The 43,791-nt window shown below is 45.2% G+C and carries 37 protein-coding genes and 1 pseudogene; 22 read left to right on the forward strand and 16 right to left on the reverse strand.

Going from position 1 to position 43,791, the window contains the following annotated elements; translation table 11 throughout:
* On the reverse strand, positions 1-247 hold a 247-nt coding region (locus CIK04_RS00770; RefSeq protein ID WP_176463262.1), incomplete at its 3' end, for a transposase.
* Positions 248-374: 127 nt separating this feature from the next.
* Positions 375-2,195 (reverse strand): hybrid-cluster NAD(P)-dependent oxidoreductase, encoded by a 1,821-nt coding sequence (locus CIK04_RS00775; protein WP_097353414.1) that lies wholly within the window; start codon positions 2,193-2,195, stop codon positions 375-377.
* A 268-nt stretch (positions 2,196-2,463) separates the two neighbouring features.
* Here CIK04_RS00775 and pyrC point away from each other — a divergent pair, with 268 nt between their 5' ends.
* Entirely contained in the window at positions 2,464-3,492 is a 1,029-nt protein-coding gene (gene pyrC, locus CIK04_RS00780) for a dihydroorotase (RefSeq protein ID WP_026131041.1), read from the forward strand.
* Positions 3,493-3,622: 130 nt separating this feature from the next.
* Positions 3,623-4,786, forward strand: coding sequence for a GGDEF domain-containing protein (locus tag CIK04_RS00785; protein WP_039538486.1), 1,164 nt, complete (start codon positions 3,623-3,625; stop codon positions 4,784-4,786).
* On the opposite strand, the gene CIK04_RS00790 is transcribed toward CIK04_RS00785, so the two are convergent.
* A complete protein-coding gene (locus tag CIK04_RS00790) occupies positions 4,783-5,697 on the reverse strand; it encodes a DUF808 domain-containing protein (protein ID WP_017422413.1) in 915 nt (304 codons plus the stop codon). The two genes, CIK04_RS00785 and CIK04_RS00790, sit on opposite strands and share 4 nt — an antisense overlap.
* 172 nt (positions 5,698-5,869) lie before the next feature.
* Here CIK04_RS00790 and CIK04_RS00795 point away from each other — a divergent pair, with 172 nt between their 5' ends.
* The gene (locus tag CIK04_RS00795) at positions 5,870-6,787 is read left to right on the forward strand and encodes a M14 family metallocarboxypeptidase (protein ID WP_097353415.1); all 918 of its coding nucleotides are present in this window, start codon (positions 5,870-5,872) and stop codon (positions 6,785-6,787) included.
* On the opposite strand, the gene CIK04_RS00800 is transcribed toward CIK04_RS00795, so the two are convergent.
* Positions 6,782-7,570 carry a helix-turn-helix domain-containing protein gene (locus tag CIK04_RS00800; protein WP_026050763.1) on the reverse strand — a complete coding sequence of 263 codons (789 nt, stop codon included), beginning with the start codon at positions 7,568-7,570 and terminating at the stop codon, positions 6,782-6,784. The two genes, CIK04_RS00795 and CIK04_RS00800, sit on opposite strands and share 6 nt — an antisense overlap.
* 99 nt (positions 7,571-7,669) lie before the next feature.
* Here CIK04_RS00800 and CIK04_RS00805 point away from each other — a divergent pair, with 99 nt between their 5' ends.
* From CIK04_RS00805 to CIK04_RS00815, 3 genes are all read left to right on the forward strand, one after another.
* Positions 7,670-8,578, forward strand: coding sequence for a DMT family transporter (locus CIK04_RS00805; RefSeq protein WP_039450173.1), 909 nt, complete (start codon positions 7,670-7,672; stop codon positions 8,576-8,578).
* A gap of 113 nt (positions 8,579-8,691) precedes the next feature.
* A complete protein-coding gene (locus tag CIK04_RS00810; protein WP_011082435.1) occupies positions 8,692-9,177 on the forward strand; it encodes an acyl-CoA thioesterase in 486 nt (161 codons plus the stop codon).
* A 140-nt stretch (positions 9,178-9,317) separates the two neighbouring features.
* The gene (locus tag CIK04_RS00815; protein ID WP_011082434.1) at positions 9,318-9,563 is read left to right on the forward strand and encodes a hypothetical protein; all 246 of its coding nucleotides are present in this window, start codon (positions 9,318-9,320) and stop codon (positions 9,561-9,563) included.
* A 366-nt stretch (positions 9,564-9,929) separates the two neighbouring features.
* On the opposite strand, the gene malG is transcribed toward CIK04_RS00815, so the two are convergent.
* The 3 genes from malG to malE form a co-directional block, all read right to left on the reverse strand.
* Positions 9,930-10,820 carry a maltose ABC transporter permease MalG gene (gene malG / locus CIK04_RS00820; protein ID WP_017422408.1) on the reverse strand — a complete coding sequence of 297 codons (891 nt, stop codon included), beginning with the start codon at positions 10,818-10,820 and terminating at the stop codon, positions 9,930-9,932.
* An 18-nt stretch (positions 10,821-10,838) separates the two neighbouring features.
* Complete coding sequence (gene malF / locus CIK04_RS00825) at positions 10,839-12,410, reverse strand: maltose ABC transporter permease MalF (RefSeq protein ID WP_045590311.1); 1,572 nt, start codon at positions 12,408-12,410, stop codon at positions 10,839-10,841.
* A gap of 74 nt (positions 12,411-12,484) precedes the next feature.
* Complete coding sequence (malE, locus tag CIK04_RS00830) at positions 12,485-13,666, reverse strand: maltose/maltodextrin ABC transporter substrate-binding protein MalE (RefSeq protein ID WP_017422406.1); 1,182 nt, start codon at positions 13,664-13,666, stop codon at positions 12,485-12,487.
* Positions 13,667-14,335: 669 nt separating this feature from the next.
* On the opposite strand from malE, the gene malK reads away from it, so the two are divergent.
* The 10 genes from malK (at position 14,336) to CIK04_RS00885 (ending at position 26,126) form a co-directional block, all read left to right on the forward strand.
* Entirely contained in the window at positions 14,336-15,451 is a 1,116-nt protein-coding gene (malK, locus tag CIK04_RS00840) for a maltose/maltodextrin ABC transporter ATP-binding protein MalK (protein WP_011082430.1), read from the forward strand.
* 414 nt (positions 15,452-15,865) lie between these two features.
* Entirely contained in the window at positions 15,866-17,266 is a 1,401-nt protein-coding gene (locus CIK04_RS00845) for an undecaprenyl-phosphate glucose phosphotransferase (RefSeq protein ID WP_017422404.1), read from the forward strand.
* Between the two features lie 34 nt (positions 17,267-17,300).
* The gene (locus CIK04_RS00850) at positions 17,301-18,515 is read left to right on the forward strand and encodes an outer membrane beta-barrel protein (RefSeq protein ID WP_097353416.1); all 1,215 of its coding nucleotides are present in this window, start codon (positions 17,301-17,303) and stop codon (positions 18,513-18,515) included.
* Positions 18,516-18,528: 13 nt separating this feature from the next.
* Positions 18,529-19,062, forward strand: a complete 534-nt coding sequence (locus tag CIK04_RS00855; protein WP_038963016.1) for a polysaccharide biosynthesis/export family protein — start codon at positions 18,529-18,531, stop codon at positions 19,060-19,062.
* Positions 19,063-19,081: 19 nt separating this feature from the next.
* Positions 19,082-21,262 carry a polysaccharide biosynthesis tyrosine autokinase gene (locus CIK04_RS00860; RefSeq protein WP_026050764.1) on the forward strand — a complete coding sequence of 727 codons (2,181 nt, stop codon included), beginning with the start codon at positions 19,082-19,084 and terminating at the stop codon, positions 21,260-21,262.
* Positions 21,263-21,285: 23 nt separating this feature from the next.
* On the forward strand, positions 21,286-22,326 hold the full coding sequence (locus tag CIK04_RS00865) for a glycosyltransferase (RefSeq protein ID WP_097353417.1): 1,041 nt from the start codon (positions 21,286-21,288) through the stop codon (positions 22,324-22,326).
* 217 nt (positions 22,327-22,543) lie between these two features.
* Positions 22,544-23,377 (forward strand): putative capsular polysaccharide synthesis family protein, encoded by an 834-nt coding sequence (locus CIK04_RS00870; RefSeq protein WP_017422399.1) that lies wholly within the window; start codon positions 22,544-22,546, stop codon positions 23,375-23,377.
* Positions 23,374-24,405: a glycosyltransferase gene (locus CIK04_RS00875; RefSeq protein WP_017422398.1), complete on the forward strand. Its 1,032-nt coding sequence runs from the start codon at positions 23,374-23,376 to the stop codon at positions 24,403-24,405. Before CIK04_RS00870 ends, CIK04_RS00875 begins: the two co-directional genes overlap by 4 nt.
* A gap of 10 nt (positions 24,406-24,415) precedes the next feature.
* Entirely contained in the window at positions 24,416-25,729 is a 1,314-nt protein-coding gene (locus tag CIK04_RS00880) for an oligosaccharide flippase family protein (protein ID WP_176463263.1), read from the forward strand.
* Positions 25,730-25,802: 73 nt separating this feature from the next.
* Positions 25,803-26,126 carry a VanZ family protein gene (locus CIK04_RS00885; RefSeq protein ID WP_011082421.1) on the forward strand — a complete coding sequence of 108 codons (324 nt, stop codon included), beginning with the start codon at positions 25,803-25,805 and terminating at the stop codon, positions 26,124-26,126.
* Positions 26,127-26,311: 185 nt separating this feature from the next.
* Here CIK04_RS00885 and CIK04_RS00890 read toward each other — a convergent pair whose 3' ends face one another.
* The 7 genes from CIK04_RS00890 to CIK04_RS00920 all read right to left on the reverse strand — a co-directional run bounded on the left by CIK04_RS00890 (position 26,312) and on the right by CIK04_RS00920 (position 34,118).
* Positions 26,312-27,652 (reverse strand): HlyD family type I secretion periplasmic adaptor subunit, encoded by a 1,341-nt coding sequence (locus tag CIK04_RS00890; protein ID WP_039538516.1) that lies wholly within the window; start codon positions 27,650-27,652, stop codon positions 26,312-26,314.
* Positions 27,645-29,357 (reverse strand): type I secretion system permease/ATPase, encoded by a 1,713-nt coding sequence (locus CIK04_RS00895; RefSeq protein ID WP_080527108.1) that lies wholly within the window; start codon positions 29,355-29,357, stop codon positions 27,645-27,647. The genes CIK04_RS00890 and CIK04_RS00895 overlap by 8 nt, the downstream gene beginning before the upstream one ends.
* Positions 29,358-29,401: 44 nt before the next feature.
* Entirely contained in the window at positions 29,402-29,974 is a 573-nt protein-coding gene (gene cabA, locus CIK04_RS00900) for a biofilm matrix calcium-binding repeat protein CabA (protein WP_097353419.1), read from the reverse strand.
* A 287-nt stretch (positions 29,975-30,261) separates the two neighbouring features.
* Positions 30,262-30,921, reverse strand: a complete 660-nt coding sequence (locus CIK04_RS00905; protein ID WP_017422393.1) for a LuxR C-terminal-related transcriptional regulator — start codon at positions 30,919-30,921, stop codon at positions 30,262-30,264.
* 194 nt (positions 30,922-31,115) lie between these two features.
* Entirely contained in the window at positions 31,116-31,781 is a 666-nt protein-coding gene (locus CIK04_RS00910) for a LuxR C-terminal-related transcriptional regulator (protein ID WP_026050768.1), read from the reverse strand.
* Between the two features lie 175 nt (positions 31,782-31,956).
* Positions 31,957-32,157 carry a hypothetical protein gene (locus CIK04_RS00915; protein WP_011082415.1) on the reverse strand — a complete coding sequence of 67 codons (201 nt, stop codon included), beginning with the start codon at positions 32,155-32,157 and terminating at the stop codon, positions 31,957-31,959.
* Positions 32,158-32,204: 47 nt separating this feature from the next.
* Complete coding sequence (locus tag CIK04_RS00920; RefSeq protein WP_045610512.1) at positions 32,205-34,118, reverse strand: methyl-accepting chemotaxis protein; 1,914 nt, start codon at positions 34,116-34,118, stop codon at positions 32,205-32,207.
* 299 nt (positions 34,119-34,417) lie between these two features.
* Between CIK04_RS00920 and CIK04_RS00925 the strand changes: the two genes are divergently transcribed.
* The 6 genes from CIK04_RS00925 to CIK04_RS00950 are packed head-to-tail and all read left to right on the forward strand — an operon-like array spanning position 34,418 to position 41,148.
* On the forward strand, positions 34,418-35,374 hold the full coding sequence (locus tag CIK04_RS00925) for a MoxR family ATPase (RefSeq protein ID WP_026050770.1): 957 nt from the start codon (positions 34,418-34,420) through the stop codon (positions 35,372-35,374).
* Between the two features lie 3 nt (positions 35,375-35,377).
* On the forward strand, positions 35,378-36,295 hold the full coding sequence (locus tag CIK04_RS00930; RefSeq protein WP_097353420.1) for a DUF58 domain-containing protein: 918 nt from the start codon (positions 35,378-35,380) through the stop codon (positions 36,293-36,295).
* Between the two features lie 5 nt (positions 36,296-36,300).
* Complete coding sequence (locus CIK04_RS00935; protein ID WP_039538526.1) at positions 36,301-36,771, forward strand: DUF4381 domain-containing protein; 471 nt, start codon at positions 36,301-36,303, stop codon at positions 36,769-36,771.
* A complete protein-coding gene (locus tag CIK04_RS00940; protein WP_017422388.1) occupies positions 36,764-37,735 on the forward strand; it encodes a VWA domain-containing protein in 972 nt (323 codons plus the stop codon). Before CIK04_RS00935 ends, CIK04_RS00940 begins: the two co-directional genes overlap by 8 nt.
* Positions 37,728-39,506: a VWA domain-containing protein gene (locus tag CIK04_RS00945; RefSeq protein ID WP_232708689.1), complete on the forward strand. Its 1,779-nt coding sequence runs from the start codon at positions 37,728-37,730 to the stop codon at positions 39,504-39,506. Before CIK04_RS00940 ends, CIK04_RS00945 begins: the two co-directional genes overlap by 8 nt.
* 10 nt (positions 39,507-39,516) lie before the next feature.
* Complete coding sequence (locus CIK04_RS00950) at positions 39,517-41,148, forward strand: BatD family protein (RefSeq protein WP_097353422.1); 1,632 nt, start codon at positions 39,517-39,519, stop codon at positions 41,146-41,148.
* Positions 41,149-41,231: 83 nt separating this feature from the next.
* Here the strand turns inward: CIK04_RS00950 and CIK04_RS00955 are convergent, their stop codons facing one another.
* Positions 41,232-43,352 carry a diguanylate cyclase gene (locus CIK04_RS00955; protein WP_039452629.1) on the reverse strand — a complete coding sequence of 707 codons (2,121 nt, stop codon included), beginning with the start codon at positions 43,350-43,352 and terminating at the stop codon, positions 41,232-41,234.
* A 241-nt stretch (positions 43,353-43,593) separates the two neighbouring features.
* A pseudogene (locus CIK04_RS00960) lies at positions 43,594-43,791 on the reverse strand (group II intron reverse transcriptase/maturase); the annotation flags it as partial.

A 43,791-nucleotide genomic window follows, 5' to 3' on the forward strand; every position in this document is an offset into this window, starting at 1 on the left:
TTTCTTTAACGAGCTGACGCTCACTTTTTATACCAAAGATATAACCAAGCAAGATGATTTTGAAGAGACGAACAGGGTCAACWGGTGGACGCCCATTATCTTTACAATAAAGATGAGCRACTTCATCACGAATGAATTCRAAGTCGATAGCATTATCGATTTTGCGCACTAAATGGTCTTTAGGAACTAACTGTTCCATCGTCACCATTTCCAGTTCGTATTGTTGCGGAGTCGGTTCTTGAAGCATATCGGAGTGTCCATATTTCGATACCCCTATTAGATCAAAGGTCTAGCTCGAAAGCTAGACCTTTGTCAGCAGTCTGACCTCGCTTTAAGCGAGGTCATTGTTTATGACTTACTTAATCTAAGCGTCGCTACAGAGATTGAAAACGAACATCCGTTAGAGGCACGCAACAACATGCTAGCGCTTTGCCCTCGCGTTTTTCTTGCTCAGTCAACGCAGGAACATCAGGCTGATGCACTTGCCCACTGATGACGTTCACCTTACACGCCCCACAAAAACCGGCTCGACAGCTATGCGCGATCGTCAAACCATTATTTTCAACGTGTTCCAGTAAGGTTTGCTGATTATCAGCCGTAAACGTCTCACCATTAAATTCCAGCTCAACCGTTTTGCGCTCACTGTTAGGCGACGTCGAGACACCAAACGCTTCTTGATGATAATGGCTTTCAGGCAGCCCTTTTTTCAGCAGTAGATTCTTCGCTTTTTGCATAAAGCCATCGGGGCCGCAGACAAAAACCTGACGAGATTCCACCGCCTTGATCTGTTTAAGATGCGATAAACTCAAGCGCCCTTTGAGACCAAACCAATCGTTCGGTGCTTGAGTGAGCGAGATTTTAACCGTGAGCCCAGGATAGCGTGATTTCAGCGCATCAAGCTCCTCTTTACAGGGGATATCTTCAACGGAGCGACATTGGTGATAGAACACCACATCCTCAACAAGATCATGATCCGCAAGATAGCGTAGCATCGACAACATTGGCGTTACGCCGCTACCCGCGGAGAGCAGCAACAAAGGTTGATGTTTGTCCTCTTGAATATGGAACTGCCCTTGTGGGGATTGTGCAAACAGCTCATCGCCTACCTCAAGATGATCAATCAGCCAATTTGACACTCGTCCACCGTCAATACGTTTGACGGAAATGGCGTACCTTCCTGGCCGAGAAGGGCTCGACGATAAGGTATAACGACGTGAGACGGTATCACCATCAACGGTGATTTCTACTGGCAAATGCTGCCCTGGCAAATACGCAGGTAGCTGCCCGTGTTCTGGTTCGAGCCAAAACGTGACGAAATCCCGTGCAATGGTCTCTTTTTCGACGCAGGTAAGGCGAATGTCGTGACAAGCACTGTCCGGATAGACTTCTTTCTCTTTCACTTCCAACACCTCAACCCGGTCTCCCACTTGGATCATCCCTTCGTTCAGTGCCACTAAATTTTGTCCGAAAAAGACGCCACCTTGTTCATTGGCGCGAAACGTCAATAGGGTGTTCAGTGGTTCTTTATTGGCGCGAAACTGCCCTTTCTCTACATCGACCGTGGTGAGAATACAGCGCTCACAGGGCTTCACCGCTTCAAATATCACCTCACCAATGCGAATTTTTTTCCATCCATCTTCGGCAAATGCTTCGCAGTTGCTCACCACTAGGTTGGTGCGAAACTGATCCATCGAATGCGTTTCCGGGCTGCGTCGATTGAGTTCTTTTAGTGACGCATCGCTAATGACTAACAGTGGGTAACCATCCGCAAAACTGACATTGTGTCCGAGCTTCTCACGGACTCGATTCGATTGCTCCCCAGAGAACAGCAACTCAACGCGGATCCCCAGAATATCGCTAAACCAATCGTCCGCTTCATCGGTGGTGGTGTAAGCGGTGAAATTGTCTTTCCACACTTGCGCCGGTGTTTCTTGTCGCTTGAAGTCTTGATACTTCAGCATCAGAGCAGGTTTGTCTGGGTACGTAAAAACAATCCCATCAGCAACCAAAGCGGAGCGTATCGTCACCATTTGAGGATATTTACGCGCAGTGACCATGTCACCTAGCGCGGTCGCGACCATAAATCGGCGATCGAAAGCAAGCCCTTGTTTTTCTACCCAAGCAGACGTTAAAGCGATTCCTCCAACGGATTTCACTGGATAAACATTAATCTGTTGTAATGTGGCTGACGACATGAACGCTTCCTTGATGATTATTATTAGTGATTTGCCATGATAGTCGTTTGAAAGCACAGAGAAAACCTGAACCTCACTATTCTCACCATTTCTCAGATAGCAACAAAACTGAGCCTTTAAGAGCAAAAATACAGCGCCTCGAGAGCGAAGCGGAAAAAGCAAGTGAAATAGACAGCACTTTCCTATATCATCCTGTCGCCTAAACGGAAGCGTTTGCTTTCTCTTGTTTAGGCTCCTTTTGGATTCTTTTTCTATGGTGGGAGCAACAATGACAACACTTACTATTACTCGTCCTGATGATTGGCACGTACACTTGCGCGATGGCGAAGTTTTGGCAGATACCGTTCGCGATATCAGCCGTTACAATGGCCGCGCACTCATCATGCCAAACACTGTCCCACCCGTCACCACGACTGAAATGGCACTTGCCTACCGCGATCGCATTCAAGCACATAACCAAACGGAACAATTTTCTCCGCTTATGTCACTGTATTTGACTGACAACACCACAGCGGATGAAGTACGCAAAGCCAAGGCCAGTGGTGCTGTAGTCGCAGCAAAACTGTACCCAGCTGGTGCAACAACTAACTCCGACTCTGGCGTGACGGATGTGAAGAAAATTTATCCTGTCCTTCAAGCCATGCAAGAAGTGGGCATGTTGTTGCTGGTACACGGAGAAGTGACCACGCACGATGTGGACATCTTTGATCGCGAGAAAACCTTTTTAGACAATGTTTTGGCGCCGATTGTTCAAGACTTCCCTGATTTGAAAATTGTCCTCGAACACATCACCACCTCAGATGCGGTTGTGTTTGTGAAAAATGCCAATGAAAACGTTGCAGCAACCATTACCGCTCATCACCTGCTGTACAACCGCAATCACATGTTAGTGGGCGGCATCAAGCCCCACTTCTACTGCTTGCCAATTCTTAAGCGCAACACCCACCAGCTTGCGTTGATCTCTGCTGCAACGAGTGGCAACAAGAAGTTCTTTTTGGGTACGGACTCTGCGCCACACGCCAAAGGCGCAAAAGAATCCGCTTGTGGTTGCGCGGGCTCTTACACGGCTCACGCCGCTGTGGAACTGTATGCAGAAGTGTTTGAGCAAGCGGGCAAGTTGGAAAATCTCGAAGCGTTTGCCAGCCATAACGGCCCAGATTTTTACGGCTTGCCTCGCAACCAAGACACGATCACGTTGGTAAAAGACGCATGGCCTGTTCCTGCTTCAATGCCATTTGGTGGTGATATTGTGGTGCCAATTCGCGCTGGTGAAAGCATGGAGTGGAAGGTTAAGTAACCCTAAATCGCCTTGTTGTGAAAGCAAATAACAAAATGCCGCTGAAAACAGCGGCATTTTTTCTAAGTTTTGCCATTCGTCATCTAAGCTAAATGGAGACTTATGATAGTTAATTGATAAATGGCCGCTTATGGAATTAGACCTGGACATTAAAACCTTGTCTATTGTCACGGTACTGATCTGTGTCGCATACGGATTCGGTATCTTGATGCTGCAATCGATCCAGAAAAATGTTCATGGCCTGGTAACCTTAGCCGCTGCGGTTTTCGCTATTGCCATCGGTTTTTTTACCTTGAGTTTTGGTAACAGTACCTCACTTTGGTTATCTAAGGTATTCGCCAATAGCACTATTTGCTTAGGGTTTACCCTGATTGTCTATAGCTTACAGCGCTTTCGTTCCGCTCCTCCGCTCGCCTCACACATTGCCTTTTTCTTTCTGCCAGTATTAGTTGTCTCACTGGTCTACTTTTCTCAGATAACCGTTTCCACCAATGTACGGATCATCGCGGTAAGTCTGTATATCGCACTTTGCTGCTTACTCTCCGCTTACGTCGTCCGGCAAGGAAGTGCTCAAGACAACCCCTTAGCCATTGGGCTGCTAGTCGCGGCCTTTGTGACGTTGGCACTCTGGATGCTGTTTCGAACCTATGTGACTTACATGAGCTCACAGATCGTGGATTTTATGTTTGCCAGTAGCGTTCATCAGCTCTCTTTCCTCGCCCTTATCGGGTTGATCCTGACGCTGGGCTTCACCTTCCCTTGGATGATCAATGCGCGGCTGATTACCAATATCTACCAAACCTCTCTCAGAGACACCTTAACCAATATTTACAACCGCAGAGCAATGGAGGAGATGATTCCCAGAGAACTCTCTCGAGCAAGCCGCTTAGGCGCTGAGCTATCCATCATTATTCTCGACCTTGATCACTTCAAGCGCATCAATGACCAATATGGTCACCAAGTGGGAGACCAAACTCTTTCTGGCATTGGCCAGCTACTCACGAGTCAGTTGCGCAAACAAGATATATCGTTTCGTATTGGCGGCGAAGAGTTTCTCGTGGTGCTTCCTGACACACCGATTGACAGTGCGGTTTTGGTTGCCGAGAAACTCCGGCAGAAAATTGCTGAAACGCGGTTTGCGCCGAAACAAAGAGAGACATGGACGGCGAGCTTTGGTGTGGCGCAGTTGATCCCCGGAGACGACTGGGATGCGCTAATGAAAAGAGCAGACGCGGCCTTGTATCTCGCGAAACACAAAGGCCGCAATCGAGTCTGTGAAGTCTCCGATGTTTAATGGGTGGCTTGCGAAGAACGCAGTTTTGCTACTAAGCTCCACACAGCAACAACCAGTAACCCAGCGAGCAATCCGACTAACCCATTTAGTAAGGTAGGAACGATAGCGCTGACAAATGAGAGGTCCGATAAATTCATGATGATAGGTTCAATCCAATGATGAACCGCAGGGACGTTGTGCACAACAATGCCGCCGCCCACCAAAAACATCGCCGCAGTACCGACGACCGTTAGTACTTTCATCAGTTTTGGCGCAAATCGAATCAGAGCTTGGCCCATGCTATTGAGTGCACCTTTGCCTTGCGATTTTCTCTCGAGATAGAAACCAAGGTCATCCAACTTAACAATGCCAGCCACCAAACCATACACACCAATGGTCATGACCAACGCAATCAAACTCACAACCAACACTTGTGTCATGGTGCTCTGCCCCTGCACAGTGCCTAACGCAATGACGATGATTTCTGCTGACAAAATGAAATCAGTACGAATGGCGCCTGCAATCTTTTGTTTCTCGTATTGCTCAATGTCCTCTATTGCTGGCTCTGCACTGCTGCTTTCGGTTTGATGAGAAGAGTGAAACAACTTTTCCAGTACCTTCTCCGCGCCTTCAAAGCACAGGAACAGACCACCCAATAGCAACAAAGGCATGATGAGCCAAGGAATAAAGGCACTGATAAGCAGCGCTGCCGGAACCAAAATGCATTTATTTTTGAACGACCCTTTCGCAACTGCCCAAACGACTGGAATTTCTCTTTCTGCCGCCACACCCGACACTTGTTGAGCATTTAGCGCCAGGTCATCCCCTAATACACCTGCGGTTTTCTTTGCGGCGACTTTCGACATCACCGCGACATCATCTAACACCGTTGCAATATCATCCAAAAGCGTTAATAGACTTGCTCCAGCCATAATTGATTTCTCATAGATAAATTCGAATTGTTTCAAAATGTAACAGCGCTCTTCAGTGTCGCCAAGTGAATATTGTGCAAAAAATTGAGTAAGCCTCGTATTGCGGTTGTATCTCAAGGGAACTCGATCTAACCTTGCGTACATCGACCGCTCAGCCTCAATAGGGAACTCAATGAAAACGCATTCAACATATCCAATTGGCATTGCAGGACAAAAATGGGGAGATGAGGAACGCCTCGCATGGCAACAGCAAACCAACATAAAGCGTGAATATCAGCTTGAAGTTGTCCCTAAGATTCTTGCTTTGGCCGAAGAGTTTGAGCTTGAACAGTACGGCGCCCTCTCCTACGATCCTGCCCGCTATCCGCTTTACTGCTTAAAAACCAAAGCTTGGGATGAGAATAAACCAACCGTATTGATCACAGGTGGCGTGCACGGTTACGAAACCAGTGGTGTGCATGGCGCTCTTAAGTTTATGGCGACCGAAGCCACCCGATACGAACCTTACTTCAACTTGGTTTGTACACCTTGTATCAGTCCTTGGGGTTACGAAACCATCAATCGCTGGAACCCAAATGCGGTTGATCCTAACCGTTCGTTTTACGCACAGAGCCCCGCCGAAGAGTCAGCAAACCTGATGCGCTTAGTCGCCACTCTAGGCCCGATTTTGGTTCATTTTGATCTGCACGAAACCACAGACACCGATGAGAGCGAGTTCCGCCCTGCACTCGCTGCTCGTGATGGCATCGACTATATCGAAGGGATGATCCCAGACGGCTTTTACACCGTTGCGGATACTGAAAATCCTCAGCCAGAGTTCCAAGCTGCGGTGATTGAATCGGTATCGCGTGTCACGCATATCGCCCCTGCCGATGAGAATGGTGAAATCATCGGTTCTCCGGTCATTCAACACGGCGTCATTCACTACCCAATGGTGCAGCTAGGTTTATGTGGTGGCGTGGCTCGTTGCCAATTTGGCACCACGACAGAGGTGTACCCAGACAGCCCGAAAGTGACCGCACAAGAGTGTGATGATGCACAAGTTGCCGCAATCATGGGTGGTCTCGACTACGTGATCACCCAGTTATAACAGGCGGTTTTTATATTGCTCCGGGGTTTGCCCGGAGTATTTTTTAAACATGCTGATAAAAGGACTGGCTTGGTTATAGCCGAGCGTCAATGCCACTTCCTTCACCGTCTGCCCCTTGCGCAATAACTCCATCGAGTACAGATAACGTACGCGTAAACGCCACTCAGTAAAGCTCATCCCAAGTTCACTCTGACAGTGTCTGGCTAATGTTCGCTCCGTGGTATGCACTTTTTCTGCCCATTCTGACAAGCTCGTCGTATCCGTTGGATTCTCTTCTACATGAGCCAAAATAGGCGCTAAGTACTTGTGATCGGATGACGGTAGAAAATGGTGTTGGGTTTCTTTGGTTGCCAGTTGATCGAGCAGAACTTGCACCAATCGCTTATCCGACTCTTCGGTCGCCACGTTAATATCGCGCAGACGAAAATCATCGATAATGGCCGACACGATCGGGGTAACCTGAATCAGACACGTTTTGGCGGGAAATTTATCCGTCAGCTGTTTAGCAATATTGAGTGAACAATACTCCAATGGTCGTCGATTGAAACTGCGGTGCATAATACCGGGCGGCACCCAAATCGCCAGGTGAGGCGGAGCTAAAAAGCGGGTTCCTTGCGCTTCCATTTCTAAGATTCCACCACTGATCAATTGAACCTGACCCCAAGTGTGGCTGTGTTCCCGTGTTTCTGTATTCGAGAGAAATTCTTCGAAATTCATAAACACATCAGATGGTGGAGTATCGATTGATAACGAGGGATGAAGATGTCGAGGGGACTTTTTCAAACTTGTCTTCCTATCACGCGCAATGTCTTTTAAGAGATACTTGTAATTATAACGACCTGACAAACTATCTGACAACTGTCATTCTGCGAGTAAGTTCTCATGGTTTATCTGCTTCCACTTTTTACTGTTCTTATTTGGGGCGGCAACTCCATTGTTAATAAGTTGGCAGCATCGGCTATTGAGCCGAGTGCGATGAGTTTTTATCGTTGGTTTGTGGCCATGGCGATTCTCACCCCATTTTGCCTACCTCATGTGATCCGCCAATGGCAGCAGATAAAACCCTATCTCAGCAAACTCGCTTTTTTGGCAACGTTAGGCATGGTGTTAAACCAATCTTTAGGTTACTACGCAGGCTTAACCACCAGCGCGTCGAACATGTCGCTGATCACCTCATTGGTCCCTTTGATCAGCGTCTTTCTCAGTGTGCCTCTTTTAGGCAAACGAGTGTCTGCTCTTAGCCTTATCGGCGGCGCCATTTCACTGTTTGGCTTAGCCTACATGCTTGGCCAAGGTGATGTGGCCTTCTTTATTGAACAACCCGTCACACAAGGGGATGGACTGATGGTGCTTGCCGCGATTGTCTATGCCGCCTACTGCGTGTTATTGAAACGCTGGAAAATGCCGTTTTCCAATTGGACGCTGATTTACATGCAAGGTCTGTTTGCCGTTGCGATGCTGACACCATTATGGCTGACCAGCGAGCAGTTGCTACCTAGTGCAGAAGCTCTGCCTTTGATCTTTTATGCGGGCGTTGCGGCCTCCATTCTTGCACCTTGGATGTGGGTCAAAGCCATCGACAGCATTGGCGCAGAATCAAGCGCAATGTTCATGAATTTGCTTCCGGTCGTCGCAGTGGCTTTAGCGACCAGTATGCTGGGAGAGCAGGTACACCTTTACCACTTTGTTGGTGGGTTATTGGTGATCTTCGGTGTGATTCTTTCACAACTGAAACCTCGCAAAAAAGCAGCCATGGTTCAGTCGGAAGTCACCTCCGCCACCATTTCATAATTCGTTGTCATGCGTAACAAGCGCGCCTTGGCGTCTATACGCTAAACTCATTGCTAACAAGTAACATTTTTGTTATCAAATAAACACAATAATGACATGTTAAGGATTGGCATATGAGTCGTGGTCAACGCAATATTACTCTGCGCTTTCTCGCAGAACCTGGGGATGTGAATTTTGGTGGAAAGGTCCATGGCGGCGCTGTAATGAAGTGGATCGACTTAGCCGCCTATGCCTGCTCTGCTGCTTGGAGTGGCAAGTACTGTATTACAGCCTACGCGGGTGGCATTCGTTTCGTCGCACCGATACATGTGGGTAACTTGGTTGAAGTCAGCGCCAAGGTGATTTACACAGGGACAACCTCGATGCACATTGCCATTGATGTGCAAGCCAGCGATCCCAAAGATCTCAAAAACCGACTCACCACACATTGCATTGTTATCATGGTCGCTGTTGATGAAAATGGCCAACCCACACCCATTCAGAAATGGATTCCTGAAACCGACGAAGATAAAGCACTCGAGCAATCTGCGATTCGCTTGATGAACATGCGTAAAGAAATCGGTGAAGAGATGGAAGCGCACGTTAAATACCTCAAATAGTTCACCCTACCATCGAGCGTGTGACCTAAGCTAAGGGCTCACGCTCGTCTGTTTCGACATCATTCCAACATCAAAACGTCATAAAAGCGTCATTTTGGTTTGTTTTAATCGCTCAACGAAACTGAGCATGAGACAACACATTGAAACTAAGGGAAACCACATTAAGTGAAAGCACACTGGCGAATCTCAAGTCGGTCGAATATCAGTGGGTGCGCACCATGTATGTGGAAGGATACGCCAGTGACGAAATCAATCACTATATCCAGGCCTGTTTTGGTGGAGACGTGACGTTTGCCGATCTTTTCCGTCGAGTCGCTCTGCAACAAGAAAGCTTGTACACCCTCCTTCAGTACCTTGGCTGCGCACCTTCGAGTAAAGAGTTTTGAGCTAGATCAGAACCTTATCCGACCTGTTTAGCATTCTACAACTATTTCTGTGAACTGATACGCATCAGATCTCATCTCAACTATGCGACTAAAGTAGGAATGGTTACTCTGCTTGCGTCCTTTGTACATACTATCAAGACAAAAACATCAGATACAAAAAAGCCTGAGGACAAACTCAGGCAATTGGTTACAAACACTGTTAGTGATAATCGTAAGGAACAAAGCTAACAGCCAGCTATGCGTAACGCCATGATACTTTCTATTACTAGATCGGCGGCCAAACCAAATGGGTAATAAAAAGTAATAAAACGAGCGACCTGATACGGTCGCTCTTATTCTTATCCTTAAGTTAATCGCAAGAAGGGATTAACCTTTAACACCACCGGCAGTCAAACCACCTACTAACCAGCGTTGTGCAAGTAAGAATACGATGGTAATTGGCAACGCTGAAAGCACCGCCGCTGCTGCAAAGTCACCCCACAGATAGTTTTGAGGGTAGAGATACTGCTGCATACCAACCGCTAATGTATAAGAGTTTACATCAGAAAGTAGCAAAGATGCCACAGGAACTTCGCCTACTACACCGATAAACGACAGAATAAAGACCACTGCAAGAATCGGCACAGACAAAGGTAGAAGTACTAAGCGGAATGCCTGCCATGGCGTAGCGCCATCCAACGCTGCAGCTTCTTCTAACGAATTATCGATGGTCTCAAAGTAACCCTTAATCGTCCAAACATGCAGTGCGATACCGCCAAGGTAAGAGAAGATCAAACCACCGTGCGTATTCAAACCAAGGAACGGAATATACTGGCCAAGTTTGTCAAACAAAGCATAAAGGGCCACTAGCGCCAATACTGCCGGGAACATTTGGAAAATCATCATCGCTTTTAGGATAGTCTCCTTACCTTTAAAGCGTAGACGAGCAAATGCGTAAGCCGACGTCGTTGAAAGCGCAACAATCAGAATCGATGTAATACCTGCGACTTTTACCGAGTTCCATAACCAAGTGAGAACTGGGAATGGCGGTGGCGTAACAGAGCCATCTGCATTGGTGACTGAGAAACCAAGAGCCAGCTTCCAGTGCTCCAATGACGGGTTATCTGGAATTAAGCTACCTGTCGCGAAGTTACCCTCGCGGAACGAGATTGCCACAATCATCAACAAAGGGAAGATGATCATCGATAAGAAGGTCCACAACGCAATATGGGTTGCCCATACGCGGTATTTAAGTGATTTACCTTGTACCATTGCCATGTTGTATGCTCCTTACCTTTAGTTCTGAGACAGCTTAGTGAAACGCAGGTTAAGTAGAGCCAGCGCGCCAACCAGTAGGAAAATCAGTGTTGCGATAGCACTTGCCAAACCGAAGTCTTGGCCGCCGCCGCCTTCAAACGCGATGCGGTAGGTGTAGCTCACCAACAAGTCGGTGTAACCCGCAGGCTCTGAAGTACCAATCATGTTTGGACCACCTTGCGTCAACAACTGGATCATGACGAAGTTGTTGAAGTTAAATGCAAAGCTTGCAATGAGCAGTGGAGTCAACGGCTTAATCATCAGCGGCAACGTCACACGAGTGAAGTTTTGCACGAAATTGGCGCCATCAATCGCCGAGGCTTCGTACAAGTCTTCTGGAATCGCTTTCAATAGACCCATACAAAGGATCATCATGTAAGGGAAGCCAAGCCAAGTGTTCACAATCAGCACCATGCTTTTCGCCATGATGGGATCAGAGAACCAACTCGGGCTAATGCCAAACAGCGCATTTAGCACCATGTTGATCTCACCAAAGCTTTGGTTAAACAGACCTTTAAAGATCAAGATTGAGATAAACGCAGGAACCGCATAAGGCAAAATCAGCAATACACGATAAATAGCACGGCCTTTTAGTTCTTCCCATTGCACGACACTCGCCAGCACCAAGCCAATCATGAGTGTGAGCACTACGGTGAGAATTGAGAAAACCACTGTCCAGATAAAGATGCTGATGAATGGCTCTTTGATGCCGTCATCTTTCCAAACACGTTCAAAGTTATCGGTGCCAATTTGCACCACAAAACCTGGAGAGACGGTGTTGCCAACAAAGTTGCCTGCTTCATCCATCGCTTGGTAAAAACCCACGTCCATATTCGGCTTGAGCAGTTCGCCAGTCTGATTGTTCTTCAGCGTTTCACCATCCGCTTGCATGGTGTAAAGCGGCACCACACCAGCAAACTTGCGTAAGCCACTCATGCGGATGTCATCACCATTAGCAAAGTGCAAATCGATGCTGCTCAGTGCAGTACGGTTGCTAACAATAGTCTTAATCGGCTCTTCTGTGCCTGTCACCGCATCCACTGGAGAAAGGTCTAGATCGCTGATGGCGCTACCAAGAACAAACTCAGGTGTCGACAGTAGGACGTCGCCATCTTTAATGACAATACGGTGACCAGACTCGGTTTTATACAGCGTAAACGGATAGCTTTCACCACTTTGGAAAGTACGGTCCAAAAGCACGCTTTGTGCACGATCGAGAGAAAGCTGGTTTTTAGCGCTGTAGTTGGTAAACGCAAGACCAACGGTGTATGCCAAAGGGAAGAGGATGAACAAAATCATCCCGGCAATACCCGGATAAATGTAGCGATGAGCGTAAGTTTTTTTACTACCAAACACATACAACGCCAATGCGGTAAGAATCACGGTCAACATTGCAAAAGCAACCTCACCGCGAGAATACATTAGAATCGTTGCATAACCATTAATAAGACCGACCGTGCCAAGAAGCGCCCATTTAATAAACACTTTTTTGCTGCCCGGCAGGCTGGCTGCTGGAGCTGTCATAGCATCTGTACCTTGAACTGACTGCATAGGGAACCTGCTAGCGATATATATAAAAAAGAAAGAAAAGTAAGGAGGAGTTACCCCCTCCTTAAAAAGTTACATTATTTTGTCATTTGTTTTTCTGCGTCAGCCAGAGCAGCATCCACAGTTTGACGACCATCCACTACGTTAACGATCGCGTTTTTCGCCGCACCCCAGAATGCATTCATTTGTGGGATATTTGGCATGATTTCGCCGTTCATTGCGTTGTCCATCGTCGCCGCAATACGAGCATCTGCATCAAGCTCACGTTGGAACGAGTTCAGTGCAACAGCGCCTAGCGGCTTATCGTTGTTCACCATACGTAGGCCATCATTTGTCAGTAGGTAGTTCTCAATGAACTCTACCGCTAGGTCTTTGTTTGGTGATGCCGTTGAGATGCCCGCAGTAAGAACGCCAACGAAAGGCTTAGAAGATTGACCATTGAACTTAGGCAGTGTAGTCACACCGTAGTTGATACCAGACTTCTCAATGTTGCCCCACGCCCAAGGACCGTTGATGGTCATCGCCGTCTTGCCTTGGTTAAATGCAGATTCAGATACTGAGTAATCCATGTCTGGAGAGATGATGCCTTTCTCAACCAGCGATTTAACGAAGTTCATTGCGTCTTTCACGCCATCTTTCGCGATGCCTGCGTCCTTAACGTCGTAACCTTCAGAAGTGTATTTGAACGCGTAACCACCATCAGCTGCCATTAGTGGCCATGTGAAGTACGGTTCTTTTAGGTTCCACATGATGGCAGATTTGCCTTCTTTCTTCAGTTTCGCGTTTAGCGCTTCCACTTCTTCCCAGCTCTTTGGTGGGTTTGGAACGATATCTTTATTGTAGATAAGAGATAGAGACTCTACCGCGATTGGGTAGCCGATGATCTTGCCATCGTACTTCACTGCGTCCCATGCGAAATCCACAATGCCTTCTTGAACTTGTTTAGAAGGTTTGATTTCAGCCAACAGACCCGCTTCTGCGTAACCACCGAAACGGTCGTGCGCCCAGAATACGATATCAGGACCGTCACCCGTTGCTGCCGTTTGTGGGAATTTATCTTGCAGCGCATCTGGGTGAGCAACCGTCACTTTAATACCTGTGTCTGCTTCAAACTTTTTGCCTACTTCTGCTAGACCATTGTAACCTTTGTCACCGTTGATCCAGATAGTCAGTTGTCCTTCTTCAATGGCAGCGTGTGCACCGAAAGAACCCAGTGCAACAAGAGTACCTAGTGCGACAGCGCTTAGAGCATTTTTCATGTTCGTATCCTTTTTATATTTTGATGTAGGGCTACTCCACAGAGGATGAGCCGTATTTCGACGTATATCATCTGAAAAAACCTGCTCTGTCTCATCCTCCTATCCTCTACGCCCCAGATATTATGGCGTATTTTCGTGATCTACATCGTTAGAGGTAAGAGAGCAAAATCACAAAAACGGCACTCGATGCGACCGAATTCACATTTAATGACGCGATTATTGTGATATTTGCCCACTCTGGGGGAAGAGGCGTAGAACCCCCTCCTCCTTTTCTACTCCCCCTACAATTAATTGCCGTAGGAGGATGTAGGCAAGTGCTATATCGAAGAAACTGCACCCATCCAAGAGTGGATGGTAAGAACCCTTTCCCAGCAGGCCAACTTGGTCACTGTTTTTGCTGGTTTTCATTGCCATACGAGTGGAATGTCATTAGTTGAGATGTTAGTGGTAGTTTGTTATTCACGGGGGAGACATCTTGATGAATGTGGGGGAGAAAACTCGTATTTGGCTATGGTGGGTGGCACTTTAATATAGGAACTCCATTTTTAAAGTGCCGCCCTGTTTTCTTACTGTTGCTTAACTTACCGATTCCTACTGTTACTGTCCGGCTCCATAATTCATATAATGATGGACAGTGAATTATAAAAAAATTGATCGAGGACGAGCTAAATGGCGAGTGTCACGTTAAAAAATGTTTGTAAAGCGTATGGCGACGTATTGATTTCTAAAAACGTTGATCTTGAGATCAACGAAGGCGAATTCGTAGTATTTGTCGGTCCATCGGGTTGTGGTAAATCGACATTGCTTCGTTGTATTGCAGGGTTAGAAGACATCACCTCTGGCGATCTTTACATCGGTGAAGAGCGTATGAATGATGTAGAGCCATCGAAACGTGGCGTAGGCATGGTTTTCCAGTCTTATGCACTTTATCCGCACCTAAATCTCTATGACAACATGTCATTCGGCCTTAAGTTAGCGAAAGCAGACAAAAAAGAGATCGACAAACGCGTAGAGCAAGCCGCTGAAATCCTACAACTTGGCCACCTACTCGAGCGTCTGCCAAAAGCCCTTTCGGGTGGTCAGCGTCAACGCGTGGCAATTGGTCGTACCCTTGTTTCACAGCCAAAAGTGTTCCTACTCGACGAACCCTTGTCTAACCTAGACGCAGCTCTACGCGTTCAAATGCGTGCCCAGATTACCAAACTGCAACGTCAACTTGGCTGTACCATGATTTACGTTACGCACGACCAAGTCGAAGCAATGACCATGGCTGACAAAATCGTGGTACTCGATGGCGGTTTTGTCTCTCAAGTTGGTAAACCCCTAGAGCTGTACCATTACCCTGAAAATCGTTTTGTTGCTGGCTTCATTGGTTCGCCAAAAATGAACTTTATGAGTGTGCAAATCGTGGATGTAGAGAGCGAACGCGTTCAAGTTAAGCTATCAAACGGCGTGACTTTCTGGGTCCCTGTGGATGGAACAACCGTCAACAAAGGTGATCGCATGTCTCTGGGAGTACGTCCAGAGCACCTAGTCTCCTCTGCACAAGGCGACGCAGTGATCGATGGTGAAGTGATGATCGTCGAGAAGCTGGGTAATGAAACGCAAGTCTACCTCAACCTAGAGAGTGCCGATGCGGATGTAATCTACCGCCAACCAGATACGTTGGACGTGGATTCTGGCGATCGCTTAGAAATTGGTATCCCAGCTCATCGCTGCCACCTATTCCACAGCGATGGCCGTGCGTGTAAGCGCCTATTTAATGAAAAAGGCGTAGAGCGTTAATACTATTTTAATCTTCATGTCTTTAAAGGCCTCTTCCTAGATAAGAGGCTTTTTTGTTTTTTATGCTATACCGACATTTCTTTGTATTTCTGACACTTTCTACTGATTATTCTCCGCTAGCATCTTGCACTATAGTTTTTCTCATTCCGCAATAACTAACACTTTTCTCGTTTTCTCGATTTTAGGTATTAGATTTTTATGATTTAGGTCTATTAACCGAAGGTCGAAATTTCATTCTTAATTCCACTAACCAAACTCACTCAAATTCTTACACTTCCTTGCAACTGTTGTTGATATTTCGCGAGTCAAATTGCGTCATCTCAAACAACAGACACCATCACATTGAACTGTTAGCACGACATTGAGAAACGACACTCAAGGGCGGTAGCGTGCCAAATTTGACGGAATGACATTATGAATAACAAAGGATTGATTCGCTCACATGAGACTGAATTTTCTTTTCTGTATCGCTTGGCAGATCTAACGATCATCATCGGCTTTATGGCCTTGCTGACACTTTATCATTTGGCTGCCATTCCAAAAGACTACCTGATGTTAGCAATCGTCTCAGGGCTCATCTTTATTCTCTTTGCCGAAAGCGCGCAGCTGTATCGCTCATGGCGTACCAGTTCGATTCGACAACAGCTCACCCTGGCCTGCGCTGCGTGGCTAGCAACAAGTTTGCTGCAAATTGCCATTCACTTCTTCACCAAAACTCTGGATACCTACAACGAAGATATTGTAACCCCTTGGTTACTTATTACACCGATTCTACTCATGTGCTGGAGGATACTTTTTCGCTCGACTTTATCTTACCTCCGTCGCTTGGGACTAAACACACGTACCGCTATCATTGTTGGCCAAACACCGCATGGCATCACCTTGGCCAATGAACTAAAAAATCACACTGAACACGGCGTGATCTTTCAAGGTTTCTATGATGAAAGAACCGTCGAGCGAGACGAGAGCAATGCAGACTATCCGATCAAAGGCAATGTTGCAGACGCATTGAGCAAAGCGAAAAATGGCGAAGTCGATTACGTCTATATTGCGATGCCAATGCACGCTAACGAACGTATCGCCAAGTTTCTACACCAGTTTTCAGACACCACAGCAAACACCTATCTCATTCCTGATTTCTTTACTTACAATCTGCTTCACTCTCGTTGGGATCAGATCGGGCAAGTCCAAACTCTCAGCGTCTTTGACACTCCGTTTGCCGGTTTTTCATCATGGCTTAAGCGTTTTGAAGATATCGTTTTTTCCAGCCTAATACTGCTGTTAATTTCACCAATTCTCATTGCAATCGCCATTGGTATCAAGTGCACATCTCGCGGTCCCGTGATTTTTAAGCAAGATCGATATGGTCTAGATGGACGCAAAATTCGCGTATGGAAATTTCGTTCCATGACGACCATGGAGCAAGGCTCTGACGTAAAACAAGCAACAAAAAATGACCCTCGGATTACGCCATTTGGCGGTTTTCTGCGCCGTACGTCACTCGATGAGCTGCCCCAGTTCATTAACGTACTTCAAGGAACCATGTCCATTGTTGGCCCTCGTCCTCATGCGGTTTCGCACAACGAAGAGTATCGCCAGATCGTTGATCGCTACATGCTTCGCCATAAGGTAAAACCAGGCATCACAGGATGGGCGCAAATCAACGGTTATCGTGGCGAAACCGACACCCTAGACAAAATGGAAAAGCGCGTTGAGTTCGACTTGGACTACATCCATCGTTGGTCAATTTGGATGGACATCAAAATCATCTTTCTCACCGTGTTTAAAGGCTTTACTGGTTCTAATGCTTACTAAGCCATACAGCCAGTACTTAGTAAAAGGAATGACGATGAAACGCTATACCGGATTTGCCTTAGGTTTGTTACCCGTTTGGGTGGGTGCGGTCGAGCCACTTGCGTTTACGACCGAATCCGGCATTGAGTTTATCCCGACACTTCATACTTACTATCGATTTGATGACAATATCGCCAAGCAAGAAGCTGAATCCTCTCATGTCTCCACGATAGGTGTAAAACCCGCCCTATTGGCAAGGATTGACCGAAATCAGTACAAAGCGGATTTTATTTATGTTGCAGATTTTGGCCGTTCTTCAGATGAGCAGAATGACTACTTAGACCACAAGTTTCAAACAACCAATTATTTTACTTTTAATCATCGTAATCGTTTGGTTTTGGATTACCAGTTCCGCTTGGGTCACGAAACGCGTGGAGAAGGTCTAACCGAAGGTGAACAAATATCCTTAGCACTTCCAGAGCTCATCACATTTCAATCGAATCAGTTGAAAAGTAACTATGTGTTTGGTGCTATTGGTTCGCAAGGAAGGCTAGAGTTTGGCCTTAACTATTTAGACAAAACGTTTACCAAATATGAAAACGGCACCAGCACTCTGACAGCAACCAAATACAGCGACTTTAGAACCCCGTCTCTCCATGGTGAGTTCTACTATCGTCTGCGCCCTGAAACGTATTGGTTAGTCGGCTCCCAACTTCACCTCACTGAGTATTTACATGAACGAGAATCCGTTGCCTCACGCGATGGAACCAGTACTTTTGTTTATACCGGTGTCAGTTGGGAAATAACCGGTAAAACCAAAGGCACCGCCAAGCTCGGCTATCAGCTCAAGGAGTTTGATGACAAGCAACGCGCTACATTCGAAGGACTCAGTTGGGATATTGGCCTCAGTTGGCAACCTCAAGAGCATACGACCTGGACTTTGTTAACCACGCAAGCCGCGGTCAATCCAGAACAAGACGGTGACTACAACCTACAAACTCGCTACTCACTTCAGCTTGACCAAGCATGGAACAGTTATTTCGTCACGTCCCTAAAAGGACTCTATCAACAAGACGATTACACTGGCTCCTACCAAAGTGGCGTACTACGAGAGGAAGAGCGCTTTCAGCTTAGCGCAGAAGCCCAATACCAATTCCGGCGCTGGGCGAGAATTGACGCGGCTTGGCAGTACCAAGACAAAACATCCAACTGGTCTGGATACAGCTTTGATCAACACATTTGGACAGTGACCGCTAGGCTGTCGTTATAAGTATGGAGCAAACATGAAATTTTTACTCAAGGTGCTACTAGGGTTAAGTCTGATTCTGGCACCCTATGTCTCTGCATCAATATCCGACGCGGGCTACCAACTAAATAGTGGCGATTCGATATCCATTTTGGTGTATGGCGAGGATGACTTATCGATTCCCAATATTTTACTCACCTCCGATGGCCAAATTGACTACCCCTATTTAGGCCGAGTGCTGGTAAAAGGGAAAACCCCTAGAGAACTAAAAGAAGAGATCGAGCAAAAGCTAAAAGGGGACTATTTAGTGAACCCCAAAGTCATGGTCTCGATTAATAAGTTCCGCGCCTTTTATGTTAATGGCGAAGTAAGACGTCCCGGTAGTTTTGAATATCAACCTGGATTGACCATTGAAAAAGCCATTGCTATTGCCGGAGGGCTAACAGACAGAGCCTCTCGTAGCAATATTCATCTCACACAAAGCCAAAATGGCGAAACCATAAAAAAAGTCTCACTAAGCCAGAAAGTGTCTCCTGGCGATATTGTCGTAATTGAACAGAGCTTCTTCTAGAGTGAACGGATACACTGCAATGAATGAAAATCAAACAAACCGTTATTACATCGGTAATAAAGAATTGTTCCAATTTGGAAGTTATCTAAAGGTCCTCAGAAAGCATTGGTTTAGTATTGTCACCCTTTCTTTGGTGATTACGTTAGCCGCAACTTGGTTTATCTATTCAAAACCATCGATTTACCAAGCGACGGCCACCATTTTAATTCAGGAAGAGCAGCGCAACGCATTATCGATCGAGGAAGTCTATGGTCTAGATACCACCAAAAAAGAGTACTTTCAGACACAAATAGCGATACTCCAATCTAATCACATCGCTGACAAGATCATCCAACAATTTGATCTTACCAATCATCCGCACTTTACGGGATCAAGCTCGCTCAAAACAAAGCTTAATGAGCTTAAGTCCGTTCCTTTGATACAAGATCTGTTGAATGTTTCACCGAACCCAACGGAAACCAATGAGTATCACTCTTCCTATTATGAAGCGTTACAAAGCTACAAAAACAGAGTTGATATTGATCCGATACGCAACACTCAGTTGGTCAAAGTAAGTTTCCGCTCCGCCGATCCGAAACTCGCAGCAGAAATCGCCAATGCCATCGGTCAAGCCTATATTGATTCCAACTTTGAGGCGAAACTGGCAGTAACGCAAAATGCAACCAATTGGCTGGACAGTAATGCCAGACAATTGGAAGACAAACTACACAAGTCAGAACAAGCACTACAACAATTTCTCACCACAGAAGGCCTCGTCGACATCAATGGCATCGATGATATTTACGCGAATGAATTGGAAGAGCTGAGTAAAAAGCTCAACATTGCGATAGAAAAGAGAATTCAAGCACAAACCCTAAGTGATCTTCTGCTGCGAAAATCCGCACAAAACCTCGATAGCCTGCTTTCGATCGATGAGTTCGCTAATCAAGCCCAAATACGCGAACTCAAAATGCTGGAGAGTAACGCAGAGAAATTAGTGGGTGAACTTTCACAGCGTTATGGCCCTAAACACGACAAAATGATTCAAGCGAAAGCCCAATTGCAAAATATCCAAGCGCGTTCGCAACAGTTGATCATGGAAATGGTGCTGAGCAAACAACAGGATCTCAAAGTGGCTCAGAGCTTTGAAAACAGCATTCGTCGAGAAATGAGCAACAAGAAGGCCGAAATCCAATTAGTGGGCGGAAAAAAAGCGGAATATGAGAAACTCAAACGAGATGTTGAAAGTAATCGAGAACTGCTCAAAGCGTTTGTAAACCGCGAAAAAGAGACCACGGCGACCAGTGATTTTCGTAACGTCAATGCTCGTTTTACAGACAAAGCTCTCGAACCACTTTTCCCTATTGCTCCGCAACGACTAAAACTCGTCATCATCTGTGCGGTGTTTGCGCTGTTTTTCTCATCTGCCGCAGCCATCATCTTAGATATGATTAAAGACGTGATCCGTACGCCCGAAGATGTTGAGAACAAACTCGGTTTAAGCTGTATTGGTACCATACCTTACGTTCGCAGTCGCAAATTACGTAAACCAGGCGTCAGTTTCCAAGCCTATCTTGATCCTCAAAATCGCGTGTTTAGCGAAGCGTGTCGCTCCATCCGAACCTCGCTACTGTTACGTCTGGTGAACAGCAAGCAAAAAGTCTTGGTCTTTACGTCAGCCATACCTGAAGAAGGGAAAACCGCCACTTGTATCAACATCGCATCGACCTTCTCAAACTTAGAACGTGTACTTTTGATCGATTGCGATTTACGCCGACCTTCGCTAGAAAAACGTTTCAACATTCCCGCACAAGTTCCCGGTTTAAGCAACATCCTGACAATGAACACACCGTTAGAAGAGTGCATCGTTCGAATCGAAGAAGCGAATCTCGACGTCTTAACCGCGGGTCTGCTTCCGCCAAATCCACAAGAATTGCTGTCGTCAAAGCGATTCCAAAATCTCCTAAACACACTACAGGAAAAATACGATCGCATCATTATTGATACTCCTCCACTGCTTTCCGTCAGCGATGCATTGATTCTTGGCCAGTTGGCTCAAGGATTGATTACCGTCATTCGCTCAGACTCTACCAAAGTCGCTTTGGCTAAAACGGCGCTGTCGAAACAACGTCAGCACGATATTCCTTCATTTGGCGTTGTTATTTCTCAAGCAACAACACCACAAGAGGAAGCCCACTATGTCCAAAAATACGCTTATTAACTCGAGATAAAGAACGAAGCATCATGAGAATTTTACATATTATCAATGATCTATCTAAAAATGGTGGCGCACAGAAGTTTTTGGTCGATCTCGTTACTGGCGAAGAGGCTAAGTACGACATAAAGATTCTGGTGCTTTGCCACGAAAATGATTATCTCGAAACGCTCAGTCATCATGGCATTGAGTGTTATGTATGGCAAACGCTCACCTTTAAGGAAAAATGGGCCTTATTTCGCTGGCCAGACATTGTTCATGGGCATCTTTATCCGTCGATCTATCTTGCACTGCTTGCCTTAGGTAAGAAAAAGCTGCAGACAGAACACAGTTCAAGCAATAGAAGACGCGACTATCCGGCATTTAAGTTTATGGAGTATCTCTTGTATCTAAGCCACGATCTTACCGTCAGTATTAGCGAGAAGGTGCAGGAAGAGTTGATCAAGTTCATGCCGAATTTTCGTCAGAAATACAAAGTCATTAACAATGGCGTTGATCTGTCATGCTTTTCGATGTCCGCGAGAACAGGCATCAAACATCCGGCTCAAATCAAAATAGGCATGGTGGGTCGACTGCATGAGCATAAAGATCATGAAGCGCTGATTAGAGCCGTCGCCCTACTCCCAACACAATACCAGTTACACCTAGCTGGCGATGGCCAAAAACGAGAGGCGCTGGAATCTCTCGCTCAGCAGTTAGATATCACGAATCGAGTGTTTTTTCATGGTGTCGTCACCGATATCCCTACTTTCTTAGAGCAAATGGATCTCTATGTACAGTCTTCCCTCATTGAAGGATTTGGGTTGGCGGCTGTAGAAGCCATGGCGGCAGGTTTGCCTGTATTGAGCTCGAATGTTCCAGGATTGGATGATGTCATCGGCAACGCTAGTTATTTATTTGAAGTTTCTAACAGTGAAGAACTGGCGAATAAAATAATTCAAGTTTGCGACAGTAATGAGAATTATAGTTTAGCGAGTAAATATTCCATTTCACGTTGCAAGGAATTTACCATTGAGAAATTTAGAGACAGTTATTATAAAGCTTATGATGGACTATTCATCCAAGGATGATTAACCGTCAAAATTTCAATACCAACCCATAAAAATTATTTTCAAATATTAATTACATACCCAAACAACTTGGAGTTGCAGCCAACACCGCTGCAGTTTCAAGTAGGAAGGGTATATAAATTAAAGAAATACCATTCTTATTAATATTATTTTATTAATCAAAAATCATTCATCAAACCTGTGCTCAATCGCACGTTATAATCTATGGAATGGAACTATGAAATACTCATTGAATAGACAGTTTGAGAAAAATAAAGAGCTCAAATCCGATAATTTCGTCTTGGTGTACCAAATGGGGAAAGTCGGATCTTCTTCTATTGAGCATACGTTGAGTGACTACAATATACCTAGCTATCACATTCATACATTTGACGATCATGAAGAGTTTCAAATGTATCACAATCGTCAGGACGTCAAAAAGTTCTTTGATTTTAAAAATCGGACGATGTACCGCGTTATCCTGAATCATAGAAAACGACTTTTACAGAATCGAAATCATCTAAAAATCGTTACGCTTGTTCGAGATCCGATTGCCACTGTTCTCTCTCGTTTTTTCCAAGACCTTCATATTCAGTTTATCGAAGGAAAAAAGAACGATTCCATTCATCGAGACATGGAGAGGACTTATCAACATCTCGAGTTTTGTTTCGACCATTATATTAACCTTAATTACTTCGCGAATTGGTTCGATAATGAATTAAATAAAAATTTTGGTATTGACGTCATTAAAAGTGACATTGATAACAAGGAACAGTTTTATCTTTTCAAAAACAAGAAAACAGAAGTGATGCTAATAAAGTGCGAACATCTTAATAAATTAGACAGTGACATCGCTAAATTCCTCAACGTTGATGGCTTTATTTTAAAAAACAGTAATGAAGCAAAAAACAAGTGGTATTCAAATATCTATAGTCATTTCAAAAACAATTACGACTTTTCAAAGCTATTTTACATGTACGACCTACCACTCTACCGTCATTTATATTCAGAGGAAGAGAGAGCTCAATTTAAGAACAAATGGTTAAAGACACCAGGGACGAGTCAGAAATGAAAAAAGTACTGCATATTACAGAAGCATTTGGCGGTGGTGTACAAACTGCACTTTATAGCTACGTTTATTCATCAAGGAATGAACCTATTGAGCATCACCTTTTTGCCCGAGCCCGTGAAGAAGATTCTACGAAAGAAAACGGTAACAACCAATTTCAATCATCCACCTTCATTGATGGTAATCTGGTTCAATTTTTCTTGAGTGCCAATCAACGTATCAAACAACTCCAGCCGGAGGTGATCCACCTCCACTCCAGCAAGGCGGGATTTCTTGGGCGATTTTTGACTGTGGGCAATGCAAAACTTATCTATACCCCGCATTGTTACGCGTTTGAACGAGAAGACATCTCGGTCTATGCACAAAAATTCTATCGAATACTCGAAGGGATTCGCATTAAGAAATTTACTGCGATTGCTGGATGCAGCCAGCGTGAATGCGATTTAGCCATTTCGTTGGGAGCCAAAAAAGCGGAGTTACTGAATAACTACGTCACCTACCAATCTAACGCCGGCAACAGTGTTCCACGAGGCGAAAAGATAAACCTTGTAGCCTTAGGGCGAGTGGCGAAACAAAAAGATCCCCAATTTCTTTGTCAAGTTGCTGAACATATCTTGCAGCATAACTCTGCTATTCAGCTGAACATTACTTGGATAGGAGGCGGGGACCCTTCGTTAGAACAGCAGTTGCGTGACAAAGGTATCGAAGTCACTGGTATGTTGCCAAGAACAGAAGTGGTAGAACGCCTTCGCAATGCGGACATCTATTTACACACAGCAGCATGGGAAGGGATGCCTCTTACCATTCTCGAAGCGGCTAAACTGACTCGTCCTATGGTCATTCGCAAAATCGGCGCAACAAAAGATCTGGATTACCCATTCCTAGCCAGTACCCCGCAAGAAATGGCAAAACAGATCATCCACTGCGTAGAACACTTCGATACCATTCCATTCCAACAGTACTGTAGTGATATGAACAACACCTACAGTGAAGAAAAACAAAGATTGGCGCTCAGCAGCCTCTATATTTGAGAATCATTTTATGCTCAGCGCGCTTAATCAAAAATTGTCTGGTTTGTCCCATGAGAAAAAAAAACTCGTTTCAATTGGGGTACAGACAGGGATCATGCGAATTTTATCGGCCTTGTTTGCGTTTATACTCACGATTGCTGTTGCAAGGTTTTCAGATGCCACGGTCGCCGGACAATTTTTCTATCTTTTTAATTTGGTCTCCTTCGTTGCTATCGTCAGTCAGCTTGGATTCAATGTTTCATTGGTGAAATACAATGCCATCGCTTTCAGTCAGAATTCGATACAGCAACAGAGCGAAAACTATACCATCTCAGTACAAAGAAGTTTGGCCTTCTCTTTTTCTCTGTGCATTTTAGCCTTCATCGTTCAATTTGTCTTTAGCGCATCACTCATCAATGTAAACATCACTCCTAGCCTCTTCGCTTTGTTTTCACTCACCATTCCACTTATCGTGTTAGCACAACTCAATAGCTATGCCTTACAAGCGATACGCCATGTTACTCCTGCGATATTTGCTTTGCAGATGGGTGTGAGCTGCTTTCTAGTCTTGTTCATTACGATATTGCATTTCTTTGAGATCATTACTCTGATAAGCATGTTGCTGGCTCTGCTACTTTCAGCCTCTTTGGTTGCATTGATATCAACGATCCAATGGCTTCGTTCAGGTCAATACTCAACTGTGCCCTTACCCGTTGCCCATAATGCGGAATTAACCGACAGTGCAAAACAGGTTTGGATTGGCAATATCTTTACCAACGTGATCCAGTGGGGCAGTTTGATCATCGCGGGATTCTATCTAACAGACAGCGATCTGGGTTTATTGGCTGCAGCTCAAAGGACTTCGCTGCTCATTGGATTTGTGCTGATCAGCGTGAATTTTATTGTCGCACCAATGTTTGCCTCCTTATATCAGCAAGGAGAGATGAAAAAACTGAAAAAACTAAGCACCAACGCTTTCCGACTCAATATTTCTCTTTCTCTCATTCCAGTCATTGCTTGTACCTTTTATTCACAAGAAGTCATGACTCTCTTTGGTGCAGAGTTTGAGTCTGCAGGTATCTTGTTAGCCATATTGGCGCTTGGGCAGTTGGTGAATGTCGCCACCGGCTCGGTTGGCTTTCTCCTGTTGATGAGTGGCTACGAGAAAACAATGAAATACATCACCATCGCCTCCGGAAGCATTGCCATTATTTTGCTTTTGGCCCTGAGCCAAATGTATGGGGTGATTGGTGCCGCTAGTTCAATTGCAATCGGCATGGCAATACAGAATTTGGCGGCACTTTACTATGTGAAACGATACTTAGGCTTTGTACCCATCGGATAGAGACATGAGAAAATTAGGATTATTTGTCGTTTGCATCATGACAGTTTCACTTTCACTATGGAAAAGTAGTGGAATGGAAAGCCATGTTTACGAACAATTTGAATACTATATTGGTGGGAGCCGCGCTCTTCATTCCACATTAAGCTTTTTAATCGCTTACATGGCTGTTCTCGCTTTCCCTTCAATGTGCAAAGCCATATCCAATGACATATTTGCAATTCGACTTCTAGTCTTGTTGCTTTTTATTGTGTCACTCGATGAGCTATCGCAACTGTTTTTAAGCCATCGCACGTTTTCGACATCCGATATGATGACAAACTGGTTTGGAATTACTACAGGCTATCTTCTGGCTCGTCTTTATCTGTTTAAGTTTAAACCTTTGCTCAAGCAGCATTAAGTTCTCGAATAAACGTCGCCTACTGTGGGCACTATCTCGCAGTTCGACATGACCATTGCAGCCAAACACGATCCGATGACAATAAAAAAGGAGAACCTGAATTCTCCTTTCCTCATCCTCACTCACTTCACCTAACACTCACCGACCACATCTCGACACATCAGTAATTATTCGATCTCACACCATTACTCTTCTCTGAAAGCACGATTAAAACTTTCTGTAATCGGTTTGAGAAGATAACTGATTGGTGTCCGTGGCCGAGACAAGATAAGCACTTCCGCATTCATTCCCGCCGTTAACTGATGCTGCTGAGCATCTTGGTCATTCAACGCAATTCTCGCCAAATAGTAGTCTTCTTTGTTTTGTTCAGACAGTTTGTCCGCTGAAACCGTCAGTACCTTACCATTGAGTGGCTCTTGAATACGCGCATTGAGTGCAGTAAGGCGCACTCTAGCATCTAAACCTGGAGAGATAAGATCGATATCTTGAGGACTGACTCTCGCTTCCACGATTAAGCTGTCATCGTCAGGAACCAATTCCAGTAACGTTTCACCACTACGAATCACACCTTGTTCGGTGAAAACTTTCATATTCACTACCTTGCCTGAAATTGGCGCGCGTATCCCAGTGCGTGTATAAATATCTTGAGCCACACGATACTCTTCTCGAATAGAGACAATTTCATTTTGCGCTTCTCTCAATTCAACGACCACTTCGTTGATTCGCTCTAGTGCCATTTCCTCTAAACGGGATTGGTTTTCGTCGATGCGTTTTTGCACTGTTAACGTTTGTCTATCAAGTTGACTCAAGGTACTTCTTACTTCAGTTGCTAATCTTTTCAACTGCAGCAACGTTGATTTACCGGAAAAACCCTGTTTTACTAATGTCTGATTACTCAGGATTTCTTCTTCGATTAGCGAAAGTCTTTCCCGCTCAATTTTTTTGGTTTGATTCAAATTATTGAGCTCCAACTTTGCACCAGAAATCGTCTGATGAACGATATTGAGTTTACTTTCGAAGTAACGAGCTCTCGCCTCAAAAATCTTTTTTTGAATTTGCTGCGCCTCCAGCAATGTGTTTGAGATTGCCATTTTCTCGAGGTCACTTTCCCAAACAATCTCACTCGTATTATTAAACTCTGCTTTTAAACGACTCTCTTTTGCGACGGCATGGACAAACCGTCCTTTAAGAGATTCTAAACGCGACAAAGATTGCTGTTCAGAAAGCTGTATTAGTAGCTGGCCTTTCTCAACATAATCCCCTTCTTGGATCATTAAGCGTTCAACAATGCCACCTTCAAGATGTTGAATTGCCTGACGTTGGCTGCTTACGGACAAATCACCATAGGCGATGGCTGCACTTTCAAGTTTTGCTGTTGCCGCCCAGTAGCCAATGCCACCACCAAATAGTGCAATAGATAAAAAACCCATAACAATGGGTCCTTTGATATTCAGAGTATCTTGTGGCGAAAAACGTTCTACAACGTCTAACGTCTCACCATTTCTCTGCGCTAATTGATTAGCCATGATTGACCCTCGGAATGTCTGTTTGACTCGATCCCATCAAACGCTTCAGTACTTCGTTCTTTTCGCCATACAGCTTAACTCGGCCTTCAGAGAGATAGAGCAGACGATCCATATTTCTCATCGTGCTCGGATTATGAGCGATAACGATCACGGTGGCTTTTTGATTTTTTAAGTGAGTAATGACATTTTGATACGCCGCTTCTCCTTCACCATCTAGGTTTGAATTCGCTTCGTCCAATATCACGACCGATGGGTCATCATAGATGGCTCTCGCCAACGCAACTCTCTGCCTTTCTCCACCAGATAACCCTCTCCCACCTTCTCCTATCTCAAAATCGTAACCTTTCGGCTTCTTGAGTATCATTTCATGGCAACCCGCCAGTTGAGCGGCCCGTATTACTTTTTCTGGCTGCTCTATTTTGAGTCGGGCGATATTTTCTCTGATGGTTCCGGGGAATAACTCTATTTCTTGAGACAAGTACCCTACATGCCTTCCCAAATCTTCTGATGCCCAGAGAGAAACATCCATTCCATCTAAGGTCACCTTTCCTGCTAAGGGCTTGATATTACCGACCAATAACTTAGCCAGCGTTGATTTCCCAGTGCCCGAAGGGCCGATAATACCAACCGCACAACCAGGAGGAATGGAAAATTGAGCGCCAGAGAGAACTGGCTCAGCAACACCGGGATGACGATAAGAAACGTTAGCTAACTCGAAATGCCCTCTGGGTCTGGGCAATGGCATATTGAGTTCATCAACCTGAACTTTGTCACTGATTTCTTTCAATCGACCATAAGCACTTTTAGCGAGGGATGCCGAACGCCAAGTCGTAATCGCTTGCTCCATTGGGGAGAGAGCTCTTCCCATCAAAATTGAGGCAGCAATCATGGCACCTGCGGTTATTTCATGCTCAATCACTAACCATGCCCCGCCACCTAGAAGTAAAATTTGTAGGCCACTACGAATGAACTTAGAAATATTGGCAATAAGGATTGAACGACTTACCGCATTATCTTCAACCACTTGCGTTTGCTGATTGTACTGATACCAATTCCTGAGGTAGTCATTCATCATCCCCATCGCAAGCATAGAATCGGCATTTTGTGCCGCGGTTTCTGCGTTAGCGATGGCGTTAACCGCTCGGTTATCACTATCGAGTGCCGCTTTACGAATCGCAAACTCATTAAATAAGCCTAAAGACAATAGAGTAATGGCGCCCCCTAAAGCGATTTGTCCTAGGACAGGGTGCAGCATATAAACGAAGAAAACGAACAGTGGTGTCCAAGGAGCGTCAAGCAAAGGGTAAAGCGAAGATCCACTAAAAAAAGATTTAAGCGTCTGCAAATCTCTCAATACCTGCGCAGTATAATTACGCCCAGTGTGTGTTTTAAAATGAACGGTTTGTCTTAACATGAGGCTAGAGAGACGGTTATCAATCCAAAAGCCAAAGCGTTTGCTAATATGTGCCCGTACCACTTCAAGTGCAGACATAGTTAATAAAGCCAACAGAACAATGACGGTCAGCAAAACCAATGTGTCAACGGAGTATGACGAAATCACTCGGTTGTAAATTTGAAGCATGTAAATGGGTATAGAAAGTACAAGAATATTGATAAAAAAACTAAAAAAAAGTGACCAAACAAATAGTGTTCTTAGTTTCTTCTTCACTTCCTTAAACGCGGAATTTTGCAAATTACTACCCACCTAGAAGTAGTGCTACGCAAAACGTAGCACTATTTATCTCTAATTTAGAATTGGAAAATGTCATCCGCATGAGCGACAAAATCTGCTTCTGTCACACCAATCAACTTCACGGTAAATGCTCCACCATCGGAAAGAACTAGGTTACCCACTGCATCATAGCTTACTGACAGATCATCCAATGAATGAATCGTGGCACTGTCGATACGTACTGTGTCCTCACCAATAGTGAAATCCACCACTTTAGCCGTACCGTGTCCGTCAAACTTATCGGTAAAAATAAATTTGTCGGCGCCTTTGCCACCAATCAGGACATTGTCACCAGAGCCAGCAACCAAAATATCGTTATCTAGGCCACCATTCATATGGTTGTTACCATAAAGACCAAGTAATAAGTCATCCCCTGATCCGCCGCCAAGATAGTCATCCCCTAGCCCAGCTTTGAGGATGTCATTACCTCGTCCACCAACTAATCTATCATCGCCAGCCCCGCCGATAATTAGATCATTACCGCCGCCACCAACGATATTGTCGTTATCACCATGTCCTACGAACTTGTCATCGCTACCAGTATAGTTACTAAGAACATCTACATCTGCAGTTCCAGAATAAACAGCCATTTTTTTATCCCTCTTTTTGATTCCATTATTGGATATAGAACGTTATCGTTAAACAACATCTGACTTCACTACTTCAAGACATCAGAAGTATATGAAAGCTCATGCTCTATATGAGTTTGATTTTCGGTTGAGTTTTCACTCAGCGAGTAAGGAATCAATTATCAGGTTCATACTTTTCAACACTTATTCAAGATAAAACAAACAGTTATTGCTAGTACTCTATATGATTAATAATGCTCGGTAACCTATAGAATTCGATAAACTATAGAAATAGTGGCCTGGTGGTTTTACAAATTTCGTTTTGCCCACGCAGTTGCCTGTGTTCGGTTTTTTACATCAATCTTTCGGAAAATATTATAAAGATGAGATTTAATCGTATGCTCGCTGATAAAAAGAGAATCCGCAATTTCCATATTCGAACCACCTGCCTTAAGAAATTGTAATACTTGAATTTCTCTTCTGGTTAGCTCGATATCTAACTGTGGTTCTTCCTTCTTCGCTCCACCTTTTTCTTCATAATATGAGATAAGTTGCATCATTAATCTTCTCGGGAGCCAATTATCCCCTCGAGCGATCGCTTCAATCCCGCGACACAACTTATCTATGTTATCTTTTGCACCAAATACACCTTTAATGTAAGGCCATTTGATCAACTCTTCCGGCTCTAAGTCTTCCAGTAGATTCAGAAGTATTGTCCCTCTCAGATCACTCCTATTTTTGATAATATCAATATTATCCATTGATATATCAACAGAAAGATCAACAAGAAGAATACTTTCAGCATTTATTCTCTCTTTCGAGATTGGTTTCTTTGCATCAAGAATTTCAATTGTCATCCCAGTTTCAGCCATCAGAATATTTTTTAGATTCTCACTCTGAAGGCTTTGTTGAGTGACTAATACAATCGTTGTGTCTGCCATATTACAACCCATACTGAAACGTCTCATTCTAAAATTTTATACTTCATACTATTTTTGTTTTAAGAAGCACTCAGCTAATCGCAAAGTGCTAGAGACAACTTTAAGGCTGTTTTATTCACTTTTAAAATACTAATTAAGTAAAAGTGAATCTAAAATTTATTCATCTCATATGTGATACATTGATATCAGGAATGGTATATTTTTGTGATTAGCAGGCGGGATTAGATCGTAGAGGATGTGGGAGAAAGATGTTCCTTAGCCCAAATTAGAGCCTGAACTCTATTTTTAACATCAATCTTTTTAAAGATGTTGTGTAAATGCGTTTTCACTGTGTTTTCTCTAACAAAAAGCTTTCGTGCAATTTGTTGATTTGAATTCCCCAGTGATAAAAGGGTTATTATTTGCTGCTCTCGTTTCGTCAGCTTTGTAGATACGGTTTTTGAGATAGGTTTACTGTGCTGACGCAAAGTTGAAATAAATTCTTGTGATATTTTACGACTAAACCACATATCACCTGACAGGATCTTGTCAATTCCTAGTTCTAAAGTACTAATATCATCAGATAAATAAAATATTCCAGTCAACGAACGCCAAATACATAATTCTTCAATACTAATGTTATTTTGGCAATTAATCAGCACCTCTTGAACTTCTGAAAAGTTTTCATCTATAAAATTCAAATATGAAGAATAAAAATCCTCTTCAACAACACTATAATCGACAAGAATTGCCTTGATCGAAGAATAACTCGTCGTTCGTTCATCTAACTCTTTTGGAGTGAGTAGATGAACGACCATATTGAGTTTTTTCTCAAGAATTTCTTTTAGCAGTGAGGATTGCAGACTGTCTTCCGTAATCAATATCACTTCCTTGTTTTGACTCTCCATGCTCCTCACAGCCCTTTATTCATCAGTTTAGCTGAGCATAAAATTTAGGCTCACAGCCAATAAAGTCAAGTATGAAAAAAAGACCGAGTAAAGCAAAAGTCTGAGATAAAGTAACGGGCAATAGTATGAAAAGCATGAAAAAGGGAAGCTTGCGCTTCCCTTAATTTTGAGGGGGTTAGTGAATCGGTGTTTCACCTTTTTGAGCATATTTACCAAAGTAATGCTCTAATACTTCAGGAGTCAGTTTTCCTTCGGCTTCCAGTCGCTTAAGCTCAGCAGCAATCTGCTTTTGCTCTTCAATCGACGGTAATTTCACTTCCGGCTCTTGACTGGCCTCTTCAGACATCATCTGCAATTCTTTTTCAAAATCACTCATTTTCACTTACCTAAAAACGTCAAAACTGTGAAGGATTCTACCTAAGTTTACAGTTTGAAGCTACCCACCATACTATCGAGACGACGCGACAACTCACGCAGCTCTTGACTTGCATCGGCCAACTCTTCTGCTGTGCTTGTCGTTACTTCATTGATGGCATTGATTTCTTCTATGTTCTGATTAATGGTATGAACCACGGTAGATTGCTCTTCCGTTGCGGTCGCCACTTGCGTATTGCGATCTGAAATATCAGCAATACGCTCAGAGATGCTCATCAGTACATTAACCGCTTCGTCTGTCGCACCAACGCCCTCAAAGGTGACCGCTTTACCTGCGTCCATCGCCGAAACTGCATCTTTGGCATCGCTTTGTAACTGGTTGATCATCTTTTGAATTTCTTCGGTGGAATCTGCCGTTCGACTTGCTAAGTTACGCACTTCGTCAGCAACAACAGCAAAGCCACGCCCTTGCTCGCCCGCACGGGCCGCTTCGATTGCCGCATTCAACGCCAGCAAATTGGTTTGATCCGAAATATCTCGAATAACATCAAGAATGGAGCCAATTTCTTGTGTTGTTGTCGCTAACTGCGATACTACTTGGCTCGTGGTTTCGACATCATCTGCAAGACGCGAAATGACGTTCTTCGCTTTTGTTACCACCTCTCGACCAAGTTGCGTATTGTCAGATGCTTGATTCGCTGTATCTGCGGCCGTTGCTGCGTTCGAGGCGATTTCGCTGATGGTTGCGCCCATCTGATTGATGGCCGTCACCACTTGAATCGTCTGATCTCGCTGTTCTTGGCTGTTGTCGTGCGTCGTTGCCGCTTTCGATGAGACCGTTTCAGCCGCGCTATTGAGCGAGTTACTGGTCGCTGCCACTTCTTTCATCGTGGTATGAATTTTCTCGATAAATCCATTGAAGCCCATCGAGAGCTGAGCGATTTCATCTTTCCCTTTGATGTCAATGCGCTGCGCGAGATCGCCATCCCCTCGACCTAGGTCGGTGAAACGTTCAGCAATTTGTTGGATAGGTTTGGTAATGCTGTTCGCGAGGATCACGCCCATGAAAATAAAGACAGCTGCCACAACTAAGGTCGTAATCAGCATTTGTTGCGCGGCGGCATCAAGGTCAGCAAAGACTTCATCCACAGGCACAATACCAACCACGTACCAGTTCATCGACGGCACATAAGCACTCGCGACGAAAACACGCTCACCATCGACGTCAGTTTCAAAGACCACGTCTTGCTGTTTGTTTAGCAGCGATGAAGGATTCTCTGCAACATAGCTAGAAAGAGGTTTACCGACGGCTTGTCTGTCTTTGTGGATTTGAATGTTACCTTGGCTGTCGACAAGGAACACGTAACCGGTTTTTTCAATCTTGAAACTGTTCAGTTTGCTGACCATTTCATCCATCGATTTAGACACACCAGACATGGTGAATCCCGATAGGTGTTGATAGTTGGCAAACATTTTCACTTCACCATTGGCTTCGGTAAAGATGCTCACCATCGTCGCCTGACCTGAGTTAGTGAAGCCGAAAAACCAACCATCCTGTGATTGAGTAAGCTGACGCAAGAAGCCATTTTGGTTCCAGTAATACGCCGTTTTTCTATTGGCCACCGACGCATCGTTCAAGCGGTATTGATCTTTGACGTTATTGAGTTGCTGCACCAACTTCGTTTGCCCTTCAGGGTTTTCCGTTTGTACGACGCTTTCGCGAACAAATTCGTTCTTCGCTAACTGCTCTGCCGCAGACAAGAGTTGCGATACATCTTTATCAACTTGCAAGTTAATCTGGCTCAAGATCAATGGCAATTCGATATCAACAAGACGATGGCTAATCACTTCACGTGATTGTTTTTGCGCCATAAAACCGAGAATGATGGTGGATGCAAGCACAGCAAAGGTTATCCCAAGGACAACTTTTTGCTTAATGCTCAAAGAGTTAAGATTAATCATATTTGGACCTTTAACAAGAATCACTTATTGTGGGTAATGCGCGATAAAGCAATACAAAAAGCGCAAAAATATAACATATATTTTGTTACATTCTTATGGGTATAGCTTATATCGGCCAAACAAACCCAAACTGAAGCAAAATCTTTCTTCACGATCACACTTCATCCTTGGAAGAAAAGTCTCGCGACTTCCCTTGAAACGCAAGCCTTTCACCCTCATGTGCTAATTTGTCGCTAACCATGGAACTTTCTTGGCTTTTTACGACCCAAGAAACCAAAACCAACCGAAGTAGTAGAATCATGCAACAACGTAGTTTTGATGCCTTAGCTAACTATTTACAGTCTCAAATCGTTGGCCAACCAGAATTAGTCAAACAGTTACTCATCGCGCTTCTTGCGGACGGACACATCTTAGTAGAGGGGCCTCCAGGTCTCGCTAAAACACGAGCCGTGAAAGCGCTATCAGAGTGCATTGAGGGTAATTTTCACCGTATTCAGTTTACCCCCGATCTCTTGCCTGCAGATTTAACGGGCACCGATATTTTCCGGCCAGAAAAAGGCGATTTTAAGTTTCAAGCTGGCCCTATCTTCAATCATTTGATCCTTGCCGATGAAATCAACCGAGCTCCGGCCAAAGTACAGGCCGCAATGCTCGAAGCCATGGCGGAAGGACAAGTCACCGCAGGACGAAATACCTATCCACTCCCAGAGCTGTTTTTGGTGATGGCAACGCAAAACCCCATTGAGCAAGAAGGTACTTATCCTCTTCCAGAAGCCCAGCTTGACCGATTTTTGTTGCATCTTAATGTCGATTATCCAGACGCAGCTCATGAGCTGGCGATTTTGCGCATCAATCGCGGTGAAGCTAAAGGAGAACAGGCACCTGAAAAGCCTTTAGTCACACAACAAGAGATCTTTTCAGCCCGTCAAGAGGTGCTGAATATTCAAATGGCCGAGTCGCTCGAGCACTATTTAGTGCGACTGGTGATGGCAACTCGCCAACCTTCTCACTACAACGGCGAACTTGCAGAATGGATTAGCATGGGAGTCAGCCCTCGCGCAACGATTGCCCTTGACCGATGTGCACGTGCGTATGCTTGGCTAGATGGACGTGACTATGTCACTCCAGGCGATATTCAGACAATGGCTTATCCTGTATTGAGACATCGCTTGCTACTCTCCTACCGAGCTCAAGCGGAAGGGATTTCGGCCAACCAAGTGATCGATAAGCTGATTAGTTTAGTGGGAAGCGCCTAAGCCATGACCCCCGTTACATTGCCACCTCATTGCAATGGCGTGGCGTTATCGCTAGAAGAGTTGCTTTACTACCGAAGCCAAGCCGTGCGCTGGATCCCTCCTGCCCGCAGCGTTTGGTCACATCTAAGTGGTGGCCATGCTAGCCGTGTACGTGGGAGAGGCATGGATTTTGAAGAGGTTCGTCAGTACCAACAAGGTGATGATATTCGCAGTATCGATTGGCGAGTCACAGCCCGCACTGGTAAAGCGCACACTAAACTCTTTAGCGAAGACAAAGAACAAGCGGTGATCCTGTATTTGGATCTCAACAGCAGTATGTTTTTTGGTTCACGTTACGTCTACAAATCTGTCCAAGCAGCGCATTTAGCCAGTGTAATTTTGTGGACGACATTGGCAAAAAAAGATCGCTTCGGCGCCATGATTGACGACGGCAAAACCTTATTCGAACATAAACCATCAGCCTTAGTGCGTAACGGTTTGGCTTTTCTCAATCAATTGACTCAACGTCATAATGAACAGCTGGGGCGAGCCACTGAAAGTCGCCTCCCTTTCAGTCAAACCATTGAGAGGCTTAAACGGATGTCACCCAAAGGGTGTGAGATAATTTTTATCAGCGATTTCATCAAAATGAATGAGCAAGAGCGAAACCAAATCACACAGCTTAGACAACACAATAATTTGAGGCTGGTACAGCTTTATGACCCTTTGGAGCAGGGTGAAACACGTTATCGAGGAAGTGTGCTCGCCAGTGATGGCCAACATTCTCGATGGTTTGATTTCGGTTCCAAAAAGCAAAAATTGGCTTTGAAGAACAACTTCGACCAACATCAACAATCTTTACGGCTGTTAAGTTATCGTAATGGAATACCGTTTAGCACCTTATCGAGTGCTGAATCTCTTATCAACCAATTATCCGTGTAATAATAATGACAACAAATTCAACACCTTTAGAGCTGCAACCTCTGATTTTACCTGCTGTCCCATCTTGGTTTCCTCTTGCTTGGGGATGGTGGGCTTCTTTCGCCAGCGTTGTTGTGGCTTTACTGCTTTTAACTGCCTTCTTTTTGTGGCGAAAAAAACGTCTCAAAGCAAAGCGTGCAGCACTCAAATTGTTTGTTAAACCCATCACGCCACATACGCCTTCGTCAGCCATCGAACTGCTAAGGCAAGCCGCGCTTTGTTACTACCCACGAGAAGCGATCGCGTCGCTGCATGGTGAGCAGTGGTACCAATTTCTTGACTTACAACTGGGTGAAACTCGTTTTAGCGACAAAATGCCGTTATGGCAGGCTGCGCTCTATCAGAACAAACACGGTGAGCATGACAATGAGCTGGTCAACGATTGTTTAGTCTGGGTGGAAAAAGCACTCCCACCTAAGCGAGGTATGCGTGGCTGAAGGGTTTGAATTCCTCTGGTGGTGGGCGTTCTTTCTGCTTCCACTGCCATTTTTGGCCTATCACTGGCTGCCACAAGTCAGCAACAAGAACACATTGCGCCTCGCCTATCTGCCGAAAGAGATTGAGGCTGCAGGCGTAAAAAACAAATTCAGCAAACTGGTTACTTTACTTATTTGGTGCAGCCTGATTGTGGCTTCCGCAAGGCCAGTGTGGTTTGGTGAGCCTATTGAGCACTTCCCGGAGTATCGTGATCTCATGCTCGTTGTGGATCTCTCTGGCTCTATGCAGCAAGAAGACATCTTGCAAGAGGGTGATTACATTGATCGCTTACGTGCCGTCAAAAACGTGGTGACTCAGTTCATTGAGCAGCGCCAAGGTGACAGGCTGGGCCTAGTATTGTTCGCTGATCATGCGTATTTGCAAACGCCCTTGACCGCAGATAGACAAACCGTGGCTAATCAACTCAATCAGACCATCATCGGCCTGATCGGGCAAAAAACCGCAATTGGAGATGGACTTGCTTTAGCCACCAAAACCTTTGTCGACAGTGAGGCACCGCAACGAGTGGTCATTCTGCTCAGTGACGGCAGCAACACCGCTGGCACACTTGACCCCATCGAAGCCGCAAACATCGCCAAGAAATATGGCGTGAAGATTTACACCATCGGGATTGGCGCTGGTGAAATGGAAGTGAAGCAGTTTTTCATGACGCGCAAGGTTAATACCTCGGCAGATCTTGATGAAAAAACACTGACGAAAATTGCCACAATGACGGGTGGCCAATATTTCCGAGCCCGCGACGCGCAAGAGCTACAGACAATCTATCAAGCGATCAATCAGCTTGAACCCGTCTCTAAAGACGCACAAGTTTGGCGCCCTCAACAAGAGTGGTTTGTTTATCCTTTGAGTTTCGCTTTCGTGTTATCCATCTTATTGTTTGTATTACGGAGAAATCATGTCTGAACTGATTTTTCTTGAGCCCAAATGGCTATTCGGTTTGATTGTCCTACCTGTCGCTTGGTTATTTTGGCGCTTTAAAAGGCAAGCATCGCAAGGCCCAGTGGCAGCCCATCTTAGCCAAACACCAACAAAAGGTGCAAAAAGCGCCTGGTCAATACTATTGTGGTTGAGCGCTTGGGTTGTCGCCATCCTTGCGCTGGCATCACCAAGCTGGCAACACACCACGCGCCCCAACTTCAACAGCGATCAAAATCGGGTTTTGGTCATGGATATGTCGCAATCCATGTATGCGCAAGACATTGCGCCAAGCCGTTTACAACAGGCAAGGTATAAGGCGCTCGACCTACTTCCGCAATGGAAAGAAGGTAATACCGCATTAATTGCTTATGCAGGCGATGCCTATTTGCTTAGCCCACTGACCAGTGACAGCCAGACGTTAGCGAATCTCATCCAGAACCTATCGCCTGACATCATGCCCTATCAAGGCTCACGCCTTACAAGCGCCTTGGTGTTGGCCAAAGCACAACTTGAAAAAGCGGGAGCCGCAAAAGGCGATATCATCGTTATAAGTGATGATATTGATGATCAAGAACTGCAAGCAGCATTGAAGCTTGTTGCCAACTCCGCGATTCGAGTGTCCATTCTTGGGGTTGGTACACCAAACGGCTCGCCAATTCCTCTGCCTAATGGCTCGTTACTGACAAGTTCAACAGGGCAAGTAGTGGTTGCTAAGTCTGATTTCAACAATATGGCAGCACTGGCGCAGAAAACGGGAGGCTACTTCGCCCCCATTCAATTTAGTAACCAAGACGTTGTAGAAATTGCCGCAGCAACGCAGGCCAATTCAGAGATGCATCAAGCAAAAGCCAACAATACACAGCAAAGCGAAGTCAGGGAAAATGGGGGTTACTGGTTGTTGCCACTCTTGTTACTGGCAGGATTAGGCTTGTTCCGACGAGGCTTTGTTTGGATGGCATTCGTACTGAGCTTGCCCCTGACTCAGATACCTAGCGCTCATGCCTCTGCGTTTCTTACCGCCGATCAACAAGGCAAGTCGTTGTTCGACCAAGGGCAATATAAAGCGGCAGCTGAGCAGTTTTCCAACCCGCAATGGAAAGGAAGCGCCGCATATAAAGCAGGAGAATATGAACAGGCGGCAACACTGTTTGCGCAATCAGACAGTGCAGAATCACTGTACAACTTGGGTAACGCACTGGCGCAAAACGGCCAGTATGATGACGCGCTAGAGGCCTACCAAAAGGCGCTTGCGAAAAACCCAAACCTCAAACAAGCAAAAACCAATCGCGAAATTGTTAAAAAAGCAAAACAGCAACAGCAACAGCAACAGCAACAGCAACAGCAACAGCAACAGCAACAGCAACAGCAACAGCAACAGCAACAGCAACAAAAGTCTTCCAATCGCGATAATCAGAGTCAATCAGAAAATCGTGAAAATGCGCAAAACAAGGCGAAAGAAAAGGCTCGAGAAAACCATGAACAAGGCGATGCTCAACGCCAGAAAAAATCATCCGAACAGGGTGAAGAGCAAGTTAAGTCGAGCGATAAACCCGCGCAAGAAAGAGCCCCCAAAAGAGAGACGGAACCGGAAAACGTAGAAGCACAGCAACCTGCGCCGAAAAACGAAGACGATCCAGACTTTAAAAAGCTGGAATCCGTTGAAAACGCACGCGATCCTGCTTATCTGCTTAAAGCACAAATGTTGCTGCAAGCACAGCAGAAACCGGCGCCTGATAATAAAGACAAAACATGGTAATGAGTAAGCTATGAATCGAATGACACCCTTTTTCATTTTGCTATCGACACTGCTTTTTACGCCTTTTCTGGCGGCAAAGAGTCTGGTTGCGAGCGTAAATAAAACCAAGGTTTCGAAAAATGAAGTGATTCAACTCACGGTGAGAGCCGATTATTCACTCGATGCCAATGACATTGATTTTTCTTCGTTAAGCCAAGACTTCTTCACCTCGAGTCCACGTTTTGTCAATTCAAGCAATTACATTAATGGCCAAGCTTCAAAGCTCAGTGAGTGGACACTATCCATCGCACCCAATCGCGCTGGCATCGTGACGATTCCTGCATTCTCTGTTGATGGCGAAAGCACTGCGCCAATCCCATTAGAAGTGTCTGTCGATCAACACGAACCAAACGTGTCAGATATTATTCAATACTCGATGCAACTTGAAACCAGCACGCTCTATCCTCAGCAATCCACACCGTTAAAAGTCGAGATTCGGATACTGGCGGATCCCCGTCGACTCGAAAATCCGCGTATCACCCCACCGTCCATTCAAGGCGTAGAGATAGAACCACAAGGGCAAACTCGCCAATTTCAGCGTGTTGAGCAGGGCCTTCAAGTCACCATTATTGAGCAGAACTATCAACTTACCGCCAACCAACCCGGTCTTTTTGAACTCAAAGGACCGTTGTTACGCGGCTCTTATATTTATGGTGACAGCTTAACGGGTTCGACCAAAATATTGACCTTAGATGGCAAGCCACAGAGTCAATCGATCAAGGTAAAAGCCATTCCTAACAATGCCGCACAGCCCTGGCTACCCGCTCAACAACTGTCGCTTGTTCAACAATGGCATCAAGATGACGGCGAGAACAACACCGTTGAGCAAGGCAGCAGCATCACGCGTGAAATCACTCTGACAGCAAAAGGGCTCAATGAAAACCAGTTGCCAACTCTCAAGTTTGACTACCCCGCATCAGTACGTGTGTACGATGAGAAACCGGTATTTAAGACTCTTGAGAATGGTACAACCCAAATGACACTGAAGCAGGTGTTGATCCCAACCGAAACCGGTGATTTAACCCTACCTTCACTGCAATTAGCGTGGTGGAACACGGTTTCTGACCAACAAGAAACGGCCGCACTCGAGGGGCGTCAACTCAAGGTTACACCGGGCTCGGCACAAGTGTTTACTTTGCCTGAGCAACCAACGCTGGCTAGTGAAACAAACCTTCGCCCAGACTCTACCCACCAAGAGCCTATTCAAAATACAACCATTTGGTTTTACTTAACCTGGACATTTGCCTCACTGTGGATTCTTACCCTCATTGCCGCTCTATACTGCTATAAACATCGCGGGACAAGTGCAGATAAGCCTCAGAATGCAACATCCAATAACGCGCTTGAATCGATGCAAGCATTGCAAAAAGCGATTGCTGACAACGATGCCGTCAAAATCGAAGCCCTGGTGCGCCAGTGGATGAAAACCGCCACGGTTTCTCAACCAGTAAAACAGGCAATTGAATCAGAGTTAAAAGCGATGCACCAAGCGACCTACTCGCGACAGCCTTCACCATGGCAGGCAGATCACTTACTTTCACTGATCAAGCAAAGCCGCTCAACCTCAAGCGATAAAGCCTCTTTTGACATGCCAAAGCTCTAGCTCCGTTCAGACAGCAAAAAAACAACAAGGGCGAACAACACTGTTCGCCCTTTGCTCTTTCGCTCGCTTAGGTGCCAGAAAAGTTAAATCGCTTCAACCGACAGTGATTCATAACTGCAAACTCGGTTTCGCCCCTCCGCCTTAGCACGATAGAGAGCAACATCAGCCTGTTGATAGAGCTTATCAAAATGCAGATTGCGAGCTTGAACTTGATCGACCGCCACGCCGATAGAAACGGTTAGACGATCGCCATTTGGATTGACTTGATGCTTAATTTGCTCTTGCTCGATACACTGGCGGATGCATTCGGCACGCTGTAAAACGCCACTGGCCTCACTGCCAGCCATCAACATCACAAACTCCTCACCTCCAATGCGACAAAACACTTCTTCTTTGCCATTACTGTGGTGCTCAAGGATGTGGCCAATACGCATTAAGGCAATATCGCCTTCCAAATGACCATAATGATTGTTGAATAAGCCAAAGTGATCAATATCGATAAGGATCAGACCAAACGCGAGCGCTTTTTCCTCTTCACTATGGCAGATGGACTCCATGACATGCTCTAGCATGCGTCGGTTGCCAAGACGGGTCAGTGGGTCCAATTTGGATAATACTTCGAGCTGACGGTTTGCTTCTTCCAACTCTTGGGTGCGCTTACGAACCTCTTTTTCCAAATTTTCGTTGAGCTCTCGTATCGCTTCTTGCGCTTGAGTGCGTTGCAACACTTCCGCCAGACTGGAGGCAAACATGCGGATCACTTCCCTAAGCTGCGAAGTCAGCGGTGAGCGAGTCAGCAAGTTGTCTACCGCAATAAACGCAATAGGACCATTGGTATTGCTGGTCAGCAACGTCATTGCCCCCCAGCCAAAACCGACGATATTGCAGTCATGGTAAATCGGCACGGAGTCTTCAAATGCAACCTCATTGGGCATTGAGCGCGCAAGATTAATCAAAGCAAAATCTTGTGTCTCACCAAAGAAATAGGACTCATCCACGACGTTGCCTTGAATATCCGTCCCCCAAGTGCCTTGCATATAAGTGCAGTTTTCATCGGTAAGAAACACCGCCATGCGATCAACGCCAAGATGCTGAATCGCGAAGGAGACTGCCGATTTACACACATCACTTACCGTTGTGCAACGCGACAATTCAACCATGCTTGAATGGAGCATTCGCACATTTTGTTCTTGGCGTTTACGGATATAAATTTGCGATAACAGCGAACCAAACGATTGCAGCATCTGCTTTTGATAACTGGTGATCGGCTTACGGTGAATAAAATTATCCAGCGCCAGCCAACCGAACGGTTCATGGCCATCACGTAGAATCAACATCAAGTTCCACCCCTGCCCGACCACTTTCCCTGCGGTGTAAAGCGGGGTTTCATTCGAGATCACCAGATTGGTGTCGCGTGAAGAGAGAGCGGTAACAAACTCTTCACCCAACTGATGAAGATCGTATTGCGTGTGAAATTCACTGATGGTGTTGCCGTGTTCATCGGTGCCATAAGTACCGTTGAAGCAGCGTTTTTTCATGTCGAGTAACATAAAAGTTGATCGATCAAACCCCAACCTGTCTCGTAGCGCTTCCACTGCTTTACGATAGAGATCGTTTAACGTGCTGGGGTTGGAGATTTCCAACGCCACTTCTTGCACCAACTTCATGTTGTCAATAAAACGTTCACGATGGTTAATTTCGTCAATGTACTGCGCTTCACGGATATCGCGATTTTTGATCTCTAACGACGCTTGTTTTTCCGCACGGATACATTGCCATCTGGCCGCAATCAACTGCATCGCATCGTGGGTTTTCTCGTAGATATGATCGGCAGACCCCGCTTTTACCCCTTGGATCAGAATGTAAGTTCGTAGCATGGGGAAGTTATCCAGCATCATGATGTAGCTGTTCCCCCCGAGGAGATCACGGTGATCCCAGTTACAGGTATTAATGGCTAAAGGAATTAAGCTCTCCGAGGTATCAAACTGCCTTGTCCATTGCCAAAAAGAGCTGGGAAAATCCACCAAAGGTGCTGGCTGCCCGGACCAAAAACGCAATGATAACGACGTATTCACGCAAGGATCATCAAATATCGCCATCGCATCCACTTCCATCAGTTCTGCGAGATATTCAAACATTGTCTCCGCCAGTAACCTATGGTCTCTGGTCGCCGACACCTTACGCATAAAGCTCCTGAAATTCACTTTGCCAACACCATTATTATTTTAGGGAATTGCGTTTAAAAGTAACCGTCCGACAATGTGCAATCAAACGCATTTCGAATCAGCTGTTAAGTCGTTCGCATTTTTGTCACGGCGATTGTCTTAAGCGAGAGAGAGACTGCATTTTGTTGCTGTGTGTTTGCAGTCCGAAAACAGCAAGTAGGGTGAGGCGTTGCCGCCTCATCCCTCTTACAGAACCGTACGTACGGGCCTCGTATACGGCTCATGCACACTTCCATTCAGCATAATTGCTGAACACGTATCCTGTCCTAACATGCTCGATATTGAACAAACCAAGATCGTTAAACCATTGATTTGGCATCGCATAACTGGCTAAGGGACTCTGTGCATTTTTCCAGCTACTCATTTGAATTGACCTGAACGGCGGCTTGTAACCAAGCTGTTTCAGCTTGCTGGTGCA

It is taken from the genome of Vibrio sp. 03_296 (assembly GCF_002265885.1).

What these genes read in the sequence shown, in the direction of transcription:
- CIK04_RS00775 (WP_097353414.1), bottom strand. Translation starts at nt 2,195, where the DNA reads ATGTCGTCAGCCACATTACAACAGATTAATGTTTATCCAGTGAAATCC.
- pyrC (WP_026131041.1), top strand. Translation starts at nt 2,464, where the DNA reads ATGACAACACTTACTATTACTCGTCCTGATGATTGGCACGTACACTTG.
- CIK04_RS00785 (WP_039538486.1), top strand. Translation starts at nt 3,623, where the DNA reads ATGGAATTAGACCTGGACATTAAAACCTTGTCTATTGTCACGGTACTG.
- CIK04_RS00790 (WP_017422413.1), bottom strand. Translation starts at nt 5,697, where the DNA reads ATGGCTGGAGCAAGTCTATTAACGCTTTTGGATGATATTGCAACGGTG.
- CIK04_RS00795 (WP_097353415.1), top strand. Translation starts at nt 5,870, where the DNA reads ATGAAAACGCATTCAACATATCCAATTGGCATTGCAGGACAAAAATGG.
- CIK04_RS00805 (WP_039450173.1), top strand. Translation starts at nt 7,670, where the DNA reads ATGGTTTATCTGCTTCCACTTTTTACTGTTCTTATTTGGGGCGGCAAC.
- CIK04_RS00810 (WP_011082435.1), top strand. Translation starts at nt 8,692, where the DNA reads ATGAGTCGTGGTCAACGCAATATTACTCTGCGCTTTCTCGCAGAACCT.
- malG (WP_017422408.1), bottom strand. Translation starts at nt 10,820, where the DNA reads ATGGCAATGGTACAAGGTAAATCACTTAAATACCGCGTATGGGCAACC.
- malF (WP_045590311.1), bottom strand. Translation starts at nt 12,410, where the DNA reads ATGCAGTCAGTTCAAGGTACAGATGCTATGACAGCTCCAGCAGCCAGC.
- malE (WP_017422406.1), bottom strand. Translation starts at nt 13,666, where the DNA reads ATGAAAAATGCTCTAAGCGCTGTCGCACTAGGTACTCTTGTTGCACTG.
- malK (WP_011082430.1), top strand. Translation starts at nt 14,336, where the DNA reads ATGGCGAGTGTCACGTTAAAAAATGTTTGTAAAGCGTATGGCGACGTA.
- CIK04_RS00845 (WP_017422404.1), top strand. Translation starts at nt 15,866, where the DNA reads ATGAATAACAAAGGATTGATTCGCTCACATGAGACTGAATTTTCTTTT.
- CIK04_RS00850 (WP_097353416.1), top strand. Translation starts at nt 17,301, where the DNA reads ATGAAACGCTATACCGGATTTGCCTTAGGTTTGTTACCCGTTTGGGTG.
- CIK04_RS00855 (WP_038963016.1), top strand. Translation starts at nt 18,529, where the DNA reads ATGAAATTTTTACTCAAGGTGCTACTAGGGTTAAGTCTGATTCTGGCA.
- CIK04_RS00860 (WP_026050764.1), top strand. Translation starts at nt 19,082, where the DNA reads ATGAATGAAAATCAAACAAACCGTTATTACATCGGTAATAAAGAATTG.
- CIK04_RS00865 (WP_097353417.1), top strand. Translation starts at nt 21,286, where the DNA reads ATGAGAATTTTACATATTATCAATGATCTATCTAAAAATGGTGGCGCA.
- CIK04_RS00870 (WP_017422399.1), top strand. Translation starts at nt 22,544, where the DNA reads ATGAAATACTCATTGAATAGACAGTTTGAGAAAAATAAAGAGCTCAAA.
- CIK04_RS00875 (WP_017422398.1), top strand. Translation starts at nt 23,374, where the DNA reads ATGAAAAAAGTACTGCATATTACAGAAGCATTTGGCGGTGGTGTACAA.
- CIK04_RS00880 (WP_176463263.1), top strand. Translation starts at nt 24,416, where the DNA reads ATGCTCAGCGCGCTTAATCAAAAATTGTCTGGTTTGTCCCATGAGAAA.
- CIK04_RS00885 (WP_011082421.1), top strand. Translation starts at nt 25,803, where the DNA reads ATGGAAAGCCATGTTTACGAACAATTTGAATACTATATTGGTGGGAGC.
- CIK04_RS00890 (WP_039538516.1), bottom strand. Translation starts at nt 27,652, where the DNA reads ATGGCTAATCAATTAGCGCAGAGAAATGGTGAGACGTTAGACGTTGTA.
- cabA (WP_097353419.1), bottom strand. Translation starts at nt 29,974, where the DNA reads ATGGCTGTTTATTCTGGAACTGCAGATGTAGATGTTCTTAGTAACTAT.
- CIK04_RS00905 (WP_017422393.1), bottom strand. Translation starts at nt 30,921, where the DNA reads ATGAGACGTTTCAGTATGGGTTGTAATATGGCAGACACAACGATTGTA.
- CIK04_RS00910 (WP_026050768.1), bottom strand. Translation starts at nt 31,781, where the DNA reads ATGGAGAGTCAAAACAAGGAAGTGATATTGATTACGGAAGACAGTCTG.
- CIK04_RS00915 (WP_011082415.1), bottom strand. Translation starts at nt 32,157, where the DNA reads ATGAGTGATTTTGAAAAAGAATTGCAGATGATGTCTGAAGAGGCCAGT.
- CIK04_RS00920 (WP_045610512.1), bottom strand. Translation starts at nt 34,118, where the DNA reads ATGATTAATCTTAACTCTTTGAGCATTAAGCAAAAAGTTGTCCTTGGG.
- CIK04_RS00925 (WP_026050770.1), top strand. Translation starts at nt 34,418, where the DNA reads ATGCAACAACGTAGTTTTGATGCCTTAGCTAACTATTTACAGTCTCAA.
- CIK04_RS00930 (WP_097353420.1), top strand. Translation starts at nt 35,378, where the DNA reads ATGACCCCCGTTACATTGCCACCTCATTGCAATGGCGTGGCGTTATCG.
- CIK04_RS00935 (WP_039538526.1), top strand. Translation starts at nt 36,301, where the DNA reads ATGACAACAAATTCAACACCTTTAGAGCTGCAACCTCTGATTTTACCT.
- CIK04_RS00945 (WP_232708689.1), top strand. Translation starts at nt 37,728, where the DNA reads ATGTCTGAACTGATTTTTCTTGAGCCCAAATGGCTATTCGGTTTGATT.
- CIK04_RS00950 (WP_097353422.1), top strand. Translation starts at nt 39,517, where the DNA reads ATGAATCGAATGACACCCTTTTTCATTTTGCTATCGACACTGCTTTTT.